55 protein-coding genes and 1 pseudogene are annotated in these 55,437 nt (G+C 62.8%); 25 read left to right on the top strand and 31 right to left on the bottom strand.

The window, feature by feature from the left end; genetic code table 11:
* Positions 1–98: 98 nt before the first annotated feature.
* Positions 99–1,091 (bottom strand): AraC family transcriptional regulator, encoded by a 993-nt coding sequence (locus APH28_RS03915; protein ID WP_060507726.1) that lies wholly within the window; start codon positions 1,089–1,091, stop codon positions 99–101.
* 181 nt (positions 1,092–1,272) lie between these two features.
* A complete protein-coding gene (gene aspA / locus APH28_RS03910; protein WP_060507833.1) occupies positions 1,273–2,697 on the bottom strand; it encodes an aspartate ammonia-lyase in 1,425 nt (474 codons plus the stop codon).
* Between the two features lie 182 nt (positions 2,698–2,879).
* On the opposite strand from aspA, the gene APH28_RS03905 reads away from it, so the two are divergent.
* The gene (locus APH28_RS03905; protein ID WP_060507725.1) at positions 2,880–3,785 is read left to right on the top strand and encodes a LysR substrate-binding domain-containing protein; all 906 of its coding nucleotides are present in this window, start codon (positions 2,880–2,882) and stop codon (positions 3,783–3,785) included.
* Positions 3,786–3,799: 14 nt separating this feature from the next.
* Here APH28_RS03905 and APH28_RS03900 read toward each other — a convergent pair whose 3' ends face one another.
* Positions 3,800–4,360, bottom strand: coding sequence for a hypothetical protein (locus APH28_RS03900; protein WP_060507724.1), 561 nt, complete (start codon positions 4,358–4,360; stop codon positions 3,800–3,802).
* Between the two features lie 302 nt (positions 4,361–4,662).
* Here APH28_RS03900 and purE point away from each other — a divergent pair, with 302 nt between their 5' ends.
* The 4 genes from purE (at position 4,663) to APH28_RS03880 (ending at position 7,173) form a co-directional block, all read left to right on the top strand.
* Positions 4,663–5,154, top strand: coding sequence for a 5-(carboxyamino)imidazole ribonucleotide mutase (purE, locus tag APH28_RS03895; protein ID WP_003253304.1), 492 nt, complete (start codon positions 4,663–4,665; stop codon positions 5,152–5,154).
* Between the two features lie 10 nt (positions 5,155–5,164).
* Complete coding sequence (locus APH28_RS03890; RefSeq protein WP_060507723.1) at positions 5,165–6,247, top strand: 5-(carboxyamino)imidazole ribonucleotide synthase; 1,083 nt, start codon at positions 5,165–5,167, stop codon at positions 6,245–6,247.
* A 97-nt stretch (positions 6,248–6,344) separates the two neighbouring features.
* Positions 6,345–6,590, top strand: coding sequence for a GlsB/YeaQ/YmgE family stress response membrane protein (locus APH28_RS03885; protein WP_060507722.1), 246 nt, complete (start codon positions 6,345–6,347; stop codon positions 6,588–6,590).
* Positions 6,591–6,639: 49 nt separating this feature from the next.
* The gene (locus APH28_RS03880) at positions 6,640–7,173 is read left to right on the top strand and encodes a DUF3299 domain-containing protein (RefSeq protein ID WP_060507721.1); all 534 of its coding nucleotides are present in this window, start codon (positions 6,640–6,642) and stop codon (positions 7,171–7,173) included.
* Positions 7,174–7,261: 88 nt separating this feature from the next.
* On the opposite strand, the gene APH28_RS03875 is transcribed toward APH28_RS03880, so the two are convergent.
* On the bottom strand, positions 7,262–8,158 hold the full coding sequence (locus APH28_RS03875; protein ID WP_060507720.1) for a D-hexose-6-phosphate mutarotase: 897 nt from the start codon (positions 8,156–8,158) through the stop codon (positions 7,262–7,264).
* Between the two features lie 72 nt (positions 8,159–8,230).
* Positions 8,231–8,629 (bottom strand): acyl-CoA thioesterase, encoded by a 399-nt coding sequence (locus tag APH28_RS03870; protein WP_027917060.1) that lies wholly within the window; start codon positions 8,627–8,629, stop codon positions 8,231–8,233.
* A 359-nt stretch (positions 8,630–8,988) separates the two neighbouring features.
* On the opposite strand from APH28_RS03870, the gene APH28_RS03865 reads away from it, so the two are divergent.
* The 8 genes from APH28_RS03865 to APH28_RS03830 all read left to right on the top strand — a co-directional run bounded on the left by APH28_RS03865 (position 8,989) and on the right by APH28_RS03830 (position 19,546).
* A complete protein-coding gene (locus tag APH28_RS03865; RefSeq protein WP_060507719.1) occupies positions 8,989–10,278 on the top strand; it encodes an MFS transporter in 1,290 nt (429 codons plus the stop codon).
* 235 nt (positions 10,279–10,513) lie between these two features.
* A complete protein-coding gene (locus tag APH28_RS03860; RefSeq protein ID WP_060507718.1) occupies positions 10,514–11,512 on the top strand; it encodes a phosphate ABC transporter substrate-binding protein PstS in 999 nt (332 codons plus the stop codon).
* A 139-nt stretch (positions 11,513–11,651) separates the two neighbouring features.
* Positions 11,652–13,940, top strand: coding sequence for an ABC transporter permease subunit (locus tag APH28_RS03855; protein ID WP_060507717.1), 2,289 nt, complete (start codon positions 11,652–11,654; stop codon positions 13,938–13,940).
* A gap of 17 nt (positions 13,941–13,957) precedes the next feature.
* Positions 13,958–15,628 (top strand): phosphate ABC transporter permease PstA, encoded by a 1,671-nt coding sequence (gene pstA, locus APH28_RS03850; protein ID WP_060507716.1) that lies wholly within the window; start codon positions 13,958–13,960, stop codon positions 15,626–15,628.
* 73 nt (positions 15,629–15,701) lie between these two features.
* On the top strand, positions 15,702–16,535 hold the full coding sequence (gene pstB, locus APH28_RS03845) for a phosphate ABC transporter ATP-binding protein PstB (RefSeq protein ID WP_054884758.1): 834 nt from the start codon (positions 15,702–15,704) through the stop codon (positions 16,533–16,535).
* Positions 16,536–16,600: 65 nt separating this feature from the next.
* Complete coding sequence (gene phoU, locus APH28_RS03840; protein ID WP_060507715.1) at positions 16,601–17,371, top strand: phosphate signaling complex protein PhoU; 771 nt, start codon at positions 16,601–16,603, stop codon at positions 17,369–17,371.
* A gap of 163 nt (positions 17,372–17,534) precedes the next feature.
* On the top strand, positions 17,535–18,434 hold the full coding sequence (locus tag APH28_RS03835; protein WP_060507714.1) for a response regulator: 900 nt from the start codon (positions 17,535–17,537) through the stop codon (positions 18,432–18,434).
* A gap of 212 nt (positions 18,435–18,646) precedes the next feature.
* Entirely contained in the window at positions 18,647–19,546 is a 900-nt protein-coding gene (locus APH28_RS03830) for a peptidoglycan DD-metalloendopeptidase family protein (RefSeq protein WP_060507713.1), read from the top strand.
* Positions 19,547–19,548: 2 nt separating this feature from the next.
* Here APH28_RS03830 and APH28_RS03825 read toward each other — a convergent pair whose 3' ends face one another.
* The 3 genes from APH28_RS03825 to phoB all read right to left on the bottom strand — a co-directional run bounded on the left by APH28_RS03825 (position 19,549) and on the right by phoB (position 23,063).
* Complete coding sequence (locus APH28_RS03825) at positions 19,549–20,889, bottom strand: hemolysin family protein (RefSeq protein ID WP_060507712.1); 1,341 nt, start codon at positions 20,887–20,889, stop codon at positions 19,549–19,551.
* Positions 20,890–21,017: 128 nt separating this feature from the next.
* Positions 21,018–22,325 carry a phosphate regulon sensor histidine kinase PhoR gene (phoR, locus tag APH28_RS03820; protein WP_060507711.1) on the bottom strand — a complete coding sequence of 436 codons (1,308 nt, stop codon included), beginning with the start codon at positions 22,323–22,325 and terminating at the stop codon, positions 21,018–21,020.
* 48 nt (positions 22,326–22,373) lie between these two features.
* Positions 22,374–23,063, bottom strand: a complete 690-nt coding sequence (phoB, locus tag APH28_RS03815) for a phosphate regulon transcriptional regulator PhoB (protein ID WP_003253341.1) — start codon at positions 23,061–23,063, stop codon at positions 22,374–22,376.
* A 174-nt stretch (positions 23,064–23,237) separates the two neighbouring features.
* On the opposite strand from phoB, the gene APH28_RS03810 reads away from it, so the two are divergent.
* On the top strand, positions 23,238–23,606 hold the full coding sequence (locus tag APH28_RS03810) for a hypothetical protein (RefSeq protein WP_060507710.1): 369 nt from the start codon (positions 23,238–23,240) through the stop codon (positions 23,604–23,606).
* A 50-nt stretch (positions 23,607–23,656) separates the two neighbouring features.
* Here APH28_RS03810 and ubiA read toward each other — a convergent pair whose 3' ends face one another.
* Both ubiA and APH28_RS03800 read right to left on the bottom strand, forming a co-directional pair.
* Positions 23,657–24,547, bottom strand: coding sequence for a 4-hydroxybenzoate octaprenyltransferase (gene ubiA, locus APH28_RS03805; protein WP_060507709.1), 891 nt, complete (start codon positions 24,545–24,547; stop codon positions 23,657–23,659).
* Positions 24,547–25,104 carry a chorismate lyase gene (locus tag APH28_RS03800; RefSeq protein WP_060507708.1) on the bottom strand — a complete coding sequence of 186 codons (558 nt, stop codon included), beginning with the start codon at positions 25,102–25,104 and terminating at the stop codon, positions 24,547–24,549. The genes ubiA and APH28_RS03800 overlap by 1 nt, the downstream gene beginning before the upstream one ends.
* A 113-nt stretch (positions 25,105–25,217) precedes the next feature.
* Between APH28_RS03800 and APH28_RS03795 the strand changes: the two genes are divergently transcribed.
* The 4 genes from APH28_RS03795 (at position 25,218) to APH28_RS03780 (ending at position 27,556) form a co-directional block, all read left to right on the top strand.
* Positions 25,218–25,385 carry a rubredoxin gene (locus tag APH28_RS03795; protein WP_054884848.1) on the top strand — a complete coding sequence of 56 codons (168 nt, stop codon included), beginning with the start codon at positions 25,218–25,220 and terminating at the stop codon, positions 25,383–25,385.
* 16 nt (positions 25,386–25,401) lie between these two features.
* Complete coding sequence (locus APH28_RS03790) at positions 25,402–26,550, top strand: NAD(P)/FAD-dependent oxidoreductase (RefSeq protein WP_060507707.1); 1,149 nt, start codon at positions 25,402–25,404, stop codon at positions 26,548–26,550.
* Between the two features lie 188 nt (positions 26,551–26,738).
* The gene (locus tag APH28_RS03785; RefSeq protein WP_060507706.1) at positions 26,739–27,035 is read left to right on the top strand and encodes an HU family DNA-binding protein; all 297 of its coding nucleotides are present in this window, start codon (positions 26,739–26,741) and stop codon (positions 27,033–27,035) included.
* Positions 27,036–27,181: 146 nt separating this feature from the next.
* Positions 27,182–27,556, top strand: coding sequence for a hypothetical protein (locus tag APH28_RS03780; RefSeq protein ID WP_060507705.1), 375 nt, complete (start codon positions 27,182–27,184; stop codon positions 27,554–27,556).
* 117 nt (positions 27,557–27,673) lie between these two features.
* On the opposite strand, the gene APH28_RS03775 is transcribed toward APH28_RS03780, so the two are convergent.
* From APH28_RS03775 to exbB, 6 genes are all read right to left on the bottom strand, one after another.
* Positions 27,674–29,077 carry an aminoacyl-tRNA deacylase and HDOD domain-containing protein gene (locus APH28_RS03775; protein ID WP_060507704.1) on the bottom strand — a complete coding sequence of 468 codons (1,404 nt, stop codon included), beginning with the start codon at positions 29,075–29,077 and terminating at the stop codon, positions 27,674–27,676.
* A 78-nt stretch (positions 29,078–29,155) separates the two neighbouring features.
* Complete coding sequence (recG, locus tag APH28_RS03770) at positions 29,156–31,234, bottom strand: ATP-dependent DNA helicase RecG (protein WP_060507703.1); 2,079 nt, start codon at positions 31,232–31,234, stop codon at positions 29,156–29,158.
* Between the two features lie 3 nt (positions 31,235–31,237).
* On the bottom strand, positions 31,238–32,164 hold the full coding sequence (locus APH28_RS03765) for a hydrogen peroxide-inducible genes activator (RefSeq protein WP_060507702.1): 927 nt from the start codon (positions 32,162–32,164) through the stop codon (positions 31,238–31,240).
* A gap of 94 nt (positions 32,165–32,258) precedes the next feature.
* Positions 32,259–32,990 carry an energy transducer TonB gene (locus tag APH28_RS03760; protein WP_060507701.1) on the bottom strand — a complete coding sequence of 244 codons (732 nt, stop codon included), beginning with the start codon at positions 32,988–32,990 and terminating at the stop codon, positions 32,259–32,261.
* Positions 32,987–33,415, bottom strand: a complete 429-nt coding sequence (gene exbD / locus APH28_RS03755; protein WP_060507700.1) for a TonB system transport protein ExbD — start codon at positions 33,413–33,415, stop codon at positions 32,987–32,989. The genes APH28_RS03760 and exbD overlap by 4 nt, the downstream gene beginning before the upstream one ends.
* Before the next feature lie 3 nt (positions 33,416–33,418).
* Positions 33,419–34,378: a tonB-system energizer ExbB gene (exbB, locus tag APH28_RS03750; protein WP_060507699.1), complete on the bottom strand. Its 960-nt coding sequence runs from the start codon at positions 34,376–34,378 to the stop codon at positions 33,419–33,421.
* Positions 34,379–34,569: 191 nt separating this feature from the next.
* On the opposite strand from exbB, the gene APH28_RS03745 reads away from it, so the two are divergent.
* Positions 34,570–35,427: an SDR family oxidoreductase gene (locus APH28_RS03745; RefSeq protein ID WP_060507698.1), complete on the top strand. Its 858-nt coding sequence runs from the start codon at positions 34,570–34,572 to the stop codon at positions 35,425–35,427.
* Positions 35,428–35,577: 150 nt separating this feature from the next.
* Here the strand turns inward: APH28_RS03745 and APH28_RS03740 are convergent, their stop codons facing one another.
* From APH28_RS03740 to APH28_RS03720, 5 genes are all read right to left on the bottom strand, one after another.
* On the bottom strand, positions 35,578–36,303 hold the full coding sequence (locus APH28_RS03740) for a hypothetical protein (RefSeq protein ID WP_060507697.1): 726 nt from the start codon (positions 36,301–36,303) through the stop codon (positions 35,578–35,580).
* 56 nt (positions 36,304–36,359) lie between these two features.
* Positions 36,360–36,740, bottom strand: coding sequence for a RidA family protein (locus tag APH28_RS03735; protein ID WP_043199829.1), 381 nt, complete (start codon positions 36,738–36,740; stop codon positions 36,360–36,362).
* 23 nt (positions 36,741–36,763) lie between these two features.
* Positions 36,764–38,872, bottom strand: coding sequence for a bifunctional GTP diphosphokinase/guanosine-3',5'-bis pyrophosphate 3'-pyrophosphohydrolase (gene spoT, locus APH28_RS03730; protein ID WP_060507696.1), 2,109 nt, complete (start codon positions 38,870–38,872; stop codon positions 36,764–36,766).
* Positions 38,873–38,931: 59 nt separating this feature from the next.
* Positions 38,932–39,195, bottom strand: a complete 264-nt coding sequence (rpoZ, locus tag APH28_RS03725) for a DNA-directed RNA polymerase subunit omega (protein ID WP_012312123.1) — start codon at positions 39,193–39,195, stop codon at positions 38,932–38,934.
* Between the two features lie 236 nt (positions 39,196–39,431).
* Positions 39,432–40,304 (bottom strand): LysR family transcriptional regulator, encoded by an 873-nt coding sequence (locus APH28_RS03720; protein WP_060507695.1) that lies wholly within the window; start codon positions 40,302–40,304, stop codon positions 39,432–39,434.
* A gap of 205 nt (positions 40,305–40,509) precedes the next feature.
* Between APH28_RS03720 and APH28_RS03715 the strand changes: the two genes are divergently transcribed.
* From APH28_RS03715 to APH28_RS03705, 3 genes are all read left to right on the top strand, one after another.
* Entirely contained in the window at positions 40,510–41,892 is a 1,383-nt protein-coding gene (locus tag APH28_RS03715; protein ID WP_060507694.1) for a glutamine synthetase family protein, read from the top strand.
* Between the two features lie 4 nt (positions 41,893–41,896).
* Positions 41,897–42,652, top strand: coding sequence for a gamma-glutamyl-gamma-aminobutyrate hydrolase family protein (locus tag APH28_RS03710; RefSeq protein ID WP_060507693.1), 756 nt, complete (start codon positions 41,897–41,899; stop codon positions 42,650–42,652).
* Positions 42,653–42,769: 117 nt separating this feature from the next.
* Positions 42,770–44,308, top strand: coding sequence for an APC family permease (locus APH28_RS03705; RefSeq protein ID WP_060507692.1), 1,539 nt, complete (start codon positions 42,770–42,772; stop codon positions 44,306–44,308).
* A gap of 130 nt (positions 44,309–44,438) precedes the next feature.
* On the opposite strand, the gene gmk is transcribed toward APH28_RS03705, so the two are convergent.
* Positions 44,439–45,059 (bottom strand): guanylate kinase, encoded by a 621-nt coding sequence (gmk, locus tag APH28_RS03700; RefSeq protein ID WP_060507691.1) that lies wholly within the window; start codon positions 45,057–45,059, stop codon positions 44,439–44,441.
* 13 nt (positions 45,060–45,072) lie between these two features.
* The gene (locus tag APH28_RS03695) at positions 45,073–45,936 is read right to left on the bottom strand and encodes a YicC/YloC family endoribonuclease (protein ID WP_060507690.1); all 864 of its coding nucleotides are present in this window, start codon (positions 45,934–45,936) and stop codon (positions 45,073–45,075) included.
* Positions 45,937–46,141: 205 nt separating this feature from the next.
* Between APH28_RS03695 and rph the strand changes: the two genes are divergently transcribed.
* The gene (gene rph, locus APH28_RS03690) at positions 46,142–46,864 is read left to right on the top strand and encodes a ribonuclease PH (RefSeq protein ID WP_060507689.1); all 723 of its coding nucleotides are present in this window, start codon (positions 46,142–46,144) and stop codon (positions 46,862–46,864) included.
* Positions 46,865–46,925: 61 nt separating this feature from the next.
* Here rph and APH28_RS03685 read toward each other — a convergent pair whose 3' ends face one another.
* A complete protein-coding gene (locus APH28_RS03685; RefSeq protein WP_008091582.1) occupies positions 46,926–47,705 on the bottom strand; it encodes an exodeoxyribonuclease III in 780 nt (259 codons plus the stop codon).
* 80 nt (positions 47,706–47,785) lie between these two features.
* Here APH28_RS03685 and pyrE point away from each other — a divergent pair, with 80 nt between their 5' ends.
* Complete coding sequence (gene pyrE / locus APH28_RS03680) at positions 47,786–48,427, top strand: orotate phosphoribosyltransferase (RefSeq protein ID WP_003253405.1); 642 nt, start codon at positions 47,786–47,788, stop codon at positions 48,425–48,427.
* Positions 48,428–48,512: 85 nt separating this feature from the next.
* Here the strand turns inward: pyrE and APH28_RS03675 are convergent, their stop codons facing one another.
* The 7 genes and pseudogenes from APH28_RS03675 to coaBC form a co-directional block, all read right to left on the bottom strand.
* Entirely contained in the window at positions 48,513–49,172 is a 660-nt protein-coding gene (locus APH28_RS03675; protein ID WP_060507688.1) for a DUF799 domain-containing protein, read from the bottom strand.
* On the bottom strand, positions 49,169–49,537 hold the full coding sequence (locus tag APH28_RS03670) for a DUF4810 domain-containing protein (protein ID WP_060507687.1): 369 nt from the start codon (positions 49,535–49,537) through the stop codon (positions 49,169–49,171). The genes APH28_RS03675 and APH28_RS03670 overlap by 4 nt, the downstream gene beginning before the upstream one ends.
* 27 nt (positions 49,538–49,564) lie before the next feature.
* Positions 49,565–50,245 (bottom strand): CsgG/HfaB family protein, encoded by a 681-nt coding sequence (locus APH28_RS03665; RefSeq protein WP_060507686.1) that lies wholly within the window; start codon positions 50,243–50,245, stop codon positions 49,565–49,567.
* 218 nt (positions 50,246–50,463) lie between these two features.
* Positions 50,464–51,369 (bottom strand): acetylglutamate kinase, encoded by a 906-nt coding sequence (gene argB, locus APH28_RS03660; protein ID WP_060507685.1) that lies wholly within the window; start codon positions 51,367–51,369, stop codon positions 50,464–50,466.
* 30 nt (positions 51,370–51,399) lie between these two features.
* A pseudogene (locus APH28_RS03655) lies at positions 51,400–52,767 on the bottom strand (phosphomannomutase/phosphoglucomutase); the annotation flags it as partial.
* 145 nt (positions 52,768–52,912) lie between these two features.
* Entirely contained in the window at positions 52,913–53,368 is a 456-nt protein-coding gene (dut, locus tag APH28_RS03650) for a dUTP diphosphatase (protein ID WP_060507683.1), read from the bottom strand.
* 5 nt (positions 53,369–53,373) lie between these two features.
* Positions 53,374–54,585 (bottom strand): bifunctional phosphopantothenoylcysteine decarboxylase/phosphopantothenate--cysteine ligase CoaBC, encoded by a 1,212-nt coding sequence (gene coaBC / locus APH28_RS03645; RefSeq protein ID WP_060507682.1) that lies wholly within the window; start codon positions 54,583–54,585, stop codon positions 53,374–53,376.
* Between the two features lie 128 nt (positions 54,586–54,713).
* On the opposite strand from coaBC, the gene radC reads away from it, so the two are divergent.
* Positions 54,714–55,394, top strand: a complete 681-nt coding sequence (radC, locus tag APH28_RS03640; protein ID WP_060507681.1) for a DNA repair protein RadC — start codon at positions 54,714–54,716, stop codon at positions 55,392–55,394.
* The last annotated feature ends 43 nt before the right edge of the window (positions 55,395–55,437 follow it).

The following is a 55,437-nucleotide window of genomic DNA, read 5'->3' as shown; positions in this document are numbered from 1 at the left end:
ACTGGCGTCGGCCCATTTTCGCGGGAGGCCTGGTGGCGGAGAACGACGCAAACGGCCAAAAGGGGATCGATGTGGCCAAGCTCGTTGGCCAGTCCAGCTCAACCGCGGAAATGGCTGGGGGCTACGCCGCTCCAGCGTTGGAATGCATGGCGGAAACTCGCGGTCTCGCTGAACCCCAAGGTCTCGGCAATCTGGTAGATCGGCATCTGCTCATCGGCCAGCAATTGCTTGGCGCGATCGAAGCGCAGCTCATCGAGCAGTTGTTGATAACTGCAGCCCTGCGCCTGCAGGTGGCGGCGCAAGGTTCGCGACGAGCAGTTCATCTGCCGCGCCAGCCCCTCCAGCCCCGGCGCTGCATCCAGCTGTTGCAGCAAGAGCTGGCGGATCCGCCCCAGCCAGGCCTGGCGCCCGGTGAACTCCAGGTTCAGGCGCCGGCAGCGCTCGCTCATGGCCTTGTGGGTAATCGGGTCGGCCAGCGGCAATGGCATTTCCAGCCAGCGCCGTTCGAAGGCAAAGGCGTTGTCATCGGCGTCGAAGGACAGTGGGCACTGGAAGGCCCCGCCGTACAGGCGGTGGTAGCCGGGCCGCGGGTGCTCGAAGCGGGCGGCGAGCAGCGGCAGTGTGCGGCCGAGCAGGTCATCGCAGATCACTTTCAGCGACACCAGGCAGAATTCGGCATTGAAGGCGGCGAGAGCCGGGCTGTCATGGCATTCGCTGGCGCTGAACCAGACGCGCTGGCCATCGTCGACCAGGCGCAGTTTGAAGACTGTTCCCAGCAGTGCCGGATAGTGCAGCGCCAGGCGCAGGGCGTCACCCAAAGTGGCACTGGAGAGCAGGGCGTAACCGAGCATGCCGTAGCACGACACATGCATGCGCCGGCCCAGCTCCAGGCCGATCTCCTCGCGCCGGGCCACGGCATTGGCGCACACCTGCAGCTCTTGCTGGGTGGTGATACGCGCGTCGCTATGGCCTAGGTCGGCCGGGCCTATGCCGCTGCCGGCGAGCAATGTCGTCGCCTCGCAGCCCTCTTCCTGGAACAGGTTGAGGATCAGCGAAACCGCGTTGAGGGTGGTCAGGTGGCTGTGCAGCATGCTCGGTCATCCCGTGGGCCTGGGAAGCATTATGGAGCAAGTTGTGTGCCGATACCGGCACGGCATGGCTGGCGCGGCATTCAAGAGGCGAAAAAAAAGGCCCAGAGCGTGCGCTCGGGCCTTTGAAAGGTTGAGAGGTGTCTAGTCCCTCGACCTGGTGAGACTGTTTGCAGCGGCCGGGTTACGCCTTCAGCGGAACCAGACGTGGAGCGATCATGTTTTCCGGACGCAAGATGTCGTCGAGCATCGCGTCGTCCAGCAGCTTCTCTTCACGCACCAGTTCCAGTACGCCGCGGCCGGTTTCCAGGGCAACGCGGGCGATACGGGTGGCGTTTTCGTAGCCGATGTACGGGTTCAGGGCGGTGACCAGGCCGATCGAGTGCTCGACCAGCTCACGGCAGCGCTGTTCGTTGGCGGTGATGCCGACGATGCAGTGCTCGCGCAGCATGTCCATGGCGCGCTGGAGCAGGCGGATCGAGTCGAAGATCTTGTAGGCGATCAGCGGCTCCATCACGTTCAGCTGCAGCTGGCCACCTTCGGCAGCGACGGTCAGGGCCAGGTCGTTGCCCATGATGGCGAAGGCCACCTGGTTGACGGCCTCAGGAATCACTGGGTTGACCTTGCCTGGCATGATCGAGCTGCCTGGCTGACGCGCTGGCAGGTTAATCTCGTTGATGCCGGTGCGCGGGCCGCTGGACAGCAGGCGCAGGTCGTTGCAGATCTTCGACAGCTTGACCGCGGTACGCTTGAGCATGCCGGAGAACAGCACGAAGGCGCCCATGTCGGAGGTGGCTTCGATCAGGTCGGCAGCCGGTACCAGCGGCTGGCCGCTGATGGTGGCCAGGCGTTGTACGGCCAGGGCCTGATAGCCCGGGTCGGCGTTGATGCCGGTACCGATGGCAGTACCACCCAGGTTGATTTCGGTCAGCAGTTCCGGAGCCAGCGAGCGCAGGCGCTGCAGGTCTTCGCTCATGGTGGTGGCGAAGGCGCGGAATTCCTGGCCCAGGGTCATCGGCACGGCGTCCTGCAGCTGGGTACGGCCCATCTTCAGTACGTGGTCGAACTCTTTACCTTTGGCAGCGAAGGCCTGGATCAGGCTGTCGAGGCTGGCCAGCAGGGCATCGTGACCCAGCAGCAGGCCGAGGCGGATGGCGGTCGGGTAGGCGTCGTTAGTCGACTGCGCCATGTTCACGTCGTTGTTCGGGTGCAGGTACTGGTACTCACCCTTCTGGTGGCCCATGGCCTCCAGTGCGACGTTGGCGATGACTTCGTTCGCGTTCATGTTGGTGGAAGTACCGGCACCACCCTGGATCATGTCCACCACGAACTGGTCGTGGTAATCGCCTTTGATCAGGCGGGCGCAGGCTGCACTGATGGCAGCGTGCTTGGCATCGCTCAGGTGCCCCAGCTCACGGTTGGCGTCGGCAGCGGCCTGCTTGACCATGGCCAGGGCCACAACCAGCTTCGGGTAGTGCGACAGCGGAACACCGGAGAGATGGAAGTTGTTGGCAGCGCGCAGGGTCTGGATGCCGTAGTAGGCATCGGCAGGGACTTCAAGGGTACCAAGCAGATCTTTTTCGACGCGGAACGATGCAGCGGAGGACATGATGGATATCATCTCGATTTTGACCCGGCACATGCCGGAATGGCGCCAATCCTAGGCCTGAAGGGGATTTTGCGGCCAATGCTGTTGCACGCTAACCTATGCACAAACGGCATAGTGTTTCGTGTGACGCCAATTGACATTCGAGCGTGTTCCATTTTGGTGCGCGACGGGAGATCTGCTTCATGAACCTCGAAAGCAAGTGGCTGGAGGACTTCAGTGCCCTGGCCTCCACCCGCAGTTTTTCCCAGGCGGCGGAGCGACGTTTCGTCACCCAGCCTGCCTTTAGCCGGCGTATACGTAGCCTCGAGGCTGCGCTGGGCCTGCAGTTGGTAAACCGCTCGCGCACGCCGATCGAACTGACCGAGGCCGGCCAGCTGTTTCTCGTCACGGCACGCACGGTTGTCGACCAATTAAGCGAAATTCTCCGCCATTTGCATCATCTGGAAGGCGGGCAGGGTGAAGTGGTGCAGGTGGCTGCGGCGCACTCGTTGGCGTCGGGCTTCTTTCCGCGGTGGGTGGCCCAGTTGCGCAATGACGGCTTGAACATTGCCACTCGCCTGGTTGCGACTAACGTCGGAGACGCCGTGCATGCGTTGCGTGAAGGTGGTTGCGACCTGATGTTGGCGTTCTATGACCCGGACGCCGCCCTGCAGATGGATGCCGAAATCTTCCCGTCGTTGCACATGGGTAACACCGAAATGCTACCGGTGTGCGCTGTGGATGCCGACGGCAAACCACTGTTTGACCTCGAAGGCGAGGGCAGTGTGCCGCTGCTGGCCTACACTGCCGGCGCCTTCCTCGGTCGCTCGGTCAATCTTTTGTTGCGCCAGCGCAACCTGCGCTACACCACGGTCTATGAGACCGCCATGGCCGACAGTCTCAAAAGCATGGCGCTGGAAGGTATGGGCATCGCCTGGGTGCCGCGCCTGTCGATGCGCGGCGAACTGGAGCGCGGCGAGCTCGCCATATGCGGCGGCAGCCAGTGGCACGTGCCGCTGGAAATCCGCCTGTACCGCTGCGCCCTGGTGCGCAAGGCCAATGTTCGGCTGCTGTGGCGTAAGCTCGAGTCGGGCATGGCCCCCGAGTAGGGCGCTTGGGCGGGTCAGTTTGCCCCGATCAAGCGCGCCAGATGGCGCTTGATGTTTTCCCGATTGGCGTCGCTGTAGCGGTACGCGTTGCCTTTCAGGGGGTTGTAGCCACCATTGGTGTAGGAGTTTTTCCACCAGCCGCCCTCGAAGAAGGTCTCGCCATCCTCGTGGACGGCGCCGAGCATGTGGCCCACTTCATGGCCGATGGCAATGTAGGATGTGGTCGAAGCGATGCCGACCTGCCCTTCGATCTCGGCAATACCTTTGTCTGTGAAACTCAGGTCGCCCCGAGTGACCAGCAGATATTTGTGCAGGCCCCAGGTGATCAGGCCATGGTCTTGCAAGGTTTCTCTCCATTGAACAAGGGCTTGCTCGGGGCCGACCTTGTAGTCGATGTCGGTCACGCCAGGCGTATGAGTGTCCTCGATGATGAACTTCACATCGAGGTCGAGGAAACTGAGCAGTTCGTTCTTCAGCGGGATCAGGTAATCATCGCCCAGGGTGATCTGACTCATCTCGGATACGTCATCATGCAGATACAGCCAGATGTGCAGGGTTGAATTGCTATCGCTCATTTTCCAAGCTCCGTATGTGGGGGTGGAAAAGGATGAGGATGGAGCCGGTCGAGCTGCAGATAGAACCTGTTCCCCCGCGCGCAACACCCTGCACAGCTGACTTTCGAGTCAGCCAAAGCCCCGAAAAATAAGGGCGACAGTTGGTCGCCGGGGGTGCCAGCAAGCCCTTGGGTTACGGTATACTGCGCGGCCTTTCGACCGGATGCGTCCGGTTCTGATCAGCAAACAAGCCACGCCGGTCGTCCCGCGTGGCTTGTTGTTTTTTGACGCGCCCAAGGGCGCACAAGCGAAGAGGCTCGACGATGAGTGCACTGGTTGGCGTGATCATGGGCTCCAAGTCCGATTGGTCCACCCTTAGCCACACCGCCGATATGCTGGAAAAACTCGGCATTCCCTACGAAGTGAAGGTGGTTTCCGCCCACCGCACCCCGGACTTGCTGTTCCAGTATGCCGAGGAGGCCGAGGGCCGTGGCATCGAGGTGATCATCGCCGGAGCAGGCGGGGCTGCCCACCTGCCAGGCATGTGCGCTGCCAAGACCCACCTGCCGGTGCTGGGCGTGCCTGTCCAGTCGTCGATGTTGTCGGGCGTCGACTCGCTGCTGTCGATCGTGCAGATGCCTGCCGGCGTGCCGGTTGCCACCCTGGCCATCGGCCGTGCTGGCGCCGTCAACGCCGCACTGCTGTCGGCGAGCATCCTGGGCGCCAAGTACCCGCAGTATCACGCGGCGCTGAAGCAGTTCCGCACCGAACAGACCGACACCGTGCTGGACAATCCAGACCCGCGACAGGCTTGAGGCTGAACCCATGAAGATCGGTGTAATCGGTGGCGGCCAACTGGGCCGCATGCTGGCACTGGCGGGCACCCCGCTGGGCATGAACTTCGCCTTCCTCGACCCGGCGCCAGACGCCTGTGCCGCTGCGCTGGGCGAGCACCTGCGTGCCGACTACGGCGACCAGGACCACCTGCGCCAGCTGGCCGACGAAGTCGACCTGGTGACCTTCGAATTCGAAAGCGTCCCGGCCGAGACCGTGGCGTTCCTGTCACAGTTCGTCCCGGTCTATCCGAGTGCCGAAGCCCTGCGCATTGCCCGCGACCGCCTGTTCGAGAAGAGCATGTTCCGCGACCTGGGTATCCCAACCCCGGCCTTCGCCGACATCCTCTCGCAGGCAGACCTCGACGCGGCGGTCGCGAATATCGGCCTGCCGGCTGTGCTGAAGACCCGCACCCTTGGCTACGACGGCAAGGGCCAGAAGGTGCTGCGCACGCCTGAAGACGTGGTGGGTACCTTTGCCGAGCTGGGCAGCGTGCCCTGCCTGCTGGAAGGCTTCGTGCCATTCACCGGCGAAGTATCGCTGGTGGCCGTGCGTGCCCGCGATGGCGAAACTCGCTTCTACCCGTTGGTGCACAACACCCATGAGAGCGGCATCCTGAAACTGTCGGTAGCCAGCCAGGCACACCCGCTGCAGGGTCTGGCAGAAGACTACGTTGGTCGCGTGCTCAAGCAGTTGGATTACGTTGGTGTGATGGCCTTCGAGTTCTTCGAAGTCGACGGTGGCCTGAAGGCCAACGAAATCGCTCCGCGTGTGCACAATTCCGGGCACTGGACCATCGAAGGCGCCGAGTGCAGCCAGTTCGAGAACCACTTGCGTGCCATTGCCGGCCTGCCGCTGGGCTCGACCGCCAAGGTTGGTGAAAGCGCCATGCTCAACTTCATCGGCGAAGTGCCGGCGGTGGACAAGGTCGTGGCCATCGACGACTGCCACCTGCACCACTACGGCAAGGCCTTCAAGGTCGGGCGCAAGGTCGGCCACGCCACCCTGCGCTGCCAGGACATGGTCAGCCTGAAAGCCAAGATTGCCGAAGTAGAGGCGCTGATCAGCATCTGATCGAACTTCTGTTAGCAGTCTGCCCTCTGAAAATGGCAACAAGCCAAAGCGCTGTCTAGGCTTTGGCTTGTTCCATCTTCATATCAGAGGGACTGCCATGGGCATCATTGGAACCATCTTCATCGGCCTCATCGTCGGCCTGTTAGCCCGCTTCCTCAAGCCGGGTGACGACAGCATGGGCTGGATCATGACCATTCTGCTGGGTATCGCCGGCTCCCTGCTCGCCACCTACGGCGGCCAGGCACTGGGCATCTACCAAGCGGGCCAGGCCGCTGGATTCATCGGTGCGCTGGTGGGTGCGATCATCCTGCTGGTGATCTACGGATTCATCAAGAAACGCTGAATACTGGTTAGAATGCCCGGCAATTCATCCCGAGTTGCCGAGCATTTCCATGCGTGCCTTTTTCCTCATTCCGTTGTTGCTGGCCACTACCCTGGCCCATGCCGAACTGCCCGAAACCGACTGGCTGGAGCTGATGCCCAAGTCGGACCAGAAGGCCCTCGAAGCAATGCCCGAAATCGACCACAACTCACCGGAAGCCAATGGCACCTTCACTGCCAAGGGCGGCCTCAAGCAGAGCAAGGGCCTGCCGGCGGTGATGTATTCAACCAAGACCGTGGCGGCCATGAATGGCAAGGACATCCGCCTGGGCGGCTACCCGGTGCCGCTGGAAAGCGATGCCAAGGGCAATAGCACCTTGTTCTTCCTCGTGCCTTACCCAGGTGCGTGCATCCATGTGCCGCCACCACCGCCCAACCAGCTGGTGCTGGTACGGTATCCAAAGGGCTTGAAGATCGACGACATCTACACGCCGCTGTGGGTCAGCGGCACGCTGAAGGTGGAGAAGGTCAGCAATGACCTGGCCGATGCAGCCTATGCGCTGGATGCGGGGAAGGTGAGGGTGGTGGAAGACGCCGATCTCTGATTGCCTGTTCCGGCCTCTTCGCGGGGCAAGCCCGCTCCTACAGGAGCGGGCTTGCCCCGCGAAGAGGCCTAGCCTGCCAAAGCAAATCTCAGAGCCCTGCGCTACCGATCCTGACCTGCAGCGACCGGCTGGCCCCAGGCTTGAGCTCCACCACATCGTCCCAGACATTCGCCGTCTCGATGCACAGCATCCGCTGCCAGCCGTCATCGGCCATGTCCGCCAGTTCCTTGGCCCGTTCGGTCCAAGGGTTCCAGATCACTGCCGAGCGCGACCCGCTACAGGTCAAGGTAATCCGCCGCTTCCACTGCGGGTCGACGATGCTTAGCTGCTGCGGCGTATCCAGGTAGATCCGGTCGGTTTCCCCGGTAAACGTCAACGCACCCAGCTGCTGGCGCTGTTCCCAGTCGGCCAGGGTCTCGATGTACTCCAGCCCCTCGACCCCTTCGACCCGCGCCTGGCGTACGTCGCTGACGGCGAAATAGCTGTGCAGGGCCTGGCTGATGGTTACGGGGCTATTGCCCATGTTGCGGCTGTTCAGAGATACGCTGAGCGCGTCACCCAGCACGATCTGCAGCTTCAGCTCGACAGCATGCGGCCATTCCGGCAGGTCGCCCTGGGCCTCTGGCAGCTCGAATTCGATGTGCAGCTCATCGCCTTTTTCTTCGACGCCCAGCAATTGCCAGTCACGCGTGCGCGCCAAACCATGGGCGGGCGCCTGCTCGCCTCGGAACATGGCCTGCACCGATGCAGGGTTGCGCTGCAGGTTGCCAAACCACGGCCAGCACACCGGCACACCGGCGCGTACCGATTTGCCCTGGCGGAAGATGGCCTGGTCGCTCAGCCACAGCAGCGGTGGCTCGCCAACACGCTGGTAGCTGAGGATCTGCGCGCCCTGCTGGGCGATCAGTAGTTCGGCGTGGTCGCTGCTGATGCGCCAGCAGTTGAGTTCGCCGTGTTGCTCGGATTCGACCTTGAAGGTAGCCATTGCGCTCGTCTCATTGATTGCCTATGGGCCCTTGGACCCGGTGACGTGCAATGAGTTTACCGCTCGCGAGGCTCAGCGACGAGGCACCGAACGGGTTCGGCCGCTGCCGTCGATGGCGACGAACACGAATGTCGCTTCGGTGACCTTGCGCCATTCGCTGGACAGCGGGTCGTCGCTCCATACCTCGACCATCATGCGGATCGAGCTACGGCCGATTTCCAGGGTCTGGGTGTAGAACGACAGCTGCGCACCCACGGCCACCGGCACCAGGAATGCCATGCGGTCGATGGATACCGTAGCAACCCGGCCGCCAGCGACGCGGCTGGCCATGGCAGTGCCAGCCAGGTCCATCTGCGCGACCAGCCAACCGCCAAAGATGTCGCCGAAACCATTGGTTTCGCGCGGCAGCGCGGTGATCTGCAAGGCCAAATCGCCTTGCGGGATAGGATCTTCTTGTTCGAGCTCAATCATGCGATGGGGCCTCTGACCCGTGACGCTTTCGTTGGTGTGGCGCAAGGCCGGGCAAACGATTCAGCTGACAACATACTACGCCGATTCCGTTTCGCTGGGCGGCCATAGGGAAACTCTGCGAAACCGTCTGACATCAAGCCCGGCGTTTTCGCACAACTTCCCACGGTTAAAGCAACCTTTTCCTACGAGCGGGCAGTATATATAGCCGATCGCCATGCGACGACCGCACATTCACGAATATCTGTATGGATTTTGTATCGCTTTCAGCGCAGCTCGGCAATTTGCTATCTTCGCTCCTCGCCCCTATCCAGAAGCCGCGTGCCAAGCGGCCTGCATGACCTACAAGAGAACGAAGAGCGATGACCTCCGTGCCGAGCAGTATCGAGCAGCCCTCGCGGCCACTGACCCGCAGTGACTACAAGACCCTATCACTGTCCGCCCTGGGCGGAGCCCTTGAGTTCTACGACTTCATCATCTTCGTGTTCTTCGCCACGGTGGTCGGCAAACTATTCTTCCCCGCCGACATGCCCGAATGGCTACGCCTGATGCAGACCTTCGGCATTTTCGCCGCCGGCTACCTGGCAAGGCCGCTGGGTGGCATCGTCATGGCCCACTTCGGCGACCTGCTCGGGCGCAAGAAGATGTTCACCCTGAGCATCTTCATGATGGCCCTGCCCACCCTGATCATGGGCCTGCTGCCCACTTATGCACAGGTTGGGCTGTGGGCGCCGATCCTGTTGCTGCTGATGCGGGTGATCCAGGGCGCGGCTATCGGTGGCGAAGTGCCGGGCGCGTGGGTGTTCGTCTCCGAGCACGTGCCGGCGCGCAATACCGGCTATGCCTGCGGCACTCTGACCGCCGGCCTGACGGCGGGCATCCTGCTCGGCTCGCTGGTCGCGACGCTGATCAACACCCTCTACAGCACTGAAGAAGTGGCTGATTACGCCTGGCGGATCCCGTTCCTGCTCGGCGGTGTATTCGGCCTGTTCTCGGTGTACCTGCGCCGCTGGCTGCACGAAACCCCGGTGTTCGCCGAGATGCAGCAGCGCAAGGCCCTGGCTGAAGAGCTGCCGCTGCGTGCGGTGCTGCGCGACCACCGTGGCCCGATCATCCTGTCGATGTTGCTGACCTGGGTGCTGTCTGCCGGCATCGTGGTGGTGATCCTGATGACCCCGGCGTTGCTGCAGAGCATCTACCACGTCAGCCCCACCGACTCGCTCAAGGCCAACAGCCTGGCGATCGTGCTGCTCAGCTTCGGTTGCATTGGTGCCGGCAGCCTGGCCGACCGCTTCGGTGCGGGGCGAGTGTTCGTGATTGGCAGCCTGCTGCTGTTGGCCAGCTCCTGGACCTTCTACCACAGCCTGCCGACCCATCCTGAGCTGCTGTTCCCGCTGTATGCAGTGACTGGCCTGTGCGTGGGGGTGATCGGTGCAGTGCCGTACGTGATGGTCAAGGCGTTCCCTGCGGTGGTGCGCTTCAGCGGGCTGTCGTTCTCCTACAACGTCGCCTACGCCATCTTCGGCGGCCTCACGCCGATGGTGGTGACGGCGCTGCTCAAGGTCAGTCCGATGGCACCTGCCTACTACGTGGCCGGCCTGTGCGCCGTCGGCCTGGCCGTGGGTCTGTACCTGCTCGCCAACAAGCGCTGATCTGCGGCGCGGCTACTGGCCTCTTCGCGGCTAAAGCCGCTCCTACAGGTTGAGGTGCAGGCTTTGAGTCTGTGCAAATGCCTGTGGGAGCGGCTTTAGCCGCGAAGGGGCCAGAGCATTTTCAGTGATGGCCTTTCATCCATTTGTCACAATTGAGTCATATCGTATTCATGCGGCCTGCAGATACTTGGCCCCGTTCCATCCAACACCCCAATATTCCTGCTAGGAGCAAGGCATGAAACTGAAGCGTTTGATGGCGGCCATCACCTTTGCCGCCGCTGGCGTTGCCACCGCCAACGCGGTAGCCGCTGTCGACCCTGCGATCCCGACCTACACCAAGACCACCGGTGTTTCGGGCAACCTCTCCAGCGTCGGTTCCGACACCCTCGCGAACCTGATGACTCTGTGGGCCGAGGCCTACAAGAAGGAATATCCAAACGTAAACATCCAGATTCAGGCTGCCGGCTCCTCCACCGCGCCACCTGCGCTGACAGAAGGCACCGCCAACCTCGGCCCGATGAGCCGCAAGATGAAGGACGTCGAGTTGCAGGCCTTCGAGCAAAAGTACGGCTACAAGCCGACCGCCATCCCGGTCGCCGTCGACGCTCTGGCCGTGTTCGTGCACAAGGACAACCCGATCAAAGGCCTGACCATGGCCCAAGTCGACGCCATCTTCTCGTCTACCCGCCTGTGTGGCGCCAAAGCCGAAGTGAAAACCTGGGGCGACCTGGGCGTGACCGGCGACCTGGCCAACAAGCCGGTTCAGCTGTTCGGCCGCAACTCGGTATCGGGCACCTACGGCTACTTCAAGGAAGAGGCCCTGTGCAAAGGCGACTTCAAGCCTAGCGTCAACGAACAGCCTGGCTCGGCTTCGGTCGTGCAGTCGATCAGCTCCTCGCTGAACGGCATCGGCTACTCGGGCATCGGCTACAAGACTGCCAGCGTCAAGACTGTGGCTCTTGCCAAGAAAGAGGGTGGCGAGTTCGTTGAAGACAATGAAACCAATGCCTTGAACGGCAGCTACCCGCTGTCGCGCTTCCTCTACGTCTACGTCAACAAGGCCCCGAACAAGCCTCTGGCCCCGCTGGAAGCCGAGTTCGTCAAGCTGGTCCTGTCGCAAGCTGGCCAGCAGGTCGTGGTCAAGGATGGTTACATCCCGCTGCCGGCCAAAGTGGTCGACAAGACCCTGGCTGACCTGGGCCTGTCCAACGCCGGTAACGTTGCAAAGAAGTAAGTAATTGAGGATGAGGCCGGTGCTGATGCCCGGCCTCTTCCACGATTTTCCAGTCCGGTGCCAGGGTTCCTGAGCGGCGGGCTTTTTTGCGTCAACTCACTGTCATGTTTTTGTCATACGGGACCGCTAGGGTGTGCGCATGAATGATCTGGCCAATTCCACAATGACCCCAAACTCCCCGCCCGTGCGGATTGACTTCAATACGCCCGAGCTGCAGCGCAAGCGCCGCATGCGCGCCCTCAAGGATCGCCTGACCCGCTGGTATGTACTGGTGGGCGGGCTTGCCGTATTGGCAGCCATCACGCTGATCTTCTTCTACCTGGCCTATGTAGTGCTGCCACTGTTTCAGGGCGCCGAGCTGACCAGCAAGAAGGCCCTGGAGCCAACCTGGCTGCAACAGGACGCCGGCAGGCCACTGATGATTGCCCTTGAAGAGCAGAACCTGGTCGGCATGCGTGTTTCGGACAAGGGTCAGGCCATTTTCTTCGACACCAAGACCGGTAACCAGCTCAGTCGCGTCGATCTTCCATTGCCGGCAGGTACCCAAGTCGCTTCGATCAGCGCCGATCAGCCGGGCAGCCCGCTGGTTGTGCTCGGTCTGTCCAATGGTCAGGCACTGGTGTTCCACCACACCTACAAGGTCACCTACCCGGAGAACAAGAAGACCATCACCCCCGGCATCGACTACCCGTACGGCCAGGCGCCGTTCGTGCTCGACGAGCAGGGCCGCCCGCTGGAACACGTGAACGTCAACGTCAATGGCGACACCCTGGTGCTGGCCGGCTCCACGGGTGCGCACCTGCAGGTGGTCGAGCTGTCGCGTACTGAAAACATGCTGACCGGCGAGACCAGTACCGAGCAGAACCGCATCGAGCTGCCGCAGATGACCGAAGCGGTGAAGAACATCTTCATCGACCCGCGTCAGCAGTGGTTGTATGTGATCAACGGCCGTGCCACCGCTGATGTCTTCAACCTGCGCGACAAGAGCCTCAATGGCCGCTACAAGCTGGCCGACAGCGCCGACACCGAAATCACCGCCACCGCCCAGCTGGTGGGCGGCATCTCGCTGATCATCGGTGACTCCAAGGGCGGCCTTGCCCAGTGGTTCATGGCCCGCGACCCGGATGGCGAACAGCGCCTCAAGCTGATCCGCACCTTCCAGCTGGGCCAGGCGCCGATCGTGCAGATCGATGCCGAAGAGCGCCGCAAGGGCTTCATCGCCCTGGACAGCGAAGGCAAGCTCGGCGTGTTCCACAGCACCGCGCACCGTACCCTGCTGGTCGAGCAGGTTGCAGAGGGTGCTGGCATCTTGGCGCTGTCGCCGCGTGCCAACCGCATCTTCATTGAAGAAGGCAGCAAACTGCTGCCGTTGAGCCTGCGCAACCCGCATCCGGAAATCTCCTTCAGTGCACTGTGGGGCAAGGTCTGGTACGAGAACTATGACGAGCCCAAGTACGTCTGGCAGTCGACTGCCTCGAACACCGACTTCGAACCCAAGCTGAGCCTGTCGCCACTGACCTTCGGTACGCTCAAGGCCGCGTTCTACGCGATGATCCTGGCGGCCCCGCTGGCCATTGCCGCTGCCATCTACACCGCCTACTTCATGGCCCCGGGCATGCGCCGCAAGGTCAAGCCGGTGATCGAACTGATGGAAGCGATGCCGACGGTGATCCTCGGCTTCTTCGCCGGCCTGTTCCTCGCGCCGTACCTGGAAGGCCACCTGCCAGGCGTATTCAGCCTGTTCTTGATCATGCCACTGGGCATTCTGCTGACGGGCTACATCTGGAGCCGCCTGCCGGAGTCGATCCGCCTGCGCATTCCGGATGGCTGGGAGGCGGCGATCCTGATCCCGGTGATCCTGGCGATCGGCTGGTTTGCCCTGGCAGTCAGCCCGTACCTCGAGAGCTGGTTCTTCGGCGGTGACATGCGCCTGTGGATCGAGCACACCCTCGGCCTGCGCTATGACCAGCGCAACGCCATGGTGGTGGGTATCGCCATGGGCTTTGCGGTCATCCCGAATATCTACTCGATCGCCGAAGACGCCGTGTTCAGCGTGCCGCGCAGCCTGACCCTGGGCTCCCTGGCCCTGGGTGCGACGCCGTGGCAGACCCTGACCCGCGTCGTCATCCTCACCGCCAGCCCGGGCATCTTCTCGGCGCTGATGATCGGCATGGGCCGGGCGGTGGGCGAGACCATGATCGTGCTGATGGCCACCGGCAACACCCCGGTGATGGAACTGAACCTGTTCGAAGGCATGCGCACCCTGGCCGCCAACGTGGCGGTGGAAATGCCTGAATCGGAAGTCGGCGGCAGCCACTATCGTGTGCTGTTCCTCGCCGCCCTCGTGCTGCTGATGTTCACCTTCGTCATGAACACCTTGGCCGAGCTGATTCGCCAGCGTCTGCGCAAGAAATACTCGTCGCTTTGATAGAAAGGTAGCGATCCGTGAAAAAGGATTCCCTCAAAGGCTGGTTCAAGAGCGGCGCCCCAGGCGTCTGGATCAGCGGTGGCGCGGTGGCCATGGCGGTGATCATGACCGTTGGCCTGCTGGCGGTGATCGCCGTGCGCGGCCTGGGCCACTTCTGGCCAGCCGACCTGATCCAGGCCACCTACAAGGTGCCGGGCCAGGCCGATCACGTTGTCATCGGCGAAGTGGTGCAGAAGGAAGAAGTCCCGCGTGCCCGCCTCAAGGGTGCCGGCCTGCCGGTGCCGGACGATGGCCCGGAATTCATGACCCGCGAGCTGGTCAAGGTGGGTAACCGTGACCTCAACGGCAGCGACTTCACCTGGGTGGTCGGCGACTGGCTGGTCGACGAGCAGCGCCCGGCCGACCTGATCGCTCTGGAGCGCCGCGAATGGGGCAACTTCTACGGCTACCTAGTCAGTGTCAAGGAAGAAGGCCGCGTGGTTGCCCAAGGCCCGGAGGCCTGGAATGAACTGCAAGCCCGCCTCAAACGCGCCAACCAGCTCAACAGCGAACTGCAAACCCTCGAGAAGAAGGACATCGGTGCCATCAACCATGGCCTCGAGCGCCTGCGCCTGCACGGTCGCAAGTTGGAACTGGACGGCAAGCTGGACGCCGCTGCCCAGGCCGACATCGAGGCCGAGCGTGCGGAGCTGAACAGCCGCTACAAGGCTATCGAGGAGCGCCTGCTGGGCCTGCACCAGGCCTTCGCCCGCGACAGCCTGGTGGCGCGTGACGGCAATGGCCGTGAAGTGGAAATCAACCTGAGCAAGGTGGTGCACGCGGTCCAGCCGAACGGCATGTCCGGCTTCAGCAAGATGGGCACTTACTTCGTCAAGGTCTGGGAATTCCTCAGCGACGACCCGCGTGAAGCCAACACCGAGGGCGGCATCTTCCCGGCCATCTTCGGTACCGTGATGATGACCCTGATCATGGCCGTGATCGTCACACCGTTCGGCGTGCTGGCTGCGGTCTACCTGCGCGAGTACGCCAGGCAAGGCCCGGTGACCCGCCTGATCCGCATCGCGGTGAACAACCTCGCCGGTGTACCAGCGATCGTTTACGGCGTGTTCGGCCTGGGCTTCTTCGTTTACGTGCTGGGCGGCTCGATCGATCGGCTGTTCTTCCCCGAGGCGCTGCCGGCGCCAACCCTGGGTACCCCCGGCTTGCTGTGGGCTTCGCTGACCCTGGCGCTGCTGGCCGTGCCGGTGGTGATCGTGGCCACCGAGGAAGGCCTGGCGCGGATCCCGCGCACCGTGCGCGAAGGTTCGCTGGCCCTGGGTGCGACCAAGGCCGAAACCCTGTGGAAGATCGTCCTGCCGATGGCCAGCCCGGCCATGATGACCGGCATGATCCTCGCCGTGGCCCGCGCCGCCGGTGAAGTGGCGCCGCTGATGCTGGTGGGTGTGGTGAAGCTGGCGCCCTCGCTGCCACTGGACGGCAATTACCCGTACCTGCACCTGGACCAGAAGATCATGCACCTGGGCTTCCACATCTATGACGTCGGCTTCCAGAGCCCGAACGTCGAAGCGGCGCGCCCGCTGGTGTACGCCACCGCGCTGCTGCTGGTACTGGTGATTGCCACCCTCAACCTATCGGCGGTGTGGATCCGTAACCACCTGCGCGAGAAGTACAAGGCGCTCGACAGCTGAGCCTGAATTGCAAGCGTGCTGCCTGCCAGCCGGGCGGCCCTTTGAAACGTATTGATAGCGTATGGAGTTGACCATGCAGCATGATTCCCATACCCACGGCATCGACATGTCTGCCCTGGGTCGCGACAAGCAGGGCCTGCGCCTGGCTGAAGAAACCGTGGCCATCGAAGTGCCGGGCCTGAGCCTGTTCTACGGCGACAAGCAAGCCCTGTTCGACGTGCAGATGAACATCCCCAAGCAGCGCGTCACTGCCTTCATCGGCCCGTCCGGTTGCGGCAAATCGACCCTGCTGCGCACCTTCAACCGCATGAACGACCTGGTCGACGGCTGCCGCGTGGAAGGCGCCATCAACCTGTACGGCAACAACATCTACCGCAAGGGCGAAGACGTGGCCGAGCTGCGTCGCCGGGTAGGCATGGTGTTTCAGAAGCCCAACCCGTTCCCCAAGACCATCTACGAGAACGTGGTCTACGGCCTGCGTATCCAGGGCATCAACAAGAAGCGCGTGCTCGATGAAGCTGTGGAATGGGCGCTGAAGGGCGCGGCCCTGTGGGACGAGGTCAAGGATCGCCTGCACGAGTCCGCGCTGGGCCTGTCCGGTGGCCAGCAGCAGCGTCTGGTGATTGCCCGTACCATCGCCGTCGAGCCTGAGGTGCTGCTGCTCGACGAACCGTGCTCGGCGCTGGACCCGATCTCGACGCTGAAGGTCGAAGAGCTGATCTACGAACTGAAATCCAAGTACACCATCGTCATCGTGACCCACAACATGCAACAGGCGGCCCGCGTTTCGGACTACACCGCGTTCATGTACATGGGCAAACTGGTCGAATTCGGGGATACCGACACCCTGTTCACCAACCCGGCGAAGAAGCAGACCGAAGACTACATCACCGGTCGTTACGGCTGAGGCCGGCTTGTGCAGGGCACGATACGAACTACTTGAAGCTTGCAGCTGCTTCGCGGAGCGAACACATGATCAACAAAGAAAGCCTGACGCACCATATTTCCCAGCAGTTCAACGCCGAACTCGAAGAGGTGCGCAGCCACTTGCTGGCCATGGGTGGCCTGGTCGAGAAGCAGGTGAACGATGCCGTTACCGCGCTGATCGAGGCCGACTCGGGCCTGGCTCAGCAGGTGCGTGAAGTCGATGAACAGATCAACCAGATGGAGCGCAACATCGATGAGGAATGCCTGCGCATCCTCGCCCGCCGCCAGCCGGCAGCCTCCGACCTGCGCCTGATCATCAGCATCTCCAAGTCGGTGATCGACCTGGAGCGCATTGGCGACGAATCGACCAAGATCGCCCGCCGCGCCATCCAGCTGTGTGAGGAAGGCGAGTCGCCGCGTGGCTACGTCGAGGTACGCCACATCGGCGACCAGGTACGCAACATGGTGCGCGACGCCCTCGATGCCTTCGCCCGCTTCGATGCCGACCTGGCGCTGGCGGTGGCCCAGTACGACAAGACCATCGACCGCGAATACAAAACCGCCCTGCGCGAACTGGTCACCTACATGATGGAAGACCCGCGTTCGATCTCGCGGGTGCTCAGCGTGATCTGGGTGCTGCGTTCGCTGGAGCGGATCGGCGACCACGCGCGCAATATCTCGGAGCTGGTGATCTACCTGGTGCGCGGTACCGACGTACGTCACATGGGCCTCAAGCGCATGAAGGCAGAAGTCGAAGGCACCGCAGATGATGCGGCCGAAAGCGCTAATGTTCCGGGCAAACCTGACGATAAATAAGATTGCTCCCGAGCATCGACGCCCGGCCGTGCCGGGCGTTTTCGTCTGTGGCAGAGCAATAAGCAGGCACCCGCGAACGATGCGAAGAAGTCCCGGCGTGACCCTAGAGTTGGCAAGTGGCCACCATTGCGCGGTAGGCTAGTCGGGTTCAAGAGGAGTATCGATGAGTAAAGTCAATGTGCTGGTCGTGGATGACGCACCGTTCATTCGTGACCTGGTCAGGAAGTGCCTGCGCAATGCTTTTCCGGGCATGGTCATCGAAGACGCGGTCAACGGTCGCAAGGCCATGGCCATGCTGGGCAAGGAACCGTTCGATCTGGTGCTGTGCGACTGGGAGATGCCGGAGATGTCCGGCCTCGAACTGCTGACATGGTGCCGTCAGCAGCCCGAGATGAAGGACCTGCAGTTCATCATGGTGACCAGCCGCGGTGACAAGGAGAACGTGATCCAGGCCATCCAGGCCGGCGTCTCCGACTTCGTCGGCAAGCCGTTCACCAACGAGCAGCTGTTGACCAAGGTGAAGAAAGCCCTGAGCAAGATCGGCAAGCTGGACAGCCTGATGGCCGGTGCACAGGCACGGGTGAATTCGGCATTCGCCAACGACTCGCTGAGTGCACTGACCGGCGGCAAGCCTGAAGCGGCCAAAGTGGCTGCGCCTGCTACCGCGTCGGCCAAGCCTTTGCTCAATGCGCCGAAGCCGCAAACTGCGGCTGCTGCGGCTCAGGCCGGGCGGGGGCAGGGGCAGTTGCGCCTGGCCAGCGGTACCCAGCCCTGCGTGATCAAGGCGCTGAGCCTCAAGGAAGCCTTGCTGGTGGTGCGTCGCAGCGCGGCGCTGCCGCAGGTGCTGGAAGGCGCAGTGCTCGACCTGGAGCAGGGTGAGAACGCCGAAGTGGCGCGCCTGAACGGCTATCTGCATGCCATCGCTGCGCTGGAGCCCAAGCCAGAAAGTGACTGGCTGCAGCTGACCTTCAAGTTCGTCGACCAGGATGCGCAGAAACTCGACTATCTGTCGCGCCTGATTGCCCGCGGTACCCAGCAGAAGCACTTCACCCCCAGCGCCTGATCAAGGCCATACACAGAACCCTTTGTAGGAGCGGGCTTGCCCCGCGAACACCGGCGAAGCCGGTGCCAGTCACCGCGCTGCCTGCTTCGCGGGACAAGCCCGCTCCTACAGGGTCAGCATTAGCCTGCCGGCGGCGTCCGACCAACTGCAGTACCGCCCGCCAATCCCGCTGCTAGTCTTCGACAGATCATCACTGTCAAAAAGCCACCATCATGCCAGCCGCCCGCTTGCTGCTTTTCTGTGCCTTGCTTTCGGCCTCGGCGTCGAGCATGGGCACTACGATCTACAAGACCGTCGACAATTTCGGCGTGGTTTCGTATTCCGATCGCTACAGCCCAGGGGCGAAAACCTTCGAACTCAGCGAGCCGATCCTCGATCACATTGATGGCAAGGTACGCCTGCAGGCCGAGACCTTCCCCGGCGGCGTGCGCTTCATGGTGCGCAACGATCTTTACGTGCCAATGCAGGTCGAACTGCGCATCGACAAGCTGATCAACGCCTTCGGTGGCAACCAGCCGCGCAACATACGCGCCGTAGTAGGGCCGCGTTCGAGCAAGGTGCTGAGTTCGGTACTGGCCGCGCCAGGTGGCAAGTTGCAATACGCCAGCAGCTTCCAGTACGCCATGGGCGACCCAGGCCAGCGCTCTTTGGCCTACCGCTACCCGTTCCCCTGGAAAGGCGGGCCATTTCGCCTGACCCAGGGACCCAATGGCCGATTCAGCCACTTCGGCCCCAGAAGCCGCTATGCGATGGACATCGCCATGCCGGAGGGCACGCCGATCATTGCGGCGCGAGGCGGGATGGTGGTGAAGGTCGAGAATGGCCAGAGTGGCCGAGGCAGTAACCCGGGGGGTAACTTTGTGCGGATTCTGCACCCCGACGGCACCATGGGCGTGTACCTGCACCTGATGCGTGGTTCGGTAGTGGTGCGTGAGGGGCAACAGGTGGCGGTCGGGCAAGCCCTGGCCAAATCGGGTAATACCGGTAACAGCACCGGGCCCCACCTGCATTTCGTGGTGCAGCGCAATGTGGGGCTGGCGCTGGAGTCGATACCCTTCCAGTTCGACCGCCCGCTGGGCGGGTTGCCGGACTTCACTGCCGGCAACCCTTAGGCTCAGTCGAGCTTGAGCACCTTGGCCAGGACGATCTTCGGCCCTTTCATCTTCTTGATGATGATGCGCAGGCCTTCGACTTCCAGTACTTCCTCTTCTTCAGGTACGCGCTTGAGCGTCTCGTAGACCAGGCCGGCGAGGGTTTCTGCCTCGATGTGGTCGAGGTCGACACCGAGCAGGCGCTCGACCTTGAATAGCGGCGTGTCGCCCCGCACCAGCAGCTTGCCCGGTTGGTAGGCGAGGATGCCGCGCTCGGTCTTGCGGTGTTCATCCTGGATGTCGCCCACCAGCACTTCCAGCACGTCTTCCATGGTCAGGTAGCCGATCACCTTGCCGTCGGCTTCCTCCACCAGCACAAAGTGCGCGCCGCCCTTGCGGAACTGTTCCAGCAGCTGCGAGAGCGGCATGTGCCGCGATACGCGCTCCAGAGGGCGGGCAAGGTCGTCCAGGTCGATGGTCTCTGGCAGGTGTTCGAGTTCGGCCAGCTCCAGCAACAAGTCCTTGATGTGCAGCAGGCCGGTGAACTCCTCCCGCTCGGCGTCGTACACCGGGTAGCGGCTGAATTTGTGCCGGCGCACCAGCGCGAGGATCTCCTTGAGCGGGGCATGGGCGTCGATGCTGACCATGTCCTCACGGGAGTTGGCCCAGTCGACCACTTCCAGTTCGCCCATCTCCACGGCCGAGGCCAGCACGCGCATGCCTTGGTCGCTCGGGTCCTGGCCACGGCTGGAGTGCAGGATCAGCTTGAGCTCTTCACGGCTGTAATGATGCTCGTGGTGCGGGCCGGGTTCACCTTGGCCTGCGATGCGCAGAATGGTGTTGGCGCTGGCGTTGAGCAGGTAGATGGCCGGGTACATGGCCCAGTAGAACAGGTACAGCGGCACCGCAGTCCACAGCGACAGCAGCTCGGGTTTGCGAATAGCCCACGACTTGGGCGCCAGTTCACCGACCACGATGTGCAGGTACGAGATGACGAAGAAAGCGACGAAGAACGATACGCCCTTGACCACTTCGGCACTGTCCACGCCCAGATAGGCCAGCAGCGGTTCGAGCAAGTGGGCGAAGGCCGGCTCGCCGACCCAGCCCAGGCCCAGCGAAGCAAGGGTAATGCCCAGCTGGCAGGCCGACAGGTAGGCGTCTAGCTGGTTGTGCACCTTGCGCAGGATGCTGCCGCGCCAGCCATGCTGCTCGGCGATGGACTCGACGCGGGTGGCGCGCAACTTGACCATGGCGAACTCGGCGGCAACGAAGAAGCCGTTGAGCAGCACCAGCAGGAAGGCAAAGATGATCATGCCGAAATCGGCGAATAACGAGGCGAGGCTGATACCAGGGGAAGGGTCCATGATGGAGTTTTTACGGGGTCCGTCTTTGAGATAGGGAGAAAAAAAGTGCCAGCTCTTGCTGGCACAGGGGATCCAATGTAGCGGCTGGGGCTACAAAAGCAAAGGGCTACAAAGCAGCCCTTGGTCCCTCAGACCTTGTCGTTGACCAATTGTGCCGGGCCAAAGTGACAGGTGAAGGTGCTGCCATGCCCCGGAACGCTGCTGATTTCCAGCTTGCCGCGGTGGCGCATCAGCACGTGCTTGACGATCGCCAGCCCCAGCCCGGTGCCGCCGGTATTCGACGCGCGGCTGGAGTCGACCCGGTAGAAACGCTCGGTCAGCCGCGGCAGGTGCTTGGCGTCGATACCGACGCCGGAATCCTGCACCGACAAGTGCGCGCCGTGTTCGTCGCCCCACCAGCGGATGCGGATGCTGCCTTCATCCTGGGTGTACTTGACGGCGTTGAACACCAGATTGGAGAACGCGCTGCGCAGTTCCGACTCGCTGCCCTTCAAGCGCAGGCCCGGCGCGGCTTCCAGGGTGATTTTCTGATTACGCGGCCCCGACAGTGCCTGGGCATCGTTCTTGATCGCGGCGAGCAGTGCATCGACCGCTACCGGCTGGTTGTCCGACGGGTAGTCGGTGGCTTCCAGCTTGGCCAGTAGCAGCAGGTCGTTGAGCAGGGTCTGCATGCGCGAACCTTGCTGGGTCATCTGTTGCAGCGCCCGGGCCCAGCGCGGGTTCACGTCCTCGACGTTGTCCAGCAGGGTTTCCAGGTAGCCGGTAATTACCGTCAGCGGGGTGCGCAGTTCGTGGGAGACGTTGGCGACGAAATCCTTGCGCATCTGTTCGAGCTGGTGGATGCGGGTGACATCGCGCACCAGCATCAGGTGCTCGTTGTTGCCGTAGCGGGTGATGTGCAGTTGTACGCGCAGGCGGTCGTTGATCGGCGAGGGGATTTCCAGCGGTTCGACGTAGTTCTCCGCTTCGAAGTATTCCTTGAAGCGCGGGTGGCGCACCAGGTTGGTCACCGGCTGGCCGCCGTCCTGTGGGGTCTTGAAGCCCAGCAGGGTCTCCGCAGCGCGGTTCCACCACTCCAGGTTGCCATCGCTGTCGAGCATGATCACCGCGTCCCGCAGCGCCGCAGTGGACTCCTGGACCCGGTCGATCACCGCCTGCAGTCGCCCGCGCACGCGCTGGTCGCGGCGTTGCAGGTGGTAGATGCTGTCGAACACCTCACCCCACAGGCCGTAGCCATCGGGCGGTGCTTCGTCGGGTTGGTGGTTGCGCAGCCAGTCGTGCAGGCGCAGCAGCTGCTTGAGCGTCCAGCCCAGGTAGAGCGCCAGGCCGATGGCCAGGCTCCAGCCGTAATAGCCGCTGACCAGGCCGCCGATCAGGCAAACAGTGATCAGCAGCAACAGGTGGCGAATCAGGGTCGCGTGCCAGTTCTGGTTCAATTGACGGTCCTTGTACAACGACTTGCAGCGTGGCGCTTGTCAGCTCGATCAGCTTTTAGTCGAGAAGCGGTAGCCAGTGCCCCGGACGGTTTGTACCAGATTTTCGTAAGCTTCACCCAGCGCCTTGCGCAGGCGACGGATGTGCACGTCGACGGTGCGCTCCTCGACATACACGTTGCCGCCCCACACTTGGTCGAGCAGTTGGCCGCGGGTGTAGGCGCGTTCCTGGTGAGTCATGAAGAACTGCAGCAGGCGGTATTCGGTCGGGCCCATCTCGGCCGGCTTGCCGTCGATGGTCACGCGGTGGCTGATCGGGTCGAGCAGCAGGCCGCCGACTTCGATCGGCGCTTCGCTGTCGCTCGGGCCGGTGCGGCGCAGCACGGCCTTCAGGCGGGCCACCAGTTCGCGTGGCGAGAACGGCTTGGTGATGTAGTCGTCGGCACCGACTTCCAGGCCCTGGATCTTGTTGTCCTCTTCGCCCTTGGCGGTGAGCATGATGATCGGGATGTCGCCGGTCAGCTCGTCGCGCTTGAGGCGGCGTGCCAGCTCGATGCCGGAAGTGCCGGGCAGCATCCAGTCGAGCAGGATCAGGTCCGGTTTGCGGTCGACGATGATCGCGTGGGCTTGCTGGGAGTTCTCGGCTTCCAGGCAGTCATAGCCGGCCATTTCCAAGGCAACGGCGATCATCTCGCGAATCGGTGCTTCGTCGTCGACGATCAGAATGTTTCTGCCAACCATGCTCAAAACCTCTCCCAGGAATCGTGTCTTGGCCCGCATTAGATAACGGAATTATTGCAGCTGTGTGACAGGGTGTTGGCCGTTCTGGCGACATTCCATGACTGGGCTAGGCTTCACAGGGCCGCTGCGGCGGTAAAAAGCATGCAATCCACCCCCGAATTCATGGTGATTCCAATGACACGACATACGCTGAGCTGGATGGCCCTTTTCGCTGCACTGGCGCTGCCGGGGGTGGCGTCCGCCCACCATGCGATGGAAAAAGACGGCATGTGGGTCGACCACAAAGGCATGACGCTGTACACCTTCGACAAAGATGCCGGCGGCAAGTCGATGTGCAACGGTGATTGTGCGACGAACTGGCCACCGTTGATGGTCGAAAAAGGCGAAAAAGCCGAAGGAAAATGGACGCAAATCAAGCGTGACGACGGCAAGATGCAGTGGGCCTATGACGGCAAGCCGCTGTACACCTTCCTCAAGGACAAGAAGGCCGGGGACATGACCGGTGACGGCATGAAGGATGTCTGGCACGTCGCCAAGCCTTGAAGGCTGCCTTCTTACCCTGTGGGGAGCGGGTCAATCCGCTCCCACAGGCATCAGCGCAATGCGTAATCCAGCACCACCCCGATGAACACCAGCAACCCCGCCCAGTGATTGTGCAGAAACGCCTTGAAGCACGACTCACGGTCCAGCTTGCGCGTCGACCCGTATTCCCAGGCAAAGCACGCCGCCGCACCCAGCAACCCCAGGTGGAACCAGCCACCCAGCTCGAAGCGGCTACCCGCCAGCAGCAGGCAGCCCAACGACAACAGCTGCAAGGTCAGGATGATCGCCCGGTCCGCCTCGCCAAACAGGATCGCGGTCGATTTCACTCCGATCTTCAGGTCGTCATCGCGGTCGACCATGGCGTAATAGGTGTCGTAACCCACCGTCCAAAGCACGTTGGCGATATACAGCAGCCAGGCACTGGCCGGCAGTTCGCCACCGGCAGCGGTGAAGGCCATGGGGATGCCCCAGGAGTACGCCGCACCCAGCACCACCTGCGGGTAATAGGTGTAGCGCTTCATGAACGGGTAGCAAGATGCCAGCGCCACCGCGCCGAACGACAGCCACACGGTGCGGCTGTTGGTGCACAGCACCAGCAGGAAGCTCACACCGACCAGAATGGCGAACAACGCCAACGCTTCACGCGATTTGACCCGGCCACTGGCAAGCGGGCGGTCGGCGGTGCGTTTGACGTGGCCATCGACCTTGCGGTCGGCAAAATCGTTGATGCAGCAGCCGGCGGCGCGCATCAGCACCACGCCCAGGGCAAAGATCAGCACGTTGGCCAGGGTCGGCGAGCCTTGCCCAGCGATCCATACCGCTGTCAGGGTCGGCCAGAGCAGCAGATAGATACCGATTGGCCGGTCCATGCGGCTGAGCTGGACGAAGTCCCAGGCGCGTGGGTGCAGGCGGTTGAGCGACTTGAGCAGTTGCAGATACATCAGCGGTTCTCCTCCTTGGCCGCCTGCCACAGTGTAGGCAGGAATACCTCGGCCACCAGCAGGTCGAGGCCGTCACGGGCGAAGCGCGAGCGGCGACCCCACAGGCCGTCTTGCGCGGCAGTGGCCGGCAGCCAGCCCTGTGGATAACGGCACACCTCGATCGGGTGGCGGATGAACGCCTGGTCGCAGAACAGCAACTCACCCAACGAACGGCTGCCCAGGGTCTCCAGGTCCAGGCCGCCGCGCTCCAGGGCGCGGCGGCTGGCCACGCTGCGGGCGAACACCCACGGGTCGCCATGCCCGCGCAGGAACACCTCGCGCACCCAGCCTTCGGCGCCTGGAGCGATGTTCAGGGCTCGGCATTCGTCATCGCGCAGCGGTTGCCAGCCTTCAAAAAGGGGGGTGACACTGAAGTGGTCCTGGGACAGCTGGGTGAGGCGGCGAGTCAGGGAGCCTTCGTCGAACAGCCAGTCCAGGGTTGGCTGGTCGATTTCAGTGGCCAGCTGTGAATACGGCAGCCACGCGACAGCGGCTGCTTGCGGGGATTCGTACGACACGTCGGTATGCTTGATTACAGCCAGAGAGGCGGCGAGCTTAGCATGATTGCCCTGACTGCTTGCATAATGCCCGTCTACAACAAAGCCTGAGCGACACCGAGGAAATTGACCTGATGAAAAAGTGGCAGTGTATTGTCTGTGGCCTGATCTATGACGAAGCCGAAGGTTGGCCGGACGACGGCATCCCGCCCGGTACCCGCTGGGAAGATGTGCCAGCAGACTGGCTGTGTCCTGACTGCGGTGTGGGTAAGAGCGACTTCGAAATGATCGCCATCGGTTAAAAGAGGAAAGCAGCGCATGACGTCCCCCGTGGTAATTATCGGTACCGGCCTGGCTGGCTATAACCTGGCCCGTGAATTTCGCAAGCTTGATGGCGACACGCCGCTGCTGCTGATTACCGCCGACGACGGCCGCTCCTACTCCAAGCCCATGCTGTCCACCGGCTTTGCCAAAAACAAGGACGCCGACGGCTTGTGCATGGCCGAGCCTGGGGCCATGGCCGAGCAGCTCAAAGCCGAGGTGCGCACCCACACGCGAATCAGCGGCATCGACCCAGGCCATAAGCGCCTATGGATTGGTGAAGAGGCAGTCGAGTACCGCGACCTAGTGCTGGCCTGGGGCGCTCAGACGGTGCAGGTGCCGATCGAAGGTGATGGTGCCGACCGAGTGTTCCCGGTCAACGACCTGGAGGACTACGCACGCTTGCGCGCCGCTGCCGCAGGCAAGCAGCGCGTGCTGATTCTCGGTGCTGGACTGATCGGCTGCGAGTTCGCCAACGACATGAGTCTGGGCGGTTTCCAGGTCGACGTAGTTGCGCCTTGCGAGCAGGTCATGCCGACCTTGTTGCACCCGGCCGCTGCTGCCGCTGTGCAAGCAGGCCTGGAAGGGCTGGGTGTGCGCTTTCATCTCGGCCCGGTGCTGACTCGCCTGCAACAGGTGGATGAAGGGCTTGAGGCGCACTTGTCCGATGGGCAAGTGATCGCCTGCGACCTGGTGGTATCGGCCATTGGCCTGCGCCCGCGTATCGACCTCGCCGCTGCCGCCGGGTTGCAGACCAACCGCGGTGTGATGGTGGACCGTCAGCTGCACACTTCGCACAGCAACATCTTCGCTTTGGGCGATTGCGCCGAAGTCGACGGCATCAACCTGCTCTATGTAATGCCGTTGATGGCCTGCGCCCGAGCCCTGGCGCAGACCCTGGCCGGCAATCCAACTGCGGTCAGCTACGGGCCGATGCCGATCACCGTGAAGACCCCGGCTTGCCCGCTGGTGGTGTCGCCGCCGCCAGCAGGCCGTGAGGGCAACTGGCAGGTCGAAGGGCAGGGTAGCGACCTGAAAGTGCTCTGCCATGCCGCCGACGGTCAGTTGCTCGGCTATGCCCTGACTGGCGCCGCGGTCATGGAAAAACTGGCGCTGAATAGGCAGCTACCCGCCCTGATGGCGTGAATAGCGGGCGTTCTGTCGGATTTATCCTGTTGTTGCCAGCACAATGGCCGCGCAGATACTGGCGCGGCCTCGGTGGGCGTGCCATTCTCAGTTCCGTCTGCCGCAGATTAGAGCCTGCGGTGCCTTGAACGCTGCTTCGATGGCAGCACGGCAATAACAACAAGAAATCCCGTCAAAGAGGCTTCACTATGCGTAAACCAGAACTCGCCGCTGTCATCGCCGAAAAGGCCGACCTGACCAAGGAAAAGGCCAACCAGGTGCTGAATGCCATTCTCGACAGCATCACCGGTGCCCTGGACAAGGACACGGTCACCCTGGTCGGTTTCGGCACCTTTGAAAAACGTCATCGTGGTGCCCGCACTGGCAAGAACCCGCAAACGGGTGAGCCGGTGAAGATCAAGGCCAGCAACACCGTTGCCTTCAAGCCTGGCAAGAACCTGCGCGACAGCGTCAACGTGCCCGCCAAGCCAGCCAAGAAAAAGTGATCGGCGGCTGACCCTCAGTGTCATCCAAGCGGGCGCCCTAGGGCGCCCGTTATGCATTCTGGAAGGTAAATGTTGCGAACTTGCATAATTTGTTCAGGAAAAGGATAAACTGCGCGCTTCAGTCATTTTTTATTCGAGGCGCGTTGATGAAGTTTCGCTTTCTTCTTTGGGCCATGGGGCTGCTGATGGCCAGGGCCAGCCGCAACAACCCGGCGTTCCAGCAGCAACTCAAGGACAAGGACCTGGTGTTCCAGATGCAGACGCTGGACGGCAAGGTGGCGCGGCACTTCATCGTCAGCGGCGAACGCATCAGCAGCAAGGGCGGCAGCCATCCGCAGCCGGCATTTGCCATCGCCTTCAAGGATGCCGCTTACGGCTTTGCCACGATGCAGGCGGGTAACAAGCAGTTGGCGTTCATGCAAGGCATTCAGGACAAGAACATACAGATCAAGGGTAATCCGGCGCTGGTGATGTGGTTCCAAGGGCTGATGAAGTACCTGAAACCCAAGAAAAAAAGCTGAAACCGCTGGGAGCGCTTTGCGCCCCTTTCGCGACACAAGGCCGCTCCTGCAGACGTATGCGATCCCCTGTAGGAGCGGCCTTGTGTCGCGAAAGGGCTGCAGAGCAGCCCCAATGGCTCAATGTGGAGCGTTGAGCTGCGACGCCAGATCGCGCAGCAAGGCCTCCGCCTCGAGCACCTTGTTCACCACATCTTCGGCTTTGTCCCGGGTGATCCCCAAGCGCTCCAACAACTCATCTGGAATCTGCTCTTGTGGCCCCGAGCCGATACCGCGCGAGCGCAGCAGCCGGGTCGCCAGGCACACCAGGTTCGGGTAGGCCGAAAACTCGCCGTCATAAGCCGGGTCATGCTGGAAGCGCAGCGCGGTCGACAGCTCTTCGGGCATGTCCCACAGCTTCATCAGCCAGGCGCCGATCTGTTCGCGGCTGATGCCCAGCAGGTGCTGTTCCACGTAGGTATGGCACAGGTGCGGGTTGACCTCCAGATGGCGGCAGATCAGCGAGAAGTGTGGCGGGAACACGTGTGCAAGCAGCAGGTAGCCGAAGTTGTGCAGCAGCCCCGCCAGGTAGGTCAGACCGGATTCCGGGCGTTCGGCGCGGGGCATGGCGCGGGTCAGGCCTTCAATGATGGCAGCGGTGTAGATCGACTGCTGCCAGTACGGCGTAGCCTGCTGCGGGTGGTCCTTGGGCAGGCTCAGGGTCTTGCCCAACGCCAGGCCCAGGGCCAGGTTGATCACCAGGTCGAAGCCCAGTACGCGGACGATGGCGTCTTCCACCGAGCGGATCTTGCCAGGTGAGGCGTAATAGGGCGAAGCGGCCCAGCTGACCACTTGGGCGGCCAGGGCCGGGTCGGTTTCGACCACACCGGTGATGTCGTCGATGCTGGCGTTGGGGTCGACCCGCAGTTTGATGATCTTCTGCGCGGTGTCGGCCAGTGGCGGGATCTCGATGGTCTCTTCCAGACGCTTCTGGATGCGCCGGGCCGTGAACGCTTGAACAGCCTCGGTGATCTCCTTGCGGTCGTCATCCGGGCGATCGAGATTGGGGCGGATGTCGCGCACCGGCTGGCCGAAACTGCCGGCGCTGGCCTTGGCGAGCATGCGCTTGAAGTCATCACGGTGCACTTTCAGCAGCAGTCCGGCTTCGCCGGACTGAATGAACAGGTGTTCGGCCTCGAGCAATTTGCCTTCATACAGGCAGGGCGAGCTGGTCAGCGCCGGGATAGCCGGCAAGGCCTTGAGCTGGTGCTTATCGAGCATCTGCTTCAGGCGTGGCAATGGCACGGCCTTGAGCTTGCGGCCGGTCAGCTCTTCGAGGCGGCTGAGGTCCAGCAGCTTGCTCTGCGGGAACAGCACCAGCAGGGCGCCGACCTCGTCATCGAGCAGGATCGCCTGCACGCGTGACGCGGCTGGCAGCGCTGGATAGTCCGCCACCTCCTCAAAGGCCACGTGCAGTTTTTCGAGCAACAGCCGGATAACAGACGGTGCGTGGGGGGTTGCGGTGTCCAGGGCAACTTCAGTCATGGTCTGTATCCACAAATTCTTTTAAACGCGAAGTATAACCAGCCTGTCGGCCAAGCTGGATCCATTCTGGGACAGGCGTCACACCTGGCCATATTGCTGGCCGTGACGCAGCCAGCGGTCGAGTAGCGGGCTGACGTGGTCGGGCCAGCGTGCCAGCAGCGCCTGGGCAGCGTCACGTACGGCCGGCAGCAGGTCGGCGTCGCGCATCAGGTCGGCGACCTTGAACTGCAGCAGGCCGGTCTGGCGTGTGCCGAGCATTTCGCCGGGCCCGCGCAGTTCGAGGTCTTTCTCGGCGATGATGAAGCCATCGTTGGTCTCCCGCATGATCCCCAGGCGTTCGCGGCCGATCTGCGACAGCGGCGGGTGATACAGCAGCACGCAGTGGCTCGCCGCGCTGCCCCGACCCACCCGGCCACGCAGCTGGTGCAGCTGGGCCAGGCCCAGGCGCTCGGGGTTCTCGATGATCATCAGGCTGGCGTTGGGCACGTCCACGCCGACTTCGATCACCGTGGTGGCGACCAGCAGTTGCAGGTTGCCTTGCTTGAACTCGGCCATCACCTCGGCTTTTTCTGCAGGCTTCATGCGGCCGTGGATCAGGCCCACGCGCAGTTCGCCGAGGGCGCTGGCAAGGTCTTCGAAGGTGCTCTCGGCCGCCTGGCAGGTCAGCTCTTCGGATTCTTCGATCAGCGTGCACACCCAGTAGGCCTGGCGCCCTTCGGCGCAGGCGGCGCGGACCCGCTCGACCACCTCGAAGCGGCGGCTGTCGGCGACCAGCACGGTATTTACCGGCGTGCGCCCTGGCGGCAACTCGTCGAGTACCGAAGTGTCGAGGTCGGCATAGGCGCTCATGGCCAGGGTGCGCGGGATGGGTGTGGCGGTCATGATCAGCTGGTGCGGGCACAGTTCGCCGGCCACGCCTTTCTTGCGCAGGGCCAGGCGCTGTTGAACGCCGAAACGGTGCTGTTCGTCGATGATTGCCAGGGCCAGGTGCTTGAAGCGCACTTCTTCCTGGAACAACGCGTGGGTACCGACCACCATTGGCGCGCCGCCAGCGATCTGCTCCAGCGCGCTGGCGCGGGCCTTGCCCTTGAGCTTGCCGGCCAGCCAGGCGACTTCGATGCCCAGTGGCTCCAGCCAGCGCTTGAAGGTGATGTAGTGTTGCTCGGCAAGGATCTCGGTGGGCGCCATCAGCGCCACCTGGTAGCCGGCCTCCAGGGCCTGCAGTGCGGCAAGGGCGGCGACCACGGTCTTGCCGGCGCCGACATCCCCCTGCACCAGACGCATCATGGGCTCGTGCTGGCTGAGGTCATAGGCGATTTCGTTGGCCACCCGCTGCTGCGCACCGGTCGGCTTGAAACCGAGGTTGGCCAGGTATTGCGCCTGCAGACGCTTGGCCTTGGGCAGTACCGGCGCCCGCAGGCTGCGCAGGCTCTCGCGCAGGCGTTGTTGCGACAGTTGGTGTGTCAGCAGCTCTTCGAAGGCCAGGCGGTGCTGGGCCCAGTGCTGGCCTTCGGCGAGCTCGTCGAGGTCGGCGTCGGCCGGCGGGTTGTGCAGGTAGCGGATGGCATCGTCCAGCGGCGCCAGGTGGTAGTCGCGGGCCAGCTCGTCGGGCAGCCAATCGGGCAGGCTGCGCGGGCCGAGCATGCCCAGGCTCTGCTGGCAGAGCTGGCGCAGGCGCTGTTGGGTAAGGCCTTCGGTGGACGGGTAGATCGGCGTCAGGGTCTGCTCCACCGGTGGCGCCGGCTCGTCGCCATTCAGCGCACGGTACTCCGGGTGGTAGATCTCCAGCCCAGAAGCGCCGGGGCGGGCTTCGCCATAGCAGCGCAGGTGGGTGCCACGCTTGAGGCCTTCCTTCTGCGCATTACTGAAGTGGTAGAAGCGCAGGCTCAGCACACCTGTGCCGTCACCCAGACGTACCACCAGGCTGCGGCGCTTGCCCATGGTCACGTCGGCACCGCTGACCACGCCCTCGATCACTGCGTCCTGGCCCGGGCGCAACTGGCCGATCGGCACCACGCGGGTGCGGTCCTGATAGCGCAAGGGCAGGTGAAACAGCACGTCCTGCAGGTTCTCCAAGCCGACCTTGGCGAGTTTTTCCGCCATGGCATCGCCTACGCCCTTGAGCGCCGTGACCGAGACCTTCGACAACTCACTCATGGATCAGGCCGGTTGTTCCACGGGTGGCTTGGCCACCGAGCAAAGGCGGATCGAGTCGGCAAGGATCTCAATCGCCTTCGGCCGCGGGAAGCTGGCGCGCCAGGCAATGGCCACGGTGCGGAACGGCGCTGGCGGGGTAAGCGGACGCACTTCGATGACCCCAGGCGCGTAATGATGGCTGTGTACGGCCGACAGCGGCAGGATCGACACACCCAGGCCGGACGCGACCATGTGGCGGATGGTTTCCAGCGAGCTGGATTCGACCGTGGTGTGCCTGGAGCCTTCGCCACCTTTGTTCAGCGTCGGGCAGGCTTCCAGCACCTGGTCGCGGAAACAGTGGCCCTCGCCGAGCAGCAGCAGGCTCTTGTCGTTGAGCATGGCGGTATCGATGGTCTTCTTCGCCGTCCACGGGTGGTCGGCCGGCATCAGCGCACAGAAGGGCTCGTCGTACAGCGGCAGGGTCAGCACATCGGCCTCGTTGAACGGCAGGGCGATGATCACCGCGTCCAGCTCGCCGTTGCGCAGCTTCTCGCGCAGCACGTGGGTGAAGTTTTCTTCGATGTACAGCGGCATCTGCGGCGCAACCCGGTGCAGCTGTGGAATGAGGTGCGGGAACAGGTACGGGCCGACGGTGTAGATGGCGCCGACCTTGAGCGGGGCGGTCAGCTGGTTCTTGCCGGCCTGAGCCAGTTCGCGAATGCCCTGGGCCTGCTCCAGTACCTTCTGCGCCTGGGCCACGATACTTTCGCCGACCGGGGTCAGGCGCACCGCGCTCTTGCTGCGCTCGAAGATCAGCACGCCCAGCTCGTCCTCAAGCTTCTTCACACCGACCGACAGGGTCGGCTGGCTGACGTGGCAGCGCTCGGCAGCATGGCCGAAGTGCTGCTCCTGGGCGAGCGTGACGATGTAGCGTAATTCTGTGAGGGTCATAACGTGCGTCCATGAAGTTGCGGGCCCAGCATAGCGGCTGCAATCGATAGACGCACGTTATCAGACTTGCCGATTTGTGACAGAAACAAAAGTATCAGCGACGGTCCAGCGAGTAGACGAACGGTGCCACTACCTCGATCGTGCCATTGGTCAGCAGCTCAGCCGGCGGCTTGGGTACCGTGCCAGCGCGGCGGATCATTTCCATGGTCGCCCGGTCCAGAGCCGCGCTGCCGGAGCCGCCTGCCATGGAGTAGGACACCACTTTACCTTCGGCGTCGACCACGAAGCGCAGGCGGTTGATGCCTTGCAGGCCTCGGCGGCGGGCGTCCTCCGGGTAGCGCTTGTACTTCGCCAGGTGGCGCAGCAGGTCGCTCTGCCAAGTTGGCAGCGCTTGGCTGTTGGAGGCGATACTTGGCGCCGGTGCCGCCGACTTCTGCGGTGGCGTGTTGCTTGGCGGCGTGTCAGCTACCTGTTCCTTGGCCGGCTCATCCTTCGGCGGCTCGGGCTTCTTCTCAGGCTTCGGTGGTTGAGGCTTGGGCTTCGGCTTGGGCGGCTTGGCGATGGCGATCTTCGGCTTCGGCGCCTCGACCAGCTTTGGCAACGGCGGTTCTTCGACCGGTGCCGGTGGCTGCGGGGCGGCTTTCGGTGGTGGCGGCGGCGCGGGCTCGGGCAGCGGTGCCAGTTCGACCATCATGGCTGCCGGGGGCAGCTCGATGGCCTGTGGCACCGACCAGTTGAGCGTCAGCAGCACGGCGACCACGTGCACGCCCAGCACGATCGCCAGGCTGCCACCGTAGCGCGCCACGTTTGAGCGCGTTTTCGTCATTTCTTGGCTGCCGTCTCGAGTCCGACCAAGCCGACTTTCAGGTAGCCGGCCCCGCGCATGTTGTTCATCACTTCCATCAGGTCACCGTAATCCACGCCCTTGTCGGCCTGGAAGAAGATGGTGGTTTCCTTGTCGCCCTTGGTCTTGGCGTCGAGCATCGGGCCAAGCTGGTCGGGGGTAGGTACCTGATCGTCGCCGACATACAGCTTCTGGTCGGCCTTGACGCTGACGAACACGGGCTTTTCCGGCCTCGGTGCCGGCTTGGCCGTCGAGGCTGGCAGGTCGACCTTGATGTCGACCGTGGCCAGGGGGGCTGCGACCATGAAGATGATCAGCAGCACCAGCATCACGTCGATGAATGGCGTGACGTTGATTTCGTGGTTCTCGGCGAGGTCATCGCCACCTTCGTTGAGATGCAGGCCCATGGTTTACCCCACTTTCACCATGTGCGGGGCGGCGCGGTCGCTACCCTGGTGGTCCAGATCACGGCTGACCAGCAGCAGCACCTGGGCGGAGGCGTCGGACACCTGTGCCTTGTAGCCGGCGATGGAGCGGGCAAAGACGTTGTAGATGACGACGGCGGGAATCGCTGCAACCAGGCCCAGGGCGGTGGCCAGCAGGGCTTCGGCGATACCTGGTGCCACCACGGCGAGGTTGGTGGTCTGGGTCTTGGCGATGCCGATGAAGCTGTTCATGATGCCCCACACGGTGCCGAACAGGCCGACGAATGGCGCGGTGGAACCGATGGTGGCGAGCACGCCGGTGCCGCTGCTCATGGTGCGGCCGCTGGCGGCTACCAGGCGCTCCAGGCGGAAGCTGACGCGTTCCTTGATGCCTTCTTTCTCGCGGGCGTTGGCCGACAGGCGCATCTCTTCGAGGGCATCGTGGACCAGGGTGTGGGCCAGGGTGCCTTCTTTATTGGAGACGGTGCTGGCTTCTTTCAGGCTCACCGACTTCTTCAGCGCGGCGATCTCGCCACGCAGGCGGCGCTTGGCGCCCATCAGCTCGAAGCCCTTGGCGATCCAGATGGTCCAAGTGATGATCGAGGCGATGGCCAGGCCAATCATCACGATTTTGACGACGATGTCGGCATTCTTGTACATGCCCCATGGGGACAGGTCATGGGCCATGCCCAGCGAGGTGTCTTCAACCAGTTGCTGAACGGCCGGGTCGGCGGCAGCAGGTGCATCGACCGGGGCGGCGGCCTGGCCTTCGGCAGCAGCCGGTGCCGGAGTAGCTGGCGCGACAGCAGCAGCCGGGGTGGCGGCATTGGTATTAGGCTCATCGGCCATGGCAACCGGGGCCAGCACCAGGCTGAACATCAGCGCGGCGATGGCGCGCCAGGCGCGCGACGGGTTTGGCGAAGCGGAAGGTTGAGTACGTGTCATGCTGGCCGGACCTGATGAAGAAGAAAGTGTGCGTTCTCCAAGGCCTCGAGTTCGGCCGAGAACAGATAGGGTTGCCATTATTGCAAGTAATTCTTGTTAACAAAAGTAATCTTGTTGCTTTTTTCACCTACGGTCTAGCCGCCTATCGTGTAATACGGCTAGCCTGATCCTTTGGTCTAGGGAGTTTTGTGATGTCAGACCTTTCCGCAATTATCGTGGGATGTGGTGATGTAGGCGGACGTTTGGCCCGCCAGCTGTTGACCAAAGGTTGGCAGGTCAGTGGCTTGCGCCGCTCGGTCGGGCAGCTGCCCGAGGGCGTCGCGCCCATCGCCGCAGACCTGTCCGACCCTGCCATTCCAAAGGCCTGGCCACAGGGCTCGCCGGACTATCTGGTGTACTGCGTTGCTGCCAGTCAGCATGACGAGGCGGGCTATCAGGCCGCCTACGTTGACGGTTTGCGCCATGTGCTGGCGTGGCTGGCCGAGCGTGGCCAGCGCCCGCGGCGTTTGCTGTTCGTCTCCAGCAGCAGCGTATTTGCGCAAAAAGACGGCGGATGGATTGACGAAACAGCCGCCACCGAGCCTGAAGGTTATTCGGGGAAGGTCATGCTGGAAGCCGAAGGGTTGGCGCTGTCGAGCGGTATTCCGGCCAGCGTGATCCGCCTGACCGGCATCTACGGGCCAGGCCGCGAGTGGCTGTTGAGCCAGGTGCGGCATGGCTATCGGGTGGCCGAGGAACCGCCGCTGTATGGCAACCGGATCCATGCCGAGGATGCCGCGAGCCTGTTGGCCTTTCTGCTGCAGGCCGATGCCGAGGGTGTGGCGCTGGAGGATTGCTACATTGGTGTCGATGACGACCCGGCGCCGCTGGCCGATGTGGTGGCCTGGCTGCGGGGGTATATGGGCGTTACCGAGTGGTCGGATGAACAGCGAGTGCGGCGTACCGGCAGCAAGCGTTGCAGCAATGCCCGGGTGCGGGCGTTGGGGTGGGCGCCGGAGTATCCGAGCTACAAGGAAGGCTATGCCGCCATCCTGGCAGGCAAGGGCTGAAGTTACAGGCTTGGCGCAGCTCTTGTAGGAGCGGCCTTGTGTCGCGAAAGGGCCGCATAGCGGCCCGGCAATCTATGCGGTGAAGCTGAAACCCTGGGGCTGCTTCGCAGCCCTTTCGCGACACAAGGCCGCTCCTACAGGGATCGCATTTCAATTGCGCTGCAGCACCCACTGCTGAGTACCGGCGGCCAATTGCGGAATATCGTCTGCCTGGGCCGTGTTCACCGCCTGGAAGATCGTTAGCTTGTCGCCATCACGCTTGAAGATGAACGGCGCGCCGCGCTGGTTGCGCTCCAGCCACAGGCTGTCGTTGTTGCCCCCCATGCTGGCGCAGTCGCCGGCCAGGCACAGGGCGAAACGGTCTGGGCCTGGCAAGCCGGTGACGTTGCCGGTATCGCTGAAGCGTACGGTGCCACCTTTGCCCTGGCCTTCGATGATCTTCCAGTCGCCACCGAGGTAAGCCTGGTACAGCGCCTTCTCGAAGCTACCGCCCAATGGCGCATTGCCGGGCTGCTTGACGCGGACGAACGTCTGCTCGACACCGTTCGGGCTGGTGGCTTTCAGTTCATCGCCATCCAGTTCGAGCTGGTCGGTCTGGCCGCCCTGGAAGCTGGCCTGCCATTGTTTCTGGTTGGCGCTCAGCTGGCCGTCGGCAGCCTCGAAGCCATTGCTGAAGCTGGCCTGCTGATGGGCGACATCGAGCTTCCACTCGAACACCGGGCCATGCTCGTTGAGGGCCTGGCGCAGGCTGCCGCCTTCGCTGGCGGCCTTGATGGCGGCCTGGTTGATCCAGGTGCCGTTGAAGTCTTCGGGTTTGTGGCTGGCGCAGCCGCCCAGAAGCAGGGCTGCCAGCGCGAGGGGCAGTGCTTGACGCATGACGGGATAACCTTGCAGAGGAGGGGTGACGGGCAGGGCGCCCGTCACCAGGGGCATCATTCGATGACCAGGATGGCGTCCATTTCGACCTGGGCGCCTTTCGGCAGTGCAGCTACGCCGATGGCAGCGCGGGCTGGGTAGGGCTGTTCGAAGTAGCGGCCCATCACTTCGTTGACCTTGGCGAAGTGGCTCAGGTCGGTCAGGAAGATGTTCAGCTTGACGATGTCCTTGAACGAACCACCCGCTGCTTCAGCCACGGACTTGAGGTTCTCGAACACCTGTACAGTCTGGGCTTCGAAGCCTTCCACCAGTTCCATGGTTTTCGGGTCCAGCGGAATCTGGCCCGACATGTAGACGGTGTTGCCGGCCTTGATCGCCTGGGAGTAGGTGCCGATAGCGGCAGGGGCCTTGTCGCTGTTGATTACGGTCTTGCTCATGATGACTCCTTGCGGTTGGCGGACTACGTACGCATGCGGGTGATGCGGACCACGCCGGTCAAGGTACGCAGCTTCTTGATCACACGGGCCAGGTGCACACGATCATGCACGCTGACCACCAGTTGGACCACGCTGATACGGCCGTCGCGTTCGTCCATGCTGATCTTCTCGATGTTGCCGTCGGCCGCGTTGACACTGCTGGCCAGCAGGGCGATCAGGCCGCGCTGGTGTTCAAGCTCGACACGCAGCTCGACGTTGAATTCGCCAGCGATGTCCTTGGCCCAGGAGAGCTGTACGCACTTTTCCGGGTTGTGGCGGATTTCGCTGATGTTGCGGCAGTTTTCCAGGTGCACGACCATGCCTTTGCCCGCCGACAGGTGGCCGACGATCGGGTCGCCCGGGATCGGTGTGCAGCACTTGGCGTAGCTCAGCACCAGGCCTTCGGTACCGCGGATCGCCAGCGGGCCTTCCGGCGCCGGCAACGGTTCGCCTTCGGCCGACAGCAGGCGGCGGGCGACCACGTAGGCCATGCGGTTGCCCAGGCCGATGTCTTCGAGCAGGTCTTCGATCAGCTCCAGGCGGTACTCGGCAAGGATGCCCTGGATTCGCTCCTGCGGGATCTTCTCCAGGCTGCTGTCGAAACCGGTGAGCACTTTGTTCAGCAGGCGCTCGCCGAGGCTGATCGACTCGGAGCGGCGCTGTTGCTTGAGGGCGTGGCGAATATGCGTACGCGCCTTGCCGGTGACCACGAAATTGAGCCAAGCCGGATTCGGCCGCGCGCCCGGCGCGCTGACGATTTCCACCGTCGAGCCGCTCTGCAGCGGTTCGGACAGCGGCGCCAGGCGGCGGTTGATACGGCAGGCGATGCAGCTGTTGCCGACGTCGGTGTGTACCGCGTAGGCGAAGTCGACGGCGGTGGAGCCTTTGGGCAGCTCCATGATCCGGCCTTTGGGCGTGAACACGTAGACCTCGTCCGGGAACAGGTCGATCTTCACGCTTTCGATGAATTCCAGCGAATTGCCGGCGCGCTGCTGCAGTTCGAGGATGCCCTTGACCCACTGCCGTGCACGGGCGTGGCTGCCCTTGGGCTGCTCGTCCTCGTTGGACTTGTACAGCCAGTGCGCGGCGATGCCGTTGTTGGCCATCTCTTCCATCTCGCGGGTGCGGATCTGGATTTCGATGGGTACGCCGTGCATGCCGAACAGCGTGGTGTGCAACGACTGGTAGCCGTTGGCCTTGGGGATGGCGATGTAATCCTTGAAGCGTCCGGGCAGCGGCTTGTACAGGTTGTGCACAGCGCCGAGCACCCGGTAGCAGGTGTCGACCTTGTCGACGATGATGCGGAAGGCGTACACGTCCATGATCTCGTTGAAGGCGCGGCGCTTGCCACGCATCTTCTTGTAGATGCCATAGAGGTGTTTCTGCCGGCCGCTGACCTCGCCCTCGATGCCATCGGCGGCCAGGCAGTTGGCCAGCGAATGCTCGATCTTGGCGACGATCTCTTTCCGGTTGCCGCGTGCGCTCTTCACCGCCCGGTGGATCAGCGACGAACGCATCGGGTGCATGGCCTTGAAGCCGAGGTCCTCGAACTCCACGCGCACCGTGTGCATGCCCAGTCGGTTGGCGATGGGGGCGTAGATCTCGAGGGTTTCCTTGGCGATGCGCCGGCGTTTTTCGCCCGACAGCACTTCCAGGGTTCGCATGTTGTGCAGGCGGTCGGCCAGCTTGACCAGGATCACGCGGATATCGCGTGCCATGGCCATGGCCATCTTCTGGAAGTTTTCGGCCTGAGCCTCGGCCTTGGTCTCGAAGTTCATCTGGGTCAGTTTGCTGACCCCATCGACCAGTTCGGCCACGGTCTCGCCAAACTGCTGGCAGAGGGCTTCTTTGGCGATGCCGGTGTCTTCGATCACGTCGTGCAGCATGGCCGCCATCAGGCTCTGATGGTCCATGTGCATGTCGGCGAGGATGCTGGCCACGGCCAGCGGATGGGTCACGTAGGGCTCGCCGCTGCGGCGGCGCTGCCCATCGTGCGCCTGTTCGGCGTAAAAGTAGGCACGGCGAACCAGGTTGACCTGTTCGGGGCCCAGGTAGGTCGACAGCCGTTCGGCTAAGGCTTCTATGCCCGGCATGGTTTCACCTCTTGCCGAGGAAGAGGGCCTTGTGCCGCGCGACGTCGACAGGGCATCGATCAGACTGCCTCGTTGGACTCGTCCTCGAACGCGGCGAAGACCGGATCCTCGGTGACGATCTCTTCAGCAGCGATGAATTCGTTGGTGACGATGCCTTCAGCGATTTCACGCAGGGCAACGACGGTTGGCTTGTCGTTTTCCCATGCAACGCGCGGCTCTTTGCCACCAGTGGCCAGCTGACGGGCGCGCTTGGTCGAGAGCATGACCAGCTCAAAACGGTTATCCACGTGTTCCAGGCAGTCTTCAACAGTTACGCGGGCCATGGTCTTCCTCAGTAGCAAATGCGGTGGGCGTGCAGCCCAATATGGGCAGGCGGACTCGATAGTTTAAAAAATCACCAGCCAATAGGGAAGCGCTGTTTTGTCGGGTAGTCACTTCAAGCCCTGCGTTTGCTTCTTCGCGGGTAAACCCGCGTCCACAGGGTACGCGGTCGCTGTGGGGGCGGGTTTACCCGCGAAAGCGCCGGAGCAGACACCCTCATATGATCCCGACGATAACCTCAGAGCATTGCATCCCGCAACCGCGGCGTCAGCTCCTCGAACAAAGTCTGAACCGAGCGCAATGCTCGGCAATCCGGTCGAGTCAGCAACCACAGCTGGGTATCGCATCCGGGCAACGGTCCGCTCAACGCGTCCACCCCCGGCAAGGCATCAACCATGTAGTCAGGCAGCGCCGCCACGCCCAGCCCGGTACTGACCAGTTGGGCAATGGTCGACATGCTGCTGCACTGATAACGCGGGCTCAACCCCGGGTACTGCTGGTTGCGCCAGACCACGGTAGGGTGGTCCTGCATCGAGTCGTCCGGGGCGATCCACGGCACGCTGCTGGCCGATTCGTTCAAGCGCTCACGCCATTGCGGCTGACCGCAGATCACATAGGAAGTGGAGCCCAGGCAACGCCCCACCAGATGCTCCGGCGGCGTGTTGGTCAGGCGCAGGGCGATGTCGGCATCGCGGCGGCTGAGGTTAGCGAACGTATTGGACGTACCCATCTCCAGCGACAGCGCCGGATAGTTCGGCATGAACGCCGCCAGCGCGGGCAGCAACAGGCTGTGCATCACGGCTTCGGTGCAAGTCACGCGCACGGTGCCGCTGACCACCTGCTCGCCGCTGGTCATGGCGATGCGCGCGGCCTCCAACGCCTGCTCGGCGCGTTCGGCCTGCTCGGCCAGGGCCTGCGCCGTGTCGGTCGGCAGGTAGCCTTTGCGGCTTTTTACGAACAGCGCGGTGCCTAGCGCCGACTCCAGCCGGCGAATCGAGCGGAACACGGTCGAAACGTCGACCTTGAGCAGTTCGGCGGCCTTGGCCAGTGAGCGCCCGCGTTCCAGTGCCAGGACCAGGGAGAGGTCGGCGTGGGTAATCTGATATTGCATTGGTGCACGCTCTGCTTGCCGAATTGCCAATGTCTGTTGCGTCAGGGCCATTTTATAGTGAAACGGCCCCCCGGAATCAATGCGCCCGGTCGGGTAACCAATCCCCACGATGGGAAAGTGAAAAGAACAACAGCTGCAACCATCGTCGCCCGTGAGGCGCCAGCCGTATCCCCACATCGCCGCAGCAAATCATAGGATGTAAGCCATGACGTCGGTCACCCCGTGCGCCAGTACTTCCAGCGAGATGAATGACTTCCTTCAGGCCCATCCGGATACGCAGTACGTCGATCTGCTGATTTCCGACATGAACGGCGTGGTACGCGGCAAGCGCATCGAGCGCGCCAGCCTGCACAAGGTGTACGAAAAAGGCATCAACCTCCCCGCGTCGCTGTTCGCCCTCGACATCAATGGCTCGACCGTGGAAAGCACCGGGCTGGGCCTCGATATCGGCGACGCCGACCGCATCTGCTACCCGATTGCCGGCACGCTCTGTAATGAGCCATGGCAAAAGCGCCCGACCGCGCAGCTGTTGATGACCATGCACGAGCTGGAAGGTGAGCCATTCTTCGCCGACCCGCGCGAGGTGCTGCGTCAGGTAGTGAGCAAGTTCGACGCCATGGGCCTGGATATCTGCGCCGCGTTCGAGCTGGAGTTCTACCTGATCGATCAGGACAACCTCAACGGCCGCCCGCAACCGCCACGCTCGCCGATTTCAGGCAAACGCCCGCAGTCGACCCAGGTGTACCTGATCGACGACCTCGACGAGTACGCCGACTGCCTGCAGGACATGCTCGAAGCGGCCAAGGAGCAAGGCCTGCCAGCCGATGCCATCGTCAAGGAAAGCGCCCCGGCACAGTTCGAGGTCAACCTGCACCACGTCGCCGACCCGATGAAGGCCTGCGACTATGCGATCCTGCTCAAGCGCCTGATCAAGAACGTCGCCTACGACCATGAAATGGACACCACTTTCATGGCCAAGCCCTACCCGGGCCAGGCGGGCAACGGCCTGCACGTGCACATTTCGCTGCTGGACAAGAAAACCGGCAAGAACATCTTCGCCCATGAAGACCCGTTGCAAAGCGACGCCCTGCGCCACGCCATCGGCGGTGTGCTGGAGACCATGCCAGCGTCGATGGCCTTCCTGTGCCCGAACATCAACTCCTACCGCCGCTTCGGCGCGCAGTTCTACGTACCGAACGCGCCGAGCTGGGGTCTGGATAACCGCACCGTGGCCGTGCGCGTACCGACCGACAGCAGCGATAACGTACGCATCGAGCACCGTGTGGCCGGCGCCGATGCCAACCCGTACCTGATGCTGGCGGCGATCCTGGCCGGCATCCACCATGGCCTGACCAGCAAGATCGAGCCGGGAGCACCGATCGAAGGTAACTCCTACGAGCAGCTGGAGCAGAGCCTGCCGAACAACCTGCGCGACGCCCTGCGTGCGCTGGATGACAGCGAAGTCCTCAACCAATACATCAGCCCGGACTACATCGATATCTTCGTGGCCTGCAAGGAAAGTGAGCTGGCCGAGTTCGAAGTTTCGATTTCCGACCTCGAGTACAACTGGTACCTGCACACGGTGTAAGCCCATGAGCGCAATTGCGGTCCCCTTGATTGGTATCAGCGCCTGCCGCCAGCAGGTGGGGAAGAACTCGTCGCATACAGTAGGCGACAAGTATGTGGAGGCCGCCGGCTTCGCCGGTTTGCCGCTGATCCTGCCGGCCCGCGATGGCGGCAGCGACCCCCAGGCGCTGCTGGCTCAGCTCGACGGCATTGTTTTTACCGGCTCGCCTTCAAATATCGAGCCGCATCATTACAATGGCGCCGCCAGCGCTGAAGGGACCCGGCACGACATTGCCCGTGACCGGCTGACCCTGCCGTTGCTGCAGGCGGCAATTGCCGCTGGCGTGCCGGTATTTTGCATTTGTCGTGGCTTCCAGGAACTGAACGTGGCCCTGGGCGGTAGCTTGCACCAGCGTGTGCAGGAGCTGCCTGGCTACATGGATCATCGTGAGCCAGAGGATGCGCCCCTTGAAGTGCAATATGGCCCTCGTCACCCCGTCAGCGTTGCGCCTGGCGGGTTGTTCGAGCGCCTGGGCCTGGCTGTGCAGTTCGAGGTCAACTCGCTGCACAGCCAGGGCATCGACCGCCTGGCCCCAGGCCTGCGGGTCGAAGCACGGGCCCCCGATGGCCTGATCGAAGCGGTGTCGATGCCTGACGCGCCGGGCTTTGTGCTTGGTGTGCAGTGGCACCCTGAATGGCGTTTCGCCGACAACCCGGTCTCCCGGAGCCTTTTCCAGGCGTTCCGTGAGGCCTGCATTGCCCATGCTGCACGGGAGACCTGACAGCCGTCAGCCAAAAGTCCGGGATGACTCACCCCCGTCAGCGCGCTTTCAATGAGTGGAAGCAGGCCTTGGGAACAAGGCCTGTGAAAACAATTCCAATAGTTACGGCATAAACTCATGAGCAATTACACAGAAGCCGGCCGCCCACCCGATGTGGCCGACTCGGGCAGCACTCAGCGCAGCAAAGGCCTGGCCAAGGGCCGTCTTGGCCTGTTGGCCAGTATCGTGCTGGGCATTTCCACTATCGCCCCGGTCTACACCCTGACCGGCGCCCTTGGCCCGACCGTACGTGAGGTCGGTGCTCATCTTCCCGCCGTGTTCATTGTCGGCTTCCTGCCGATGCTGCTGGTTGCCTTGGGTTACCGCGAGCTGAATTCGGCCGAGCCGGACAGCGGCACTTCGTTTACCTGGTCGGCCCGGGCCTTTGGCCCGATGATCGGCTGGATCGGTGGCTGGGGGCTGGTGGTTGCCACCACCATCGTGCTGTCCAACCTGGCGGGCGTTGCGGTCGACTTCTTTTATCTGTTTCTCAGCCAGATCACCGGCCACCATGAGCTGGCGGCACTGGCCGACAACCTGTTGATCAATATCACTACGTGTTGCGTGTTCATTGCCATGGCGGTGTGGATCTGTTGCCGCGGCATGGCCACCACCATGACCGTGCAGTACGGCCTGGTGGCGCTGCAGCTCATGGTCTTGCTCGGCTTTGCCTTCGCGGCTTTCGGTGGCAGCACCGCACCGCCGCCGCTGGAGTTCGATTTCGCCTGGTTCAACCCGTTTGGCGTCGAGTCGTTTTCGGCCTTTGCCGCCGGACTGTCACTGTCGATCTTCATCTTCTGGGGATGGGATGTGTGCCTGACCGTCAGCGAAGAGTCGATCGGCAGTGACGAAGTGCCGGGCAAGGCGGCGACCTGGACGGTGCTGCTGATCCTGGGTCTGTACCTGATCACCGCCATCGCCACCCTGCAGTTCGCCGGCATCAGCGAGCAAGGCCTGGGCCTGAATAACCCGCGCATCCAGGAAAACGTCTTCGCGCACTTGGCCGGGCCGGTGATGGGGCCGCTGGCGATCCTGATGTCGATCGCGGTGCTGGCGAGCACTGCTGCGTCACTGCAGTCGACCTTTGTATCGCCGGCGCGCACGCTGCTGGCCATGGGTTACTACGGCGCGGTGCCGCAGAAATTTGCCAGCGTCTGCCCGCGCTCGCAGACGCCGCGTTACGCGACCATCTGCGCTGGCGTGGCGGCAGGCCTGTTCTACGTGACCATGCGTACCCTGAGCGAGAACGTGCTGGCCGACACCATCACGGCGCTGGGCATGATGATCTGCTTCTACTATTCGCTGACTGCATTCGCCTGCGTCTGGTACTTCCGTGACAGCCTGTTCGGCAGCCTGCGACACTTCTTCATGCGCGGCCTGTGCCCGCTGGTGGGTGGGGTGATCCTGTCGGTGATCTTCGTGCGTACGGCCATCGACAGCGCCTCGCCGGACTTCGGCAGCGGCTCGCATGTGGCGGGGCTTGGGTTGGTGTTCGTGATTGCTGCGATCATTTCGGCACTGGGGATCGTGCTGATGATGATTTCGCGGATGCGTGCGCCGGCTTACTTCCTGGGGGCGACGCTGCGGCAGCAGGCGACCCTGCCGCTGCAGGAGTGATGCAAGGGGCTGCTCTGCAGCCCATTCGCGGGGCAAGCCCGCTCCTACAGAGGTCCCACGCGGCCTGCGCTGATCCCTGTAGGAGCGGGCTTGCCCGCGAATGGGCCGCAAAGCGGCCCCTTTCGGTGTATCAGGCGAGCAGCTCTTGCAGCAGCCCGCTGTAGCGCTGCTGCTGTTTGTTCAGCAGCAACCGGTTGGCCGCAAACACCGCCTTCAAGTCTTCCAGCGCCACGTCGAAGTCATCGTTGATGATGACGTACTCATATTCGTCGTAGTGCTCCATCTCGCTGACCGCTTCCTTCATGCGCCCGGCGATGATCTCTTCGCTGTCCTGGCCACGGCCGTCCAGACGCTCGCGCAGGGCCTCCTGGCTCGGTGGCAGGATGAATACCGAACGTGCCTCGGGCATCAGCTTACGCACCTGCTGGGCGCCTTGCCAGTCGATTTCCAGGATCAGGTCGTTGCCCCGGTCCAGCACCTCTTGCAGCGCGCTACGCGAAGTCCCGTAGAAATTGCCGAACACTTCAGCGTGCTCGAGGAAATCGCCCTTGGCGATCAGCCCCTTGAAATCGTCATGGCTGACGAAGTGGTAGTTCACGCCGTGCTCTTCGCCCGGGCGCATGGCGCGGGTCGTGTGCGAGACCGAGACGCTGACGCGCGGGTCGGCCTTGATCAGGGCGGTGACCAGGCTGGTCTTGCCGGCGCCGGACGGTGCCGAAACGATGTAGAGGGTGCCGCTGCTTTGATTCATGGTCGGGGTGGCCTTACTCGATGTTCTGTACTTGTTCACGCATCTGTTCGATCAACACCTTCAGGTTGACCGCCGCTTGCGTGCTGCGTGGGTCGAAGGCCTTGGAGCCCAGGGTGTTGGCTTCGCGGTTGAGTTCCTGCATCAGGAAGTCCAGGCGCCGACCGGCGGCACCCCCGGACTTGAGCACCCGGCGTACTTCGTTGACGTGGGTGCTGAGGCGGTCGAGCTCTTCGGCAACGTCGCTTTTCTGCGCCAGCAGCACCATTTCTTGCTCCAGGCGCTGCGGGTCGAGCTCGGCCTTGAGGTCGCCGAAGCGGTCGATGATCTTCTGCCGCTGGGCGGCGAGCATTTGCGGCACCAGGGCGCGCAGGGTGGTGACCTCGCTGGTCATGTTATCGAGGCGTTCGTTGATCAGACGGGCCAGTTCCTGGCCTTCGCGCAGGCGCCCGGCCTTCAGCTCGGCAAGCGCTTCGTCGAACAGCGCCACAGCTTCGGCGTTCAAAGCCTGAGGGTCGGTAGCGTCGGCCACCAGCACGCCTGGCCAGGACAGCACTTCCAGCGGGTTGAGCGCAGCCGGCTGCTTGATCAGGCCGGCCACCTCTTCGGCAGCGGCGACGAGTTGCGCGGCGCGCTCGCGGTCGACCTTGAGCGGTTTGCCGTTGCTGTCTTCGTGCAGGCGCAGGGTGCACTCGACCTTGCCGCGCGACAGGCCCTGGCGCAGACCTTCACGTACCGCGCCTTCGAGGTCGCGCAGGGCGTCCGGCAGGCGCAGGTGGGGTTCAAGGTAACGGTGGTTGACCGAGCGCAATTCCCAGACCAGGGTGCCTTGGCTGCCTGCGCGCTCGACACGAGCAAAAGCGGTCATGCTGTGCACCATGGGAAGTACCTCGCGTAAATGATATGAAAGCGCGGGATTGTAGCGCAGTGCGCACGTGGCGCCCAATCCGCCCATGTTACAGAGCGCATGCCAGCGAGTGGGAAAAGGCGACAGGCTGCCGGGGGCGCGACAATAGGCATGTCCTCTGTGGGCGACGGGCTCTATAATGGCGGGCAGATTCAAAGTCCCAGTACAGGTATCCCAGATGAAACGTCCAAGTGGTCGCGCCGCCGATCAGCTCCGCTCGATCCGCATCACCCGCAACTACACCAAGCACGCCGAAGGGTCGGTACTGGTAGAGTTCGGTGACACCAAGGTCATCTGCACGGTCAGCGTCGAAAACGGCGTACCGCGCTTCCTCAAAGGCCAGGGCCAAGGCTGGCTGACCGCCGAGTACGGCATGCTGCCGCGTTCAACCGGCGAGCGTAACCAGCGCGAAGCCAGCCGTGGCAAGCAAGGTGGCCGTACCCTGGAAATCCAGCGCCTGATCGGCCGTTCGCTGCGCGCCGCGCTGGACATGAGCAAGCTCGGTGACATCACCCTGTACATCGACTGCGACGTGATCCAGGCCGATGGCGGTACTCGCACCGCGTCGATCACCGGCGCCATGGTCGCCCTGTGCGACGCCCTGGCCGTGATCAAGAAGCGTGGTGGCCTGAAGGCCGGCAACCCGCTCAAGCATATGATCGCTGCCGTATCGGTGGGCATGTACCAGGGCGAAGCGGTCCTCGACCTGGACTACCTGGAAGACTCGGCTGCCGAAACCGACCTGAACGTTGTCATGACCAGCGCCGGTGGTTTCATCGAAGTTCAGGGCACCGCCGAAGGTGCACCCTTCCAGCCTGAAGACTTCAACGCCATGCTGGCGCTGGCGCAGAAGGGCATGAACGAAATTTTCGAACTGCAGAACGCCGCCTTGGCTGACTGACTGTTTCGAAAGGCACAAAAAAGCCGACAGTAATGTCGGCTTTTTTGTGCCTGAGTAGAACTCAGATGGTCAACGTCCAGTCGTAGTCGACGATCAGCGGCGCATGCTGGGAGAAGCGCGGCTGACGCGGCAGGCGGGCATTGCGCACGAAGCGGCGCAGACCCGGGGTGAGGATCTGGTAGTCGAACCGGTAGCCCAGGTTGAGCATCTCGGCCTGTTCGTTGTCCGGCCACCAGCTGTACTGGTCGCCTTCACGGCTGACTTCGCGCAGGGCATCAACGTAGCCCATGTCGCCGGTGATCGCATCCATCCATGCCCGCTCTGGTGGCAGGAAGCCCGGCGACTGCTGGCTGTCACGCCAGTTTTTGATGTCGAGCTTCTGCTGTGCCACGTAGAACGAGCCGCAATAGATGTATTCACGACGCTTGCGACGCTGTTTGTCCAGGTACTTGGCGAAGTCGTCCATCAACTTGAATTTCTGGTTCAAGTCTTCATCACCGTTCATACCCGAAGGCAGCAGCAGGCTGGCAATACTGACTTTGTCGAAATCTGCTTGCAGATAACGCCCGTAGCGGTCGGCTGTCTCGAAACCCAGGCCGGTGATGACTGCCTTGGGCTGCATGCGCGAGTAAAGTGCCACGCCACCTTGGGCGGGTACCTCCGCGTCGCAGGCATAAAGGAAATAGCCATCGAGCTGGAAAGCTGGGTCGTCGAGTTCAAAGGCCGAGGCGCGGGTATCCTGAAGGCAGATGACGTCGGCATTCTGGGCTTGCAGCCAGCTGAGCAATCCACGCTCGGCCGCAGCCTGAATGCCATTCACGTTCACACTGATGATCCGCATAAATGGCCCCAAAAATCTCGTGCGTGTATGATACCCGAGCTCAACCCATTTAGCTAAATCCGTGGTGTCCGGGACCTTACATGCAGCCGTATCAGCGCGACTTCATCCGTTTTGCCATCGATCGCGGCGTGCTGCGCTTCGGTGAATTCACCCTGAAATCGGGGCGTACCAGCCCGTATTTCTTCAATGCCGGCCTGTTCAACACCGGTTCCGCACTGGCTGAACTGGGCCGTTGCTACGCGGCGGCCATCGTCGACAGCAAGATTCCGTTCGACGTGCTGTTCGGCCCAGCCTACAAGGGTATCCCCCTGGCAGCGACCACTGCCGTGGCCCTGGCGGATCAGCACCAGCTCGACGTGCCGTGGTGCTTCAACCGCAAGGAAGCCAAGGATCACGGCGAAGGCGGCAGCCTGGTTGGCGCGCCGCTGGCCGGTGACGTGCTGATCATCGACGACGTGATCACTGCCGGTACCGCGATTCGCGAAGTGATGCAGATCATCAACGCCCAGCAGGCCAAAGCCGCTGGTGTGCTGATCGCGCTGAACCGCGAAGAGCGCGGCAACGGCGAGCTGTCGGCGATCCAGGAAGTGGAGCGTGACTTCGGTATTCCGGTTGTCAGCATCGTTTCGCTGACCCAGGTGCTGGAGTTCCTGGCAGACGATCCGCAGCTCAAGCAGCACCTGCCGGCTGTCGAGGCTTACCGGGCGCAGTACGGGATCTGATCCTGGCTTGGGAATGAAAAAGGCGACCTTCCTGGAAGGTCGCCTTTTTTGTGCAGCCTGTTTCGGCCATTTCGCGCAAGGTTACTCAGTCAGTGCCGTATTTAGGCGACCGCGGCCCGTAGAGAATGCCGCCATTGGCATACGGCGTCAGCAGCCTGGCGCTGGTCATACCGGCGATCGGGTAGCCCGCATCGTCCTGCACACTGCTGATGATCTGGTTGACTGCCGCACTGATCAACATGCCAATGATGCCGCCTTGGTTCTGCTGGTTCTCCTGGCTGGAGGCTGTGGCAGTGCCTGTCCACAGGGTTGTGCCGGTCTTCAGGTCGACCAGCTTGGCGCTGGCGGTGACGATGGTTGCGCTGCTCAGCACCATGTAGCGGGTGCCGTAGTCCGACACGGTCACGTACAGGCCGGCGTCGGCGCCGAAGATTTCGTGCAGCTTGGTGGTCGGCAGCTGATGGATGTCGGCCGGGGTGGTCAGACCGTTCTGGCGGAAGGTTTCGTCTACCAGCGCCACCGGCATCACGTAGTAGCCGGCTTCGGCCAGTGGGTAAGTAGCCTGCGACAGCATGCTGTAGGTCGCCTTCACGTCCGGTGAGTTGTTCAGTGGCGGCAGGATCAGGATCGACTTCGGCCGGCTCTGCTTGTACGCCGAATAGTCGATGGTCTTGCGCTCGGCGCAGCCGGTGAACAGGGCCAGCACGCAGGCGCCGACCAGGAGTTGGGTGAGGCGCTTGATCATTGCTGGGCCCCCTTGCTGGCGTTGCTCATCAGGAAGTCCATGTAGGCGGCCGATTCCGGGAACAGAGCCTTTTCGGTGCGCAACTGCTGGATCATCTGGTCATCCTTGCCGAGGCTGGAGTACAGCAGGCCCAGCTGCGCGTGGTAGCCCGGCGGCACGGCGCCATTCTTGGCCTTGATCTTCTCCAGGTCACGCTCCAGGGCGATGACCTGTTCTTCTTTCGCGTCGCCTTTGAGGTAGCCGTAAACCTGGGGCTGGTAGCTTTCCCACTGGTAGAGGGTCTTTGGGCCGCTGCAGCCGGCCAGCAGCAAGCCGCCCAGCACGAGGCCTGCGCAGCTGCGCAAAGCCGGGAGGGTAATAGTCATTGAGGTGTCCTTCCTGGAAAAAGTCGGTTATTGCGCCTTGGGGTTCCACTGACCGCTTTCGACGGCGTTGACCAGCTTGTTCACGGCTTCGCGCATGGCCAGGTCGAGAACCTTGCCGTTGAGCGTCGAGTCGTAGCTGGCGGTGCCGCCGAAACCGATGATCTCGCGGTTGGACAAGGCGTATTCACCGGCGCCCTGGCTCGAGTAGACCACTTCCGATGTGCTGATGTTGACGATGTTCAGCGCCACCTTGGCGTAGGCGATCTGGGTCTTGCCGCGGCCAAGAATGCCGAACAGCTGGTGGTCGCCGACTTCCTTGCGGCCGAACTCGGTGACGTCGCCGGTCACCACGAAGTCGGCGCCTTTCAGGCGCTGGGCCTGGCCCTTGATCGCCGCTTCCTGCTGGATCTCGCTCATGTTGTCGCGATCGAGCACGTTGAAGCGGTTAGTCTGCTGCAGGTGGGTGATCAGGATTGTCTTGGCCTGGCCACCGAGGCGGTCGACGCCGTCGGAGAAGATGCCGCGCATGTAGCTGGAACGGTTGTCGAATTTGCCCACGGCAATCGGTGCGCGCACACCGCTGTAGGGGCGGCTAACGCTTTCGACCTGCTGCACGGCAACAGCGGTGGATGTTTCGGTGGCACAGCCGGCAATGGACCCGACAGCCAAGGCGGCTGCCAGCACGAGTCCTTGTGATGCGTATTTCACGCGTGTACTCCAGATGGATAATGGCAATTTGCAATGATCTTGTATTCTGCCACGTTGTCTCGGCTGCCAGTCGCGAATCTTGAGAGGCGGCATGAAGATTACTGGCCGCGAGCCATCTGTTTGCGTGTGCCGTTGCAAATGCAGAGCGGGGCAAGCCTACCCCCACGCGCCATCTGGCTACATGGAGGCGGCTTGCCCCGCCCGGTATTACGAAAGGATCAGTGACGCTTGCGGTTGCTGATCAGGGTGCCCACACCGCTGTCGGTGAAGATTTCCAGCAGCACCGCATTCGGCACGCGGCCGTCGATGATGTGCGACGTGGTCACGCCGCCCTGGACCGCATCCAGCGCGCATTTGATCTTTGGCAGCATGCCGCCGTAGATGGTGCCGTCGGCGATCAGCTCGTTGACCTGCTCGGTGGTCAGGCCGGTCAGGACCTGGCCCTGCTTGTCCATCAGGCCGGCGATGTTGGTCAGCAGCATCAGTTTTTCAGCCTTCAGCGCTTCGGCCACCTTGCCCGCCACCAGGTCGGCGTTGATGTTGTACGACTCACCGTTGGCACCCACGCCAATTGGCGCGATCACCGGGATGAAGTCGCCTTTCACCAGCATGTTCAGCAGGTCGGTGTTGACGCTGACCACTTCGCCGACGTGGCCGATGTCGATGATTTCCGGCTGGGTCATCTCCGGGGTCTGGCGGCTGACGGTGAGCTTCTTCGCACGAATCAGCTCGGCGTCCTTGCCGGTCAGGCCGATGGCGCTGCCGCCGTGGCGGTTGATCAGGTTGACGATGTCCTTGTTGACCTGGCCGCCGAGGACCATTTCCACCACGTCCATGGTCGCGGCGTCGGTGACGCGCATACCATCGATGAAGTGGCTCTCGATCGACAGGCGCTTGAGCAGGTCGCCGATCTGCGGGCCGCCACCGTGCACGACCACCGGGTTGATGCCAACGGCCTTCATCAGCACGATGTCACGGGCAAAGCCGGTCTTGAGCTCTTCGCTCTCCATCGCGTTGCCGCCGTACTTGATCACCAAGGTCTTGCCGACAAAGCGGCGAATGTAAGGCAGTGCTTCGGACAAAACCTCGGCTACATGGGAAGCGGCATTGCGATCGAGGGTCATGCAGGGCTCCTGTAAGGAACAGATAGTCGGTCAGAACGGCAGTTGCAGCTCAGGGGCAACCCGCAGCAACTGGGCGCGGAAAACATCCTTGATACGTTGCAACTCGGCGCCGCTTTCAGCCTCGAAACGCAGCACCAGCACCGGCGTGGTGTTGGAGGCGCGTACCAGGCCCCAGCCTTTCGGGTAGTCGACCCGCACACCGTCGATGGTGGTCAGGTTGGCATCGCCCCATTGGGCGTCGCGTTGCAGTGCATCAATGATGCTGAATTTACCCTCGTCGGTCACATCAATGTTGATTTCCGGCGTGGAAATATCGTTCGGGAAGGCGGCGAACAGGTCTTCGGCGTTCTTCGAGGCCTTGCTGAGGATTTCCAGCAGGCGCGCGGCGCTGTAGATGCCGTCGTCGAAACCGTACCAGCGTTCCTTGATGAAGATGTGCCCGCTCATCTCGCCAGCCAGCAGCGAGCCGGTCTGCTTCATCTTCTTCTTGATCAGCGAATGGCCGGTCTTCCACATCAGGGCGCGGCCACCGTGCTGTTCGATCAGCGGGGTCAGGCGGCGGGTGCATTTGACGTCGAAGATGATCTCGGCGCCCGGGTTGCGCTCCAGCACGTCCAGGGCGAACAGCATCAGCAGGCGGTCGGGGTAGACGATGCTACCGGTGTTGGTCACCACGCCCACGCGGTCACCGTCGCCGTCGAAGGCCAGGCCGATATCGGCGCCGGTTTCCTTGACCTTGGCGATCAGGTCTTCGAGGTTTTCCGGCTTGCCCGGGTCCGGGTGGTGGTTGGGGAAGTTGCCGTCAACCTCGCAGAACAGCGGGATGACCTCGCAGCCCAGGGCTTCGATCAGCTGCGGCGCAACCACGCCAGCGGCGCCGTTGCCGCAATCGACCACGACCTTGAGCTTCTTCGCCAGCTTCACGTCACCGACGATCTGCTGGAAGTAGCGATCGAGAATCTCGACCTTCTGCACGCTGCCTTCGCCGCGTGGTACGTCGTTGGTCTTCAGGCGGGTCAACAGGGCCTGGATCTGCTCGTTGGCCAGCGTGTCGCCAGCGATTACGATCTTGAAGCCGTTGTAGTCCGACGGGTTGTGGCTACCGGTGAGCATCACGCCCGACTTGCCGGCCAGTACGTTGGCGGCGTAGTACAGGGCAGGGGTCGGCACCAGGCCGACGTCGCTGACCTGGCAGCCGGCATCGACCAGGCCTTGGATCAGCTGTTCGACCAGCATCGGGCCGGACAGGCGGCCATCACGGCCAACGGAAATCTGAGGTTCACCCTGGGCAAGGGTCTGCGCGCCGATGGCGCGGCCGATCCAGTAGGCGGTTTCGCCGTGCAGGGTCTTGCCGACCACGCCACGGATGTCATAAGCGCGGAAAATGCTGTCTGGCAGTGCGGCGGGTGCCAGGTGGGCCATGTCGTTCATCTCGGGAAACTCCATTAGTCAAAGGCTTTTCTGGGCAGGCGCAAACTGAACGCTTGGACGGTGGAATCGCCAGAGAGTTCGCCATCCTTGGCCTGAACGGTTGTTGCTCGGCTCAGCGGCTACCGGAATGGCCGAAGCCGCCCGTGCCACGCTGGCTCTCGTCGAAGCGCTCGACGATGTCGAAATGTGCTTGTACCACAGGTACTAGCACTAGCTGTGCGATGCGCTCGCCGACGGCGATGGTGAACGGCGTGTTGCCACGGTTCCAGCACGACACCATCAGCTCGCCCTGGTAGTCCGAGTCGATCAGGCCGACCAGGTTGCCGAGCACGATGCCGTGTTTGTGGCCCAGGCCCGAGCGCGGCAGGATCATGGCCGCCAGCCCCGGGTCGCCGATATAGATCGACAGGCCGGTCGGGATCAGCAGGGTCTGGCCGGGCTCGAGGACGGTGTCCTCCTTCAGCAGGGCGCGCAGGTCGAGGCCGGCAGAGCCTGGCGTGGCGTATTGCGGCAGCGGGAATTCGCTGCCCAGGCGTGGGTCGAGGATCTTGGCTTGAAGAGCGTGCATGTAACTTATTGAACCTGATTGAGCCGTTCGGCGATGAAGGCGACCAATTGCCGGGCGATCTTGCCCTTGCTGGTCTGCGCGAAGAGGGTCTGGTGCTGCTGGCGGTCGATCACGGTCAGGGCATTTTCCTCGCTGTTGAAGCCGATGCTGGGGTTGGCCACATCATTGGCGACGATCAGGTCGAGGTTCTTGTCCTTGAGCTTGCGCGTGGCGTAATCGAGCAAGTGTTCGGTCTCGGCGGCGAAGCCGACACTGAACGGGCGGTCGGCACGGCCAGCGATCGTGGCAAGGATATCGGGATTGCGCACCATCTGCAGCAGCATACCGTCGCCGGTCGTAGGATCCTTCTTGAGCTTTTGCGGGGCGACTACCTCTGGGCGGTAGTCCGCAACCGCTGCGGAGGCGATGAACAGGTCGCACGGCATGGCCGCTTCACAGGCCGCGAGCATGTCCCGCGCGCTGACCACGTCGATGCGCTGAACGCGATCGGGGGTTTGCAGATGGACGGGGCCGGTGACGAGGGTCACCCGAGCACCGGCTTCGGCGGCCGCCTCGGCCAGGGCGAAGCCCATCTTGCCGGAGCTATGATTGGTGATGTAGCGCACCGGGTCGATGTTTTCCTGGGTCGGGCCTGCGGTGATCAGCACGTGTTTGCCGGTCAGCGCCTGGCGCTTGAAGCTTTCTGCGGCGCACCAGGCCAGGTCGGTGGCTTCGAGCATACGCCCCAGCCCCACGTCGCCGCAGGCCTGGCTGCCAGAGGCCGGGCCGAACACCTGGATGCCACGGCTCTTGAGCAGCTCGAGGTTGGCCTGGGTGGCCGGGTCGCGCCACATCGCCTGGTTCATCGCCGGGGCCACGGCCACGGTGGCGTCGGTAGCCAGTACCAGGGTGGTCAGCAAGTCGTCGGCCATGCCCTGGGCCATGCGCGCCATGAGGTCGGCGGTGGCCGGGGCGATCAGCACCAGGTCGGCCCACTTGGCCAGTTCGATGTGGCCCATGGCCGCTTCGGCGGCAGGGTCGAGCAGATCCATGTGCACCGGGTGGCCGGACAGCGCCTGCAGGGTCAGCGGGGTGATGAATTCGGCACCACCACGGGTCATGACGACGCGCACCTGCGCGCCGTGCTCCAGGAGTCGGCGAATCAGCTCGGCGCTTTTGTAGGCGGCAATGCCACCTCCGACGCCGAGAACGATGCGCTTGCGATACAGCCGCTGCATAGGCTTGCCTTTTTCCAGTGAGAGCGGGCGGCGACGTTTGAAAATGCCTGCGGCAGAACGTCGCATGTACGAGGCGAAATAGATTAACACAGGGCCGAAACAGGCCGCAGCAAGGGCAGGGAGCAGGGATGAATATCAGGGAGTGGCCGGCTGAAGAACGGCCAAGGGAGAAATTGTTGCAGCGCGGTGCGGCGGTGCTATCGGATGCTGAGTTACTGGCTGTGCTGCTGGGCTCAGGGGTTGCCGGGCGCAATGTGCTGGAGGTTGCCCGAGGGCTACTGACGCGCTTTGGTGGGCTTAGGCCGTTTCTGGAGGCTGACCGCGCGGCTGTGCTGCGCGAGCCAGGGCTGGGGCCGGTGAAGTATGCGCAGTTACAGGCACTGCTTGAGATCGGCAGGCGTTATCTGGACGAGTCCATCGAGCGCGGGCCGGTACTGGAGAGTCCGGCGTCTGTGCGACGTTATCTGAAATCCATGCTGCGCCATGAAGTGAGCGAGGTCTTCGGTTGCCTGTTTCTGGATACCAAGCATCGGCCGCTGGCGTTCGAAATACTGTTCAGAGGGACGATCGACCGGGCGAGCGTCTACCCCCGTGAGGTGGTGCGTCGGGCGCTGCAGCACAACGCGGCTGCACTGATCCTGTGTCACAACCACCCTTCGGGGAACAGCGAACCGAGCCAGGATGACGTGCACCTGACGGTTTCGCTGAAGCGCGGGTTGGCGTTGATCGATGTACGGGTGCTGGATCACATCATCATTGGTGACGGGGAGCCGCTGTCGATGGTCGAGCAGGGGTGGGTGGTGGCTTAGGGGCCTGGCTGGAGATTTGTGGCGCCTATGAGATCGAGCGCCG

It is taken from the genome of Pseudomonas sp. NBRC 111124 (genome assembly GCF_001320245.1).
Classification (GTDB): Bacteria; Pseudomonadota; Gammaproteobacteria; order Pseudomonadales; family Pseudomonadaceae; genus Aquipseudomonas.
The sequence above is the reverse complement of the archived record's forward strand: the minus strand, read 5'-3'. Positions and strand labels throughout refer to the sequence as shown.

Excerpts from the sequence above, each read along its gene's own strand:
- aspA (WP_060507833.1), bottom strand. The coding sequence starts at position 2,697 with ATGTCCTCCGCTGCATCGTTCCGCGTCGAAAAAGATCTGCTTGGTACC.
- APH28_RS03810 (WP_060507710.1), top strand. The coding sequence starts at position 23,238 with ATGACACGACATACGCTGAGCTGGATGGCCCTTTTCGCTGCACTGGCG.
- pyrE (WP_003253405.1), top strand. The coding sequence starts at position 47,786 with ATGCAGCCGTATCAGCGCGACTTCATCCGTTTTGCCATCGATCGCGGC.
- coaBC (WP_060507682.1), bottom strand. The coding sequence starts at position 54,585 with ATGCAGCGGCTGTATCGCAAGCGCATCGTTCTCGGCGTCGGAGGTGGC.
- gmk (WP_060507691.1), bottom strand. The coding sequence starts at position 45,059 with ATGAATCAAAGCAGCGGCACCCTCTACATCGTTTCGGCACCGTCCGGC.
- APH28_RS03790 (WP_060507707.1), top strand. The coding sequence starts at position 25,402 with ATGACGTCCCCCGTGGTAATTATCGGTACCGGCCTGGCTGGCTATAAC.
- APH28_RS03870 (WP_027917060.1), bottom strand. The coding sequence starts at position 8,629 with ATGATTGAGCTCGAACAAGAAGATCCTATCCCGCAAGGCGATTTGGCC.
- purE (WP_003253304.1), top strand. The coding sequence starts at position 4,663 with ATGAGTGCACTGGTTGGCGTGATCATGGGCTCCAAGTCCGATTGGTCC.
- APH28_RS03765 (WP_060507702.1), bottom strand. The coding sequence starts at position 32,164 with ATGACCCTCACAGAATTACGCTACATCGTCACGCTCGCCCAGGAGCAG.
- APH28_RS03720 (WP_060507695.1), bottom strand. The coding sequence starts at position 40,304 with ATGCAATATCAGATTACCCACGCCGACCTCTCCCTGGTCCTGGCACTG.
- recG (WP_060507703.1), bottom strand. The coding sequence starts at position 31,234 with ATGAGTGAGTTGTCGAAGGTCTCGGTCACGGCGCTCAAGGGCGTAGGC.
- exbD (WP_060507700.1), bottom strand. The coding sequence starts at position 33,415 with ATGGGCCTGCATCTCAACGAAGGTGGCGATGACCTCGCCGAGAACCAC.
- APH28_RS03905 (WP_060507725.1), top strand. The coding sequence starts at position 2,880 with ATGAACCTCGAAAGCAAGTGGCTGGAGGACTTCAGTGCCCTGGCCTCC.
- APH28_RS03695 (WP_060507690.1), bottom strand. The coding sequence starts at position 45,936 with ATGGTGCACAGCATGACCGCTTTTGCTCGTGTCGAGCGCGCAGGCAGC.
- phoB (WP_003253341.1), bottom strand. The coding sequence starts at position 23,063 with ATGGTTGGCAGAAACATTCTGATCGTCGACGACGAAGCACCGATTCGC.
- phoU (WP_060507715.1), top strand. The coding sequence starts at position 16,601 with ATGATCAACAAAGAAAGCCTGACGCACCATATTTCCCAGCAGTTCAAC.
- ubiA (WP_060507709.1), bottom strand. The coding sequence starts at position 24,547 with ATGTATCTGCAACTGCTCAAGTCGCTCAACCGCCTGCACCCACGCGCC.
- pstB (WP_054884758.1), top strand. The coding sequence starts at position 15,702 with ATGCAGCATGATTCCCATACCCACGGCATCGACATGTCTGCCCTGGGT.
- argB (WP_060507685.1), bottom strand. The coding sequence starts at position 51,369 with ATGACCCTCGATCGCAATGCCGCTTCCCATGTAGCCGAGGTTTTGTCC.
- APH28_RS03760 (WP_060507701.1), bottom strand. The coding sequence starts at position 32,990 with ATGACGAAAACGCGCTCAAACGTGGCGCGCTACGGTGGCAGCCTGGCG.
- APH28_RS03705 (WP_060507692.1), top strand. The coding sequence starts at position 42,770 with ATGAGCAATTACACAGAAGCCGGCCGCCCACCCGATGTGGCCGACTCG.
- APH28_RS03900 (WP_060507724.1), bottom strand. The coding sequence starts at position 4,360 with ATGAGCGATAGCAATTCAACCCTGCACATCTGGCTGTATCTGCATGAT.
- APH28_RS03780 (WP_060507705.1), top strand. The coding sequence starts at position 27,182 with ATGAAGTTTCGCTTTCTTCTTTGGGCCATGGGGCTGCTGATGGCCAGG.
- APH28_RS03890 (WP_060507723.1), top strand. The coding sequence starts at position 5,165 with ATGAAGATCGGTGTAATCGGTGGCGGCCAACTGGGCCGCATGCTGGCA.
- exbB (WP_060507699.1), bottom strand. The coding sequence starts at position 34,378 with ATGACACGTACTCAACCTTCCGCTTCGCCAAACCCGTCGCGCGCCTGG.
- APH28_RS03875 (WP_060507720.1), bottom strand. The coding sequence starts at position 8,158 with ATGGCTACCTTCAAGGTCGAATCCGAGCAACACGGCGAACTCAACTGC.
- APH28_RS03675 (WP_060507688.1), bottom strand. The coding sequence starts at position 49,172 with ATGATCAAGCGCCTCACCCAACTCCTGGTCGGCGCCTGCGTGCTGGCC.
- APH28_RS03715 (WP_060507694.1), top strand. The coding sequence starts at position 40,510 with ATGACGTCGGTCACCCCGTGCGCCAGTACTTCCAGCGAGATGAATGAC.
- dut (WP_060507683.1), bottom strand. The coding sequence starts at position 53,368 with ATGCACGCTCTTCAAGCCAAGATCCTCGACCCACGCCTGGGCAGCGAA.
- radC (WP_060507681.1), top strand. The coding sequence starts at position 54,714 with ATGAATATCAGGGAGTGGCCGGCTGAAGAACGGCCAAGGGAGAAATTG.
- APH28_RS03915 (WP_060507726.1), bottom strand. The coding sequence starts at position 1,091 with ATGCTGCACAGCCACCTGACCACCCTCAACGCGGTTTCGCTGATCCTC.
- APH28_RS03865 (WP_060507719.1), top strand. The coding sequence starts at position 8,989 with ATGACCTCCGTGCCGAGCAGTATCGAGCAGCCCTCGCGGCCACTGACC.
- APH28_RS03710 (WP_060507693.1), top strand. The coding sequence starts at position 41,897 with ATGAGCGCAATTGCGGTCCCCTTGATTGGTATCAGCGCCTGCCGCCAG.
- APH28_RS03735 (WP_043199829.1), bottom strand. The coding sequence starts at position 36,740 with ATGAGCAAGACCGTAATCAACAGCGACAAGGCCCCTGCCGCTATCGGC.
- APH28_RS03830 (WP_060507713.1), top strand. The coding sequence starts at position 18,647 with ATGCCAGCCGCCCGCTTGCTGCTTTTCTGTGCCTTGCTTTCGGCCTCG.
- APH28_RS03885 (WP_060507722.1), top strand. The coding sequence starts at position 6,345 with ATGGGCATCATTGGAACCATCTTCATCGGCCTCATCGTCGGCCTGTTA.
- APH28_RS03745 (WP_060507698.1), top strand. The coding sequence starts at position 34,570 with ATGTCAGACCTTTCCGCAATTATCGTGGGATGTGGTGATGTAGGCGGA.
- APH28_RS03785 (WP_060507706.1), top strand. The coding sequence starts at position 26,739 with ATGCGTAAACCAGAACTCGCCGCTGTCATCGCCGAAAAGGCCGACCTG.
- APH28_RS03855 (WP_060507717.1), top strand. The coding sequence starts at position 11,652 with ATGAATGATCTGGCCAATTCCACAATGACCCCAAACTCCCCGCCCGTG.
- rpoZ (WP_012312123.1), bottom strand. The coding sequence starts at position 39,195 with ATGGCCCGCGTAACTGTTGAAGACTGCCTGGAACACGTGGATAACCGT.
- spoT (WP_060507696.1), bottom strand. The coding sequence starts at position 38,872 with ATGCCGGGCATAGAAGCCTTAGCCGAACGGCTGTCGACCTACCTGGGC.
- APH28_RS03775 (WP_060507704.1), bottom strand. The coding sequence starts at position 29,077 with ATGACTGAAGTTGCCCTGGACACCGCAACCCCCCACGCACCGTCTGTT.
- APH28_RS03835 (WP_060507714.1), top strand. The coding sequence starts at position 17,535 with ATGAGTAAAGTCAATGTGCTGGTCGTGGATGACGCACCGTTCATTCGT.
- APH28_RS03740 (WP_060507697.1), bottom strand. The coding sequence starts at position 36,303 with ATGCGTCAAGCACTGCCCCTCGCGCTGGCAGCCCTGCTTCTGGGCGGC.
- APH28_RS03670 (WP_060507687.1), bottom strand. The coding sequence starts at position 49,537 with ATGACTATTACCCTCCCGGCTTTGCGCAGCTGCGCAGGCCTCGTGCTG.
- rph (WP_060507689.1), top strand. The coding sequence starts at position 46,142 with ATGAAACGTCCAAGTGGTCGCGCCGCCGATCAGCTCCGCTCGATCCGC.
- APH28_RS03825 (WP_060507712.1), bottom strand. The coding sequence starts at position 20,889 with ATGGACCCTTCCCCTGGTATCAGCCTCGCCTCGTTATTCGCCGATTTC.
- APH28_RS03880 (WP_060507721.1), top strand. The coding sequence starts at position 6,640 with ATGCGTGCCTTTTTCCTCATTCCGTTGTTGCTGGCCACTACCCTGGCC.
- APH28_RS03860 (WP_060507718.1), top strand. The coding sequence starts at position 10,514 with ATGAAACTGAAGCGTTTGATGGCGGCCATCACCTTTGCCGCCGCTGGC.
- APH28_RS03685 (WP_008091582.1), bottom strand. The coding sequence starts at position 47,705 with ATGCGGATCATCAGTGTGAACGTGAATGGCATTCAGGCTGCGGCCGAG.
- APH28_RS03795 (WP_054884848.1), top strand. The coding sequence starts at position 25,218 with ATGAAAAAGTGGCAGTGTATTGTCTGTGGCCTGATCTATGACGAAGCC.